The sequence below is a fragment of the Nocardiopsis lambiniae genome, assembly GCF_031845465.1.
Lineage (GTDB): Bacteria > Actinomycetota > Actinomycetes > Streptosporangiales > Streptosporangiaceae > Nocardiopsis > Nocardiopsis lambiniae.
In genome coordinates, this window is the sequence record NZ_JAVREP010000003.1 from 286,748 (window position 1) to 342,606 (window position 55,859).

60 protein-coding genes (2 of these 60 running past the window's edge) are annotated in these 55,859 nt (G+C 71.5%); 36 read left to right on the forward strand and 24 right to left on the reverse strand.

Translation table 11 applies throughout. The features are described 5' to 3' along the window. Positions 1–112, reverse strand: the 5' portion of a protein-coding gene (locus tag RM479_RS07295; protein ID WP_311510949.1) for an ArsR/SmtB family transcription factor. It extends 533 nt beyond the left edge of the window; only the first 112 of its 645 coding nucleotides appear in the window; its start codon is at positions 110–112; the stop codon falls past the left edge of the window. Between the two features lie 93 nt (positions 113–205). Here RM479_RS07295 and RM479_RS07300 point away from each other — a divergent pair, with 93 nt between their 5' ends. Beyond that, the gene (locus tag RM479_RS07300) at positions 206–862 is read left to right on the forward strand and encodes a class I SAM-dependent methyltransferase (protein WP_311510950.1); all 657 of its coding nucleotides are present in this window, start codon (positions 206–208) and stop codon (positions 860–862) included. Between the two features lie 112 nt (positions 863–974). Here the strand turns inward: RM479_RS07300 and RM479_RS07305 are convergent, their stop codons facing one another. The 3 genes from RM479_RS07305 to RM479_RS07315 form a co-directional block, all read right to left on the reverse strand. Further along, entirely contained in the window at positions 975–1,958 is a 984-nt protein-coding gene (locus RM479_RS07305; protein ID WP_311510951.1) for a serine hydrolase domain-containing protein, read from the reverse strand. Positions 1,959–2,026: 68 nt separating this feature from the next. Further along, positions 2,027–2,563 (reverse strand): PadR family transcriptional regulator, encoded by a 537-nt coding sequence (locus RM479_RS07310; RefSeq protein WP_311510952.1) that lies wholly within the window; start codon positions 2,561–2,563, stop codon positions 2,027–2,029. Positions 2,564–2,764: 201 nt separating this feature from the next. Further along, positions 2,765–3,565, reverse strand: a complete 801-nt coding sequence (locus tag RM479_RS07315) for a GNAT family N-acetyltransferase (protein ID WP_311510953.1) — start codon at positions 3,563–3,565, stop codon at positions 2,765–2,767. A 267-nt stretch (positions 3,566–3,832) separates the two neighbouring features. On the opposite strand from RM479_RS07315, the gene helR reads away from it, so the two are divergent. Next, a complete protein-coding gene (gene helR / locus RM479_RS07320) occupies positions 3,833–6,004 on the forward strand; it encodes an RNA polymerase recycling motor ATPase HelR (protein WP_311510954.1) in 2,172 nt (723 codons plus the stop codon). Between the two features lie 188 nt (positions 6,005–6,192). Further along, complete coding sequence (locus RM479_RS07325; protein ID WP_311510955.1) at positions 6,193–6,885, forward strand: haloacid dehalogenase type II; 693 nt, start codon at positions 6,193–6,195, stop codon at positions 6,883–6,885. On the opposite strand, the gene RM479_RS07330 is transcribed toward RM479_RS07325, so the two are convergent. Together RM479_RS07330 and RM479_RS07335 are read right to left on the reverse strand one after the other, a co-directional pair. Then, positions 6,886–7,248 (reverse strand): hypothetical protein, encoded by a 363-nt coding sequence (locus RM479_RS07330; protein WP_311510956.1) that lies wholly within the window; start codon positions 7,246–7,248, stop codon positions 6,886–6,888. Next, on the reverse strand, positions 7,245–7,445 hold the full coding sequence (locus tag RM479_RS07335; protein ID WP_311510957.1) for a hypothetical protein: 201 nt from the start codon (positions 7,443–7,445) through the stop codon (positions 7,245–7,247). The genes RM479_RS07330 and RM479_RS07335 overlap by 4 nt, the downstream gene beginning before the upstream one ends. Positions 7,446–7,757: 312 nt before the next feature. Between RM479_RS07335 and RM479_RS07340 the strand changes: the two genes are divergently transcribed. From RM479_RS07340 to RM479_RS07360, 5 genes are all read left to right on the forward strand, one after another. Beyond that, positions 7,758–8,561, forward strand: coding sequence for a helix-turn-helix domain-containing protein (locus RM479_RS07340; RefSeq protein WP_311510958.1), 804 nt, complete (start codon positions 7,758–7,760; stop codon positions 8,559–8,561). Continuing rightward, complete coding sequence (locus tag RM479_RS07345; RefSeq protein WP_311510959.1) at positions 8,558–8,743, forward strand: DUF397 domain-containing protein; 186 nt, start codon at positions 8,558–8,560, stop codon at positions 8,741–8,743. The genes RM479_RS07340 and RM479_RS07345 overlap by 4 nt, the downstream gene beginning before the upstream one ends. Positions 8,744–8,815: 72 nt before the next feature. Beyond that, positions 8,816–9,403: a YdcF family protein gene (locus RM479_RS07350; RefSeq protein ID WP_311510960.1), complete on the forward strand. Its 588-nt coding sequence runs from the start codon at positions 8,816–8,818 to the stop codon at positions 9,401–9,403. Between the two features lie 273 nt (positions 9,404–9,676). Beyond that, complete coding sequence (locus RM479_RS07355; protein WP_311510961.1) at positions 9,677–10,189, forward strand: hypothetical protein; 513 nt, start codon at positions 9,677–9,679, stop codon at positions 10,187–10,189. Then, positions 10,186–10,641, forward strand: a complete 456-nt coding sequence (locus RM479_RS07360) for an ATP-binding protein (protein ID WP_311510962.1) — start codon at positions 10,186–10,188, stop codon at positions 10,639–10,641. Before RM479_RS07355 ends, RM479_RS07360 begins: the two co-directional genes overlap by 4 nt. A gap of 209 nt (positions 10,642–10,850) precedes the next feature. On the opposite strand, the gene RM479_RS07365 is transcribed toward RM479_RS07360, so the two are convergent. After that, positions 10,851–11,591 (reverse strand): PIG-L deacetylase family protein, encoded by a 741-nt coding sequence (locus tag RM479_RS07365; protein ID WP_311510963.1) that lies wholly within the window; start codon positions 11,589–11,591, stop codon positions 10,851–10,853. Positions 11,592–11,718: 127 nt separating this feature from the next. After that, the gene (locus RM479_RS07370) at positions 11,719–11,901 is read right to left on the reverse strand and encodes a hypothetical protein (RefSeq protein WP_274808466.1); all 183 of its coding nucleotides are present in this window, start codon (positions 11,899–11,901) and stop codon (positions 11,719–11,721) included. A gap of 109 nt (positions 11,902–12,010) precedes the next feature. Between RM479_RS07370 and RM479_RS07375 the strand changes: the two genes are divergently transcribed. From RM479_RS07375 to RM479_RS07385, 3 genes are all read left to right on the forward strand, one after another. Then, positions 12,011–12,367 (forward strand): metalloregulator ArsR/SmtB family transcription factor, encoded by a 357-nt coding sequence (locus RM479_RS07375; protein WP_311510964.1) that lies wholly within the window; start codon positions 12,011–12,013, stop codon positions 12,365–12,367. Positions 12,368–12,689: 322 nt separating this feature from the next. Then, entirely contained in the window at positions 12,690–13,502 is an 813-nt protein-coding gene (locus RM479_RS07380; RefSeq protein ID WP_311510965.1) for a LamG domain-containing protein, read from the forward strand. A gap of 124 nt (positions 13,503–13,626) precedes the next feature. Further along, positions 13,627–14,118: a hypothetical protein gene (locus RM479_RS07385; RefSeq protein WP_311510966.1), complete on the forward strand. Its 492-nt coding sequence runs from the start codon at positions 13,627–13,629 to the stop codon at positions 14,116–14,118. A 731-nt stretch (positions 14,119–14,849) separates the two neighbouring features. Here the strand turns inward: RM479_RS07385 and RM479_RS07390 are convergent. The 6 genes from RM479_RS07390 to rraA all read right to left on the reverse strand — a co-directional run bounded on the left by RM479_RS07390 (position 14,850) and on the right by rraA (position 22,987). Continuing rightward, positions 14,850–15,746, reverse strand: a complete 897-nt coding sequence (locus RM479_RS07390) for an RNA polymerase sigma-70 factor (RefSeq protein WP_311510967.1) — start codon at positions 15,744–15,746, stop codon at positions 14,850–14,852. Between the two features lie 243 nt (positions 15,747–15,989). Then, on the reverse strand, positions 15,990–17,183 hold the full coding sequence (locus RM479_RS07395) for an NAD(P)/FAD-dependent oxidoreductase (RefSeq protein WP_311510968.1): 1,194 nt from the start codon (positions 17,181–17,183) through the stop codon (positions 15,990–15,992). 216 nt (positions 17,184–17,399) lie between these two features. Continuing rightward, positions 17,400–20,645: a CHAT domain-containing protein gene (locus RM479_RS07400; RefSeq protein WP_311510969.1), complete on the reverse strand. Its 3,246-nt coding sequence runs from the start codon at positions 20,643–20,645 to the stop codon at positions 17,400–17,402. A gap of 105 nt (positions 20,646–20,750) precedes the next feature. Then, on the reverse strand, positions 20,751–21,857 hold the full coding sequence (locus tag RM479_RS07405; RefSeq protein WP_311510970.1) for a hypothetical protein: 1,107 nt from the start codon (positions 21,855–21,857) through the stop codon (positions 20,751–20,753). Positions 21,858–21,859: 2 nt separating this feature from the next. Continuing rightward, positions 21,860–22,276, reverse strand: coding sequence for a hypothetical protein (locus tag RM479_RS07410; protein WP_311510971.1), 417 nt, complete (start codon positions 22,274–22,276; stop codon positions 21,860–21,862). A 228-nt stretch (positions 22,277–22,504) separates the two neighbouring features. After that, positions 22,505–22,987: a ribonuclease E activity regulator RraA gene (gene rraA / locus RM479_RS07415; protein WP_311510972.1), complete on the reverse strand. Its 483-nt coding sequence runs from the start codon at positions 22,985–22,987 to the stop codon at positions 22,505–22,507. A 258-nt stretch (positions 22,988–23,245) separates the two neighbouring features. Between rraA and RM479_RS07420 the strand changes: the two genes are divergently transcribed. The 7 genes from RM479_RS07420 to RM479_RS07450 all read left to right on the forward strand — a co-directional run bounded on the left by RM479_RS07420 (position 23,246) and on the right by RM479_RS07450 (position 29,802). Beyond that, complete coding sequence (locus tag RM479_RS07420; protein WP_311510973.1) at positions 23,246–23,911, forward strand: phosphatase PAP2 family protein; 666 nt, start codon at positions 23,246–23,248, stop codon at positions 23,909–23,911. Positions 23,912–24,063: 152 nt separating this feature from the next. Further along, positions 24,064–25,476: an AAA family ATPase gene (locus RM479_RS07425; protein WP_311510974.1), complete on the forward strand. Its 1,413-nt coding sequence runs from the start codon at positions 24,064–24,066 to the stop codon at positions 25,474–25,476. A gap of 86 nt (positions 25,477–25,562) precedes the next feature. After that, positions 25,563–26,054 (forward strand): RloB family protein, encoded by a 492-nt coding sequence (locus tag RM479_RS07430; RefSeq protein WP_311510975.1) that lies wholly within the window; start codon positions 25,563–25,565, stop codon positions 26,052–26,054. A 224-nt stretch (positions 26,055–26,278) separates the two neighbouring features. Beyond that, the gene (gene hemL, locus RM479_RS07435; protein WP_311510976.1) at positions 26,279–27,589 is read left to right on the forward strand and encodes a glutamate-1-semialdehyde 2,1-aminomutase; all 1,311 of its coding nucleotides are present in this window, start codon (positions 26,279–26,281) and stop codon (positions 27,587–27,589) included. Positions 27,590–27,662: 73 nt separating this feature from the next. Beyond that, on the forward strand, positions 27,663–28,298 hold the full coding sequence (locus RM479_RS07440) for a histidine phosphatase family protein (RefSeq protein ID WP_274808454.1): 636 nt from the start codon (positions 27,663–27,665) through the stop codon (positions 28,296–28,298). A gap of 219 nt (positions 28,299–28,517) precedes the next feature. Continuing rightward, positions 28,518–28,616, forward strand: coding sequence for a 30S ribosomal protein bS22 (locus RM479_RS07445; RefSeq protein ID WP_017621272.1), 99 nt, complete (start codon positions 28,518–28,520; stop codon positions 28,614–28,616). Between the two features lie 220 nt (positions 28,617–28,836). Next, entirely contained in the window at positions 28,837–29,802 is a 966-nt protein-coding gene (locus tag RM479_RS07450; protein ID WP_311510977.1) for an NAD-dependent epimerase/dehydratase family protein, read from the forward strand. A gap of 314 nt (positions 29,803–30,116) precedes the next feature. On the opposite strand, the gene RM479_RS07455 is transcribed toward RM479_RS07450, so the two are convergent. Then, positions 30,117–30,908, reverse strand: coding sequence for an HAD family hydrolase (locus RM479_RS07455; RefSeq protein ID WP_274808452.1), 792 nt, complete (start codon positions 30,906–30,908; stop codon positions 30,117–30,119). A 274-nt stretch (positions 30,909–31,182) separates the two neighbouring features. Here RM479_RS07455 and RM479_RS07460 point away from each other — a divergent pair, with 274 nt between their 5' ends. The 13 genes from RM479_RS07460 to RM479_RS07515 all read left to right on the forward strand — a co-directional run bounded on the left by RM479_RS07460 (position 31,183) and on the right by RM479_RS07515 (position 43,820). Further along, positions 31,183–32,301, forward strand: a complete 1,119-nt coding sequence (locus tag RM479_RS07460) for a putative quinol monooxygenase (protein ID WP_311510978.1) — start codon at positions 31,183–31,185, stop codon at positions 32,299–32,301. A gap of 344 nt (positions 32,302–32,645) precedes the next feature. Next, the gene (locus RM479_RS07465) at positions 32,646–33,344 is read left to right on the forward strand and encodes an LmeA family phospholipid-binding protein (protein ID WP_311510979.1); all 699 of its coding nucleotides are present in this window, start codon (positions 32,646–32,648) and stop codon (positions 33,342–33,344) included. Positions 33,345–33,511: 167 nt separating this feature from the next. Then, positions 33,512–33,871, forward strand: coding sequence for a thioredoxin family protein (locus tag RM479_RS07470; protein WP_311511022.1), 360 nt, complete (start codon positions 33,512–33,514; stop codon positions 33,869–33,871). Positions 33,872–34,051: 180 nt separating this feature from the next. After that, positions 34,052–34,138, forward strand: coding sequence for a putative leader peptide (locus RM479_RS27580; RefSeq protein WP_352983320.1), 87 nt, complete (start codon positions 34,052–34,054; stop codon positions 34,136–34,138). Between the two features lie 75 nt (positions 34,139–34,213). Then, complete coding sequence (locus RM479_RS07475; RefSeq protein ID WP_311510980.1) at positions 34,214–34,636, forward strand: DUF4395 domain-containing protein; 423 nt, start codon at positions 34,214–34,216, stop codon at positions 34,634–34,636. A gap of 89 nt (positions 34,637–34,725) precedes the next feature. Then, positions 34,726–35,571 carry a sulfurtransferase gene (locus RM479_RS07480; protein ID WP_274808448.1) on the forward strand — a complete coding sequence of 282 codons (846 nt, stop codon included), beginning with the start codon at positions 34,726–34,728 and terminating at the stop codon, positions 35,569–35,571. After that, complete coding sequence (locus RM479_RS07485) at positions 35,568–35,873, forward strand: DUF1416 domain-containing protein (RefSeq protein WP_311510981.1); 306 nt, start codon at positions 35,568–35,570, stop codon at positions 35,871–35,873. Before RM479_RS07480 ends, RM479_RS07485 begins: the two co-directional genes overlap by 4 nt. Before the next feature lie 217 nt (positions 35,874–36,090). Continuing rightward, entirely contained in the window at positions 36,091–37,692 is a 1,602-nt protein-coding gene (locus RM479_RS07490) for an alpha/beta hydrolase (RefSeq protein WP_311510982.1), read from the forward strand. Positions 37,693–37,948: 256 nt separating this feature from the next. Continuing rightward, a complete protein-coding gene (locus RM479_RS07495) occupies positions 37,949–39,991 on the forward strand; it encodes a hypothetical protein (RefSeq protein WP_311511023.1) in 2,043 nt (680 codons plus the stop codon). A gap of 83 nt (positions 39,992–40,074) precedes the next feature. Beyond that, a complete protein-coding gene (locus RM479_RS07500; RefSeq protein ID WP_311510983.1) occupies positions 40,075–41,331 on the forward strand; it encodes a Mur ligase family protein in 1,257 nt (418 codons plus the stop codon). A 9-nt stretch (positions 41,332–41,340) separates the two neighbouring features. Then, positions 41,341–42,054, forward strand: a complete 714-nt coding sequence (locus RM479_RS07505; protein WP_311510984.1) for a type 1 glutamine amidotransferase — start codon at positions 41,341–41,343, stop codon at positions 42,052–42,054. 112 nt (positions 42,055–42,166) lie between these two features. Beyond that, positions 42,167–43,087 carry an NADP-dependent oxidoreductase gene (locus RM479_RS07510; RefSeq protein ID WP_397221569.1) on the forward strand — a complete coding sequence of 307 codons (921 nt, stop codon included), beginning with the start codon at positions 42,167–42,169 and terminating at the stop codon, positions 43,085–43,087. A gap of 55 nt (positions 43,088–43,142) precedes the next feature. Continuing rightward, a complete protein-coding gene (locus RM479_RS07515) occupies positions 43,143–43,820 on the forward strand; it encodes a DUF4352 domain-containing protein (protein WP_311510986.1) in 678 nt (225 codons plus the stop codon). Here RM479_RS07515 and RM479_RS07520 read toward each other — a convergent pair. The 3 genes from RM479_RS07520 to RM479_RS07530 form a co-directional block, all read right to left on the reverse strand. Next, positions 43,807–44,205, reverse strand: a complete 399-nt coding sequence (locus RM479_RS07520) for a YrdB family protein (RefSeq protein WP_311510987.1) — start codon at positions 44,203–44,205, stop codon at positions 43,807–43,809. The genes RM479_RS07515 and RM479_RS07520 overlap by 14 nt on opposite strands. Positions 44,206–44,338: 133 nt before the next feature. Then, on the reverse strand, positions 44,339–45,361 hold the full coding sequence (gene ygfZ, locus RM479_RS07525) for a CAF17-like 4Fe-4S cluster assembly/insertion protein YgfZ (RefSeq protein ID WP_311510988.1): 1,023 nt from the start codon (positions 45,359–45,361) through the stop codon (positions 44,339–44,341). Between the two features lie 319 nt (positions 45,362–45,680). Further along, positions 45,681–46,232 carry an FABP family protein gene (locus tag RM479_RS07530; protein ID WP_311510989.1) on the reverse strand — a complete coding sequence of 184 codons (552 nt, stop codon included), beginning with the start codon at positions 46,230–46,232 and terminating at the stop codon, positions 45,681–45,683. 190 nt (positions 46,233–46,422) lie between these two features. Between RM479_RS07530 and RM479_RS07535 the strand changes: the two genes are divergently transcribed. Together RM479_RS07535 and RM479_RS07540 are read left to right on the forward strand one after the other, a co-directional pair. Continuing rightward, a complete protein-coding gene (locus tag RM479_RS07535; protein ID WP_311510990.1) occupies positions 46,423–47,190 on the forward strand; it encodes a GIDE domain-containing protein in 768 nt (255 codons plus the stop codon). Between the two features lie 24 nt (positions 47,191–47,214). Continuing rightward, positions 47,215–47,577, forward strand: coding sequence for a DsrE family protein (locus RM479_RS07540; RefSeq protein WP_311510991.1), 363 nt, complete (start codon positions 47,215–47,217; stop codon positions 47,575–47,577). A gap of 68 nt (positions 47,578–47,645) precedes the next feature. On the opposite strand, the gene RM479_RS07545 is transcribed toward RM479_RS07540, so the two are convergent. From RM479_RS07545 to RM479_RS07565, 5 genes are all read right to left on the reverse strand, one after another. After that, positions 47,646–48,392, reverse strand: coding sequence for a phosphoglyceromutase (locus RM479_RS07545; protein WP_311510992.1), 747 nt, complete (start codon positions 48,390–48,392; stop codon positions 47,646–47,648). Positions 48,393–48,585: 193 nt separating this feature from the next. Next, positions 48,586–49,098, reverse strand: coding sequence for a YbjN domain-containing protein (locus RM479_RS07550; RefSeq protein ID WP_311510993.1), 513 nt, complete (start codon positions 49,096–49,098; stop codon positions 48,586–48,588). Positions 49,099–49,131: 33 nt separating this feature from the next. After that, the gene (gene mshA / locus RM479_RS07555) at positions 49,132–50,442 is read right to left on the reverse strand and encodes a D-inositol-3-phosphate glycosyltransferase (RefSeq protein ID WP_311510994.1); all 1,311 of its coding nucleotides are present in this window, start codon (positions 50,440–50,442) and stop codon (positions 49,132–49,134) included. Between the two features lie 108 nt (positions 50,443–50,550). Beyond that, the gene (locus RM479_RS07560) at positions 50,551–51,363 is read right to left on the reverse strand and encodes an esterase (protein ID WP_311510995.1); all 813 of its coding nucleotides are present in this window, start codon (positions 51,361–51,363) and stop codon (positions 50,551–50,553) included. A 109-nt stretch (positions 51,364–51,472) separates the two neighbouring features. Further along, positions 51,473–52,456, reverse strand: a complete 984-nt coding sequence (locus RM479_RS07565; protein ID WP_311510996.1) for a YbgA family protein — start codon at positions 52,454–52,456, stop codon at positions 51,473–51,475. 99 nt (positions 52,457–52,555) lie between these two features. Here RM479_RS07565 and RM479_RS07570 point away from each other — a divergent pair, with 99 nt between their 5' ends. Further along, positions 52,556–53,854, forward strand: a complete 1,299-nt coding sequence (locus RM479_RS07570) for a cryptochrome/photolyase family protein (protein ID WP_311510997.1) — start codon at positions 52,556–52,558, stop codon at positions 53,852–53,854. 106 nt (positions 53,855–53,960) lie between these two features. Here the strand turns inward: RM479_RS07570 and RM479_RS07575 are convergent, their stop codons facing one another. Beyond that, positions 53,961–54,491: an O-acetyl-ADP-ribose deacetylase gene (locus tag RM479_RS07575; protein ID WP_311510998.1), complete on the reverse strand. Its 531-nt coding sequence runs from the start codon at positions 54,489–54,491 to the stop codon at positions 53,961–53,963. Between the two features lie 229 nt (positions 54,492–54,720). Between RM479_RS07575 and RM479_RS07580 the strand changes: the two genes are divergently transcribed. Beyond that, positions 54,721–55,083 carry a BlaI/MecI/CopY family transcriptional regulator gene (locus tag RM479_RS07580; RefSeq protein ID WP_274808427.1) on the forward strand — a complete coding sequence of 121 codons (363 nt, stop codon included), beginning with the start codon at positions 54,721–54,723 and terminating at the stop codon, positions 55,081–55,083. 5 nt (positions 55,084–55,088) lie between these two features. Continuing rightward, positions 55,089–55,859, forward strand: partial view of a M56 family metallopeptidase gene (locus RM479_RS07585; RefSeq protein ID WP_311510999.1) — the 5' portion only. Its footprint extends 174 nt past the window's final position; the window shows 771 of its 945 coding nt (coding positions 1–771); it begins with the start codon at positions 55,089–55,091; its stop codon lies off the right edge, out of view.

Below are 55,859 nucleotides of genomic sequence, written 5' to 3' on the forward strand. Positions count from 1 at the left end.
CCTGGACGGGGCGCTCGCCCTGGGCCAGCAGTTCCAGGATCTCCAGGCGCTTGCCGTGGGCCAACGCCTTGCCGGTACGCGCGACGGCCTCGTACAGGTCGGTCTTGTCCATCTGCCCGCCCTCCTGTTATTCCATGATTCCATGGAATAGTGTACAAAGAACGGTCGCGGGGGGCCTCCCCGGCGCGGTGAGGAGGAGCGGGGCATGGACGAGGACCTGGGCGCGCTCCAGCGGAAGCACTGGCAGGACACCTACCGGCGCCATCCGGTCATGTACGGCTCGGAGCCCTCGCGGGCGGCGCGCTACGCCGCCGAGGTGTTCGCCGAGCGGAGCGCGGGGACCGTCCTGGAACTGGGCGCGGGGCACGGCCGCGACGCCCTGTGGCTGGCCGGGCGGGACCTGCGGGTACACGCCCTGGACTTCAGCCCCACCGCCCTGGACCGGTTGGAGCGGGACGCCGCCGAGAGGGGGCTGGCCGACCGTGTCACGGCCCGCGTGCACGACGCCCGCGAGGAGCTGCCGCTGTCCGACGCCTCGGTGGACGGCGTGTTCGCGCACATGCTGCTCTGCATGGCCCTGTCCACCGACCGGATCCGGGCCCTGGCGCGCGAGGTGCGTCGGGTGCTGCGCCCGGGCGGTGCCTTCGTCTACACCGTCCGCCACACCGGCGACGCCCACCACGGAACCGGGGTCCCCCACGGGGACGGGATCTTCGAGCACGGTGGATTCGCGGTGCACTTCTTCGACCGGGCCCTGGTCGAGGAACTCGCCCTGGGATGGCGTCTGGAGGAGGTACACCCCTTCGAGGAGGGCGACCTGCCCCGGCGGCTGTGGCGCGTCACCATGGTCCGCCCCGCCTGAGCGTGGTTCGGGGCGCGGAGCGGCGAGGGCGGTCGGACCGCGCACGAGTGCGCCTCCCCCGGGCGGGCCGTCGTGCCCCGGGCCGAAGCGGACCGGGGCATCGGGGCACCGCTCAGCGGACCTGGGAGACGAGCTGGAACAGGAGTTCGTGCACGAGGGAACGGGGGACCATCTGGTTGACGGTCGCGGAGACGTGGAGGTCCCGTTCCGGGACGTGGTACAGCGTGTTGCCGAAGGCGCCCGAGTGGCCGATCATCTCCGGGATCGGCGTGAACGGTGACAGCCACCGGGGGAGTCTGAGTCGCATGAGGCCGACCCCGTAGGTGATGGGGACGAACCGGGAGAAGACCGGGTTCCAGCGCTCCGTCATCTCCGCCAGGTAGTGCGCCGGGAACAGCTCGCCCGCCATGAACGCGCGCAGGAACCGCACCTGGTCGGCGGAGGTCGACACCACCGCGCCGTCGGGGGGGAACGAGGCGATCGTCTTCGGGATGCGCAGCGCGGTGCGACCGTGCAGGATCGGCGCGACCTCGTCGTAGCGGTCCAGCGTGTCCGGGGTGAACAGCCAGGTGTCGCGCAGGCCGAGCGGTTCGACGATCCGGCTTCGGAAGGCCTCCTCGTAGCCGCCGGAGGTGGCCACCTCGATGATGCGTCCGAGCAGCTGGTAGTTGGTGTCACAGTACTGCGCCCGGCCCGGCGCCGAGGGGGCGAACCGGCTCGGCATGCCCCTCGCCATCTCCAGGAGTTCCTCGAAGGTCCAGGCGGCGTCGGTGCGCAGCATGTCGCCCAGGAAGGTCGTGCCGTCCGGGCGCTTCTGCTCGAAGTAGTCCGGGATCCCCGACGTCTGCGTCAGCAGTTCGCGGATCGTGATCGCCGGGCCGTGGTCCCGCCCGCCGTGCGTGTTCAGCCCGCGCATCGTGTCCTCGCCGAGGATCTCCGCCGCGCGCGTGTCGAGGGTCAGGACCTTCTCGTCGCGAAGCCGCATGAGCATCGAGACGGTGTACAGCTTGGTGATGCTGGCGATGAAGTAGGGGCGGTCGGTGTCCCCGTGGCTCCAGGTGAACCCGGTGGACGGCTGCTCGATCGTGACGCTCATGGCCGACACCGCCGGTTTCGCGGCGTAGCGAGCCGCGATCCGGTGCAGTCGGGCAGAGGTGGGCGGATTCATGACGTGATCCCCTCCAGTCGTCGTTCGGTGGCGTCCAGCCAGTCGAGTTCGGTTCTCGCGTGGGCGATGCCGTTGGCGAGCGTGGCCAGACGGAGCACGCCGCCGAGCCCGAACTCGGCGACGTTGGCCGGGATCTCGATCGCCTCCAACGCCGCGAGTTGTCCGCTCAGCTCCCGTCGGCGGCCGTCCAGCAGTTCCCGGATCCGTTCCACCGGCATCCGGTCCGCGAAGAACAGTCGTGCGAGGAAGGGTTCGCGCGAGGGCTGGGCCTTCAGCGGGGAGGCGAGCCACCGGTCCAGTTCGGCCGAACCGAGGTCGGTCACGCTGTGCAGGTGCATGTTGGGGCGCTCCTCCTGCACCACGGTGCGGCGGACGGCGAGGCCGTCCTCCACCAGGCCGGCGAGCGTGCGGTAGATCTGCGACTGATCCGCCGTCCAGAAGTGCCCGACGCTCTCGTCGATCACCTTCTTCAACTCGTAGCCGCTCATCGGCTTGATGGACAGGATTCCGAGGATGGCGTGCCGTAGGGACATGGCTAGATGCTAGCTCACATATATGTGATGTCCAATAAATGTCAGTGCACATTCATCGGCGCGGGGTCATACTCCGGCGGACCCGTCGCCCGGCACGAGGTGACCCGCCCCGGTACCGCCTTCTCGGCCGGTCGACGCGAGTCGGGAGGCTCCCGCCCGGAGCGGCGCGGACATCGACCCGACGGCGAACGCCGTGCGGTCTCAGCCCTTCAAGACGTAGAAGCGCACCGGTGAGTTCGGCTCGAAGCCGATGCGCGGGTACAGGGGCGCTCCCGCCGCGGTCGCGTGCAGGGTGGCGCGGATCAGGCCGGTCGCCCGAGCGCCCTCGTACAGGGCCTTGCGCGTCACGGCCTCGCCGTAGCCCCGGCGCTCCCACTCCGGGGCCGTGGCCACGAGCGCGACGAAGAGGCGGCCGTCCGCCTCCACCGTTCCGGCGCACGTCACCGGAACACCGTCCCGCACACCCAGGTAGGCGTGGACCCCGTCCCTCCACAGCGTCGACCCGAGCAGTCCGTCCCTCCCGTCCTCCAGGGGGAACCCGTAGGCGCGCGAGTTCAGGTCCGCGTACGCCCGCAGGTGCTCGTCGGTGGACACCCGGACGAACTCCAGCTCGGGATGGGACGGCTCGGGAAGGGGGAGGAGGTCCCCGGCCATGCCGACCCCGGAGAAGGCGTGTTCCAGGCCCACCCTCTCGACGGCGGACGCGAGCCCCGCGCGCGCCTGGTCCGTGAGGAGGTCCTCGAAGAGCCACAGGAACCCGGGGCGCTCCTTGGAACGCATGACGTCGGCGGCCCGGCCCAGTCTCTCCTCGACGAGCCCCGGATCCGCGTCCACGTCGGTCAGCGTGACGCAGTTCCAGAACGCGAACCGGCTGTCGGCCCAGCGGACGGACACGCCCGGAAGGTCGCGCACGTCGGCGTCCGCGTCACGGTCGAGCACCATGGCGCGCCAGGCCACGGTGAGCTGCTCCATCGACTCGACCGACTCCGCGCGATCCGCCATCTGTACCCCTTCGGACGGTGGGACCTCGGGGGAAGCCCCTCTTCCGGGCACAGGATCGCCCACGGGCCAAGGGTTACCGGCCGGTTCGGCCGATCCGTGACCTCCACCGCTCCGCCGGGCGTCACGGCGGTGGCATGAAAAAGGGAGAGGGCCTTCGGCCGCTCTCCTCCACTCTCAATCTATAGCGCACCCCCGGGCTTGCGGCAAGACCCCCCTCGTGGCCCAGAATCGACCCTCGTGACCACATGCCATGATCCGGGGGACGATGTGAATACGCGGGCCACCAGTGTTTTCGACCTGCCGGACAATCTCGCCGCCAAGGCCGCGCCCGAACTGATCGCCGAGGACGCGCGGCACTTCGCGGCCATCGCGGAGAGCCTGGAGCGGACGATCGCCGACCTGTCCGAGCGCCTCGACACCGAGCGCATGGCGCCCGGCGGCAGGGGCCGGGCGGTGATGGACCGGGACATGGAGGTCCACCGGCTGAGTTCCCGCCTGCGCTCCCTGCGCCGCTTCGGCCTGGACCTGTGTCTGGGCCACATCGTCGCCGAGGGAGACTCCGAGCCCGTGTACATCGGACGGCTCGGCCTCAGCGACGAGGACGGGCGCCGCCTGCTGCTCGACTGGCGCTCTCCCGCCGCCGAGCCGTTCTTCGCGGCCACCCACGCCGACCCGATGGGTCTGGCGAGCCGCCGCAGGTACCGCTGGACGCGGGGTCGGATCACCGACTACTGGGACGAGGTCTTCACTCCGGCCGGGTTCGAGGGACACCACGCCTCGCTCGACGACCAGTCCGCGTTCATCGCCAGTCTGGGCGCCGACCGGTCCGATCGGATGCGGGACGTGCTCGGCACCATCCAGGCCGACCAGAACGCCATCATCCGGGCCGGTTCGAGCGGCACCCTCGTGGTCGACGGCGGCCCCGGTACCGGAAAGACCGTCGTCGCCCTGCACCGCACCGCCCACCTGCTGTACTCCGACCCGCGCCTGGGCCATCGGCGGGGCGGCGTGCTGTTCGTGGGTCCGCACCAGCCCTACCTGGCCTATGTCGCCGACGTGCTGCCGAGCCTGGGCGAGGAGGGGGTGCAGATCTGCACCCTGCGGGATCTCCTCCCCGAGGGCGCGACGGCCCCGGAGGAGAAGGACCCCGAGGTCGCGCGACTGAAGGCGTCCGCGAACCTGGTGAAGGCGATCGAGCCGGCCGTGAGGTTCTACGAGCAGCCGCCCACCGAGGGGATGGAGGTCACCACCCCCTGGGCCGAGGTCCGGTTGACCGTCCGGGACTGGGCCGAGGCGTTCGACGCGGTGGAACCCGGGACCCCGCACAACGAGGCGCGCACGCGGATCCTGGACGAACTGGTCGCGATCCTGTTCGACAAGCACGACCAGGACGAGAAGGAGGAGGAGGAGAGGTTCACGCCGGAGATGCTCCGCCGGGTGCTGGTGCGGAACCGGGAACTGATGACGGCCTTCTACCGCGCGTGGCCGCTGCTCGAACCCACCGACCTGGTCGGCGACCTGTGGACGGTTCCCGCCTACCTGCGCAAATGCGCGCCGATGCTGAGCATCGAGGAGATCCGCGCGCTCCAGCGCGAGGAGGCCCAGGCCTGGACGGTGTCCGACCTGCCGCTGCTGGACGCGGCCCGGCAACGGCTGGGCGACCCGAAGGCGTCGAGTCGCCAGAGCCGGCACCGGGCCTCGGAGCTGGCCCAGCGCGATCGCATGTCCACGGTGATCGACAGCCTGGTCGCCGCCGACGACGACGGTGAGGGCGTGGTGACGATGCTGCTCCTCGACGACATGAAGAACAGCCTGGTCGACGAGTCCGTGCTGCCGAGCCCGGACCGGGACGTGCTGGCGGGCCCGTTCGCGCACATCGTGGTGGACGAGGCCCAGGAGCTGACCGACGCGGAGTGGCAGATGCTGCTGCTCCGGTGCCCGTCGCGGAGCTTCACCATCGTGGGCGACCGCGCCCAGGCCCGACACGGGTTCACGGAGTCGTGGCGGGAGCGGCTGGAGCGGGTCGGGCTCGACCGGGTCGACCTGACGTCGCTCAGCATCAACTACCGGACGCCGGAGGAGGTCATGGCGGAGGCCGAGCCGGTCATCCGGGCGGCGCTCCCGGACGCCAACGTGCCGACCTCCATCCGGAGCGCGGGTGTTCCCGTGACGCACGGGGCGGTGGAGGAGCTGGACTCGATCCTGGACACGTGGCTCGCCGAGAACGCGGAGGGGATCGCCTGTGTCATCGGTGATCCCACGTTCCGTGCGACGTCCCGGGTCCGGTCGCTGACGCCGACGTCGGTGAAGGGGTTGGAGTTCGATCTGGTGATCCTGGTCGACCCGGAGGCGTTCGGGGAGGGGATCGAGGGGGCGGTGGACCGCTACGTGGCGATGACCCGCGCGACCCGGCGACTCGTCGTCCTCACGAGTTCCTGACCCGGGTCCCCTCTCCGTCGGTGGTGCGGGGTGGGGGCGGGTGCTCCGCCCCCACCCGGTGTCGCCCGGGTGGACGGCCTTCGGGTAGAGAGGGAGACCCCGCACCGCGGTGGACCGCCGAACCCTTCGACGAACGAGTCTCCGCATGTTCCGGTCGGCACGGACGGAGGCTTCCGGGAGCGCTTCTCGTGACCGCACACCTCGACATCGACGTGATCGTCTTCGACATCCTCGGGACCATGGTCGATGAGCCCGGCGGCCTCGGACGAGGTATCCGAACGCTTCTCCCGGACATCGACGACGCGAGGACGGCCGCACTCGTCGAGGTGTGGCACGGGTACGTCGACGAACAGCAGCGGGAGATGCTGGCGGGTCGCCGCCCCTACGCCGACAGCGCGGTGATCGACCGTGAGGCGGCGGCCCGCGTCGCGGCCGAGGCCGGTGTCGACGGAGAAGAGGGGATTCGTCTCCTGGCGGCCTCGGCGCAGCGGCTGGACCCGTGGGCGGACTCCGTCGCGGGGCTGGGGCGGATCGCCTCGCGGTTCCCGGTGGTCGGCCTGTCGAACGCGAGCCGCTCGGCGCTCACCCGTATCAACGCGCACGCGGGACTGCGCTGGCACCAGGCGCTCTCGGCCGAGGACGCCCGGGGTTACAAGCCCCATCCGGATGTGTACCGACTCGCGATCGCCAACGCGGGGTGCCCGCCGGAACGCCTGCTCATGGTCGCCGCCCACGCTTGGGATCTGCGGGGTGCGCGGGCGGTGGGCATGAGGACGGCCTACGTCGAGCGCCCGGTGGGGGACCCGCCCGGTGCGGCGGACTCGTTCGACCTGGAGGTGAGGAGCCTCGACGAGCTGGCCGCCGGTCTCGGTGTGACCTGATCATTCGGGACCGGGCGGTCGTTCCCGGGAGGGCCGGGACGGAGGGATGGGAGGGTGGCCTGAGTACCGGCGCAGGCGTTCCTCCAGTTGGTCGGGGGTGTGCTCGATCTGCGTGCGCCAGTGGGCCCGGGGGTCGCGATGGGTGGCCATCCAGAGGGAGCCGGTCCAGGCGATGCGGTGGGTGGCGCCCCAGGTCCGGTTCAGGCGTTCCAGGGTGAGCGAGGGGGGTTCCCAGCGGTCGCCGCGCACGTCCTCGTGTTCGTCGGGGTGATCGAGGTCCAGGACGCACACCCGTCGGGTGCCCTGGTGGTCGAGGCGGACCTCGCCGCACAAGGGAGGGAGGAGGAGGGGCATCCGCGTCATCGCCGGCCTCCAGCGGCTTCCAGGGCCAGGTCCAGGAGGCGGACGGCCTCGTGCGCGTCGCCGGTGCGCCGGGTGTGCTCCAGCGCGGTTCGCACGGCGGAGACCCGCCCGGACAGCGGGCTCGGGAGTTCGGTCCCCGACAGGTCGAGCGCTTCGACCGCCGCTTCCAGGAGATCGTCGAGATGGATTCCGTTCACCGGTCCACCTCCGTCCGGACATGGCGGAAAGCGGTAATCTCGTGCATGTTCGCACCTGCTCATTCGTGAGAGATCCGGGAGTGGAACCACGCCCCGGGGCTGTTATCGCAGCCGCCGGGGCACTTATTCGCACAAGCACCCGATTCGTGTCCGAACGGGGTGTTTGTGAAATTATGCTGCGCGGGATTCTCCCGCGCCTCCTACAGTGTCAACTTTGCTGGCATCCCCTCTGAACTGCAACGACATCTACGTGACTGGGTAATTGTCGAAAAAGTAGTGCAGGTTGTAGAGCCCTCGTGCAAGCATGTGCACATGCCGGACAAGGTCTTCAAGGAATGGGATGGCTGGGGGCGGGAACTCCGCAGGTTGCGCGAGGAGGCGAACCTCAGCCAGCTTCAACTCGCCCACAGGCTGCCGTTCCAGAACGGCCTCATCAGCGGTTTCGAGAGGGCGACGAGAAAGCCGAAACGGGAGCACGCGGTCGCCTTGGACGGGGCGCTTTCTACAGGCGACGTCCTGGAGCGACTGTGGCTGGAGGTCACGAACACCCGCGAGATCCCTGCCGACTGGCGAGACTTCGTCCGCCTGGAGCGCCAAGCCGTTGAGATCCGCGAGTACCAGATGGTTCTCATGCCAGGCCTGCTCCAGACCCGGGAATACGCTCATGCGGTTCTGCGGAACCACCGGAAGTGGGACAGCGACCGCAACGTCACCGAGCTGGCCAAGACCCGAAGCGAGCGCCTGAGCCAGATACGAAAAGAGACGCTGCTGTGGTTCGTCATAGACGAGGTGATGGTGCGTCGCGTGGTGGGGTCCCGGGAGGTTTTGAAGGAGCAGCTAGATCACTTGCTGCACTTGCTCAACAACCACCGCATCCGAGTAACGTTGATACCTGAGTACGCTCCCCAGCATCCAGGTCTTAGTGGCTCTTTCCGCATCATGAACCTGAGTGATGGCCGCATCGTAGGGCTCGCGGAGTATTGGGGAGGCCAGAACGTGGTGACAGGGGCGCAGGTCAACCAGCTTTTGAGCATCTTCAGCGGGCTCCAGGCCGAAGCGCTTTCTCCCATCGCGTCGTACGAGTACATCAAGAAGACGAGAGAGGCTCTCGCGTGAGCAACCCTGTTCGAGCCTGGCACACCAGCAGCTACACCGGTGGGAACGACCCCAACTGCGTCGAGGTTGCGGAGGGTGCCATGACTGCTGTTCGGGACACCCAGAACCGGGAGCTCGGGCACTTGGAGTTCTCCTCAGCCGAGTGGGCATCGCTCGTGGACACCCTCAAGTCCCACAGCTGAACGACTTCCCCAAGGGCGGCATTCTTTCCGGGTGCCGTCCTCGCCCGTACCCCTGCCGGTAGGTTCCGGAGTATGGATCGCAAACGCCTTCTGCTCGGTGCCACCCTCGTCGGCGGGGCGCTCCTCTGGAGCGAATGGACCCTGTGGCGGGCCTCCCGCGAGGATTACCCCGCGCCCGCCCCGCACGTCGACACCGACGCCGATGAGGCGATCATCGTCCTCGGGTACCCCAGCCGCCGCGGCGACCGCCCCGGCCTGATCCAGCGCTACCGTGTCCGGGTCGCCGTCCGGTCCCGTGATCCCCGGGCCGGACGCAGCGTTCTGATCTTCACCGGTGGCAACCCCCGACGTCACCACGCCCGCCGATCCGAGGCGGCCGTGATGGCCGATTACGCCGTTGACGTCTTCGGGGTGGACCCGGCCGACATCCTCTTGGAAGAGAAAGCGAACAACACCTGGGAGAACATCGAACTCTCCCTTCCCCTGGCGGAGCCCTTCCCGGTCGTGAAGATCGCTTCCAACACCTCCCACGCCCGCCGGGGTCGCCGGTACCTCCGAAAGCAGGCCCCGGAGATCGCCGACCGCCTGCGTCCCACCCGGGATCATCGACCGGGTGAACTCCTCTGGCTGAAGCCGATTATCGCTCTTTATCGGCGCTGAAACACCCCAAAAACGCGAAACAACCAAAGCGGACCAAAAGCCTTTTTCTTCAGAAAGGGAGCATTGCGCAGGGGTCGAACACCAGTGCCCTGAACTGCGAAGACGAGGAACCTTCGATCTTCTTCGGCGATCTGCCCGGAAACCGTACGCGGAACGATCGCGCGTGCCCTATTCTGGCGCCACAACCGCATATCGAGTGACCCCGCGACGCTAGTCGAGCGCCCGGGGCCGTGGTCAGCAATTCCCAAACCTTGAACGAATCGGATTGCCAACGTGCGCCAGTCTAGTGCCGCGCTCCTCAGGGCTGTCTTCGCCCTGCTCGGAGCGTTGCTGTCCCCTTCCCGCGGCCGTCACACCCGCCGCCGCTCCACCCGGGTCCGCCGCTACGCCCAGAACCCCAGGCCCGCGACCCGGCCCTCACCCCCGGCCGCCCCGCGCCCACACCACCCGCGCCTGAACCGGCCCCGCGAGGTCTTCCCGGCCGAGGAACTGCCGCTCGTGCGGCCCTACTACACCGCCCACGAACAGACCCGCGCCCAAGCCCGTGTCCAGGCCGAGGCGACCGCACGCCTGCACCGGTGGAGCGCACCCCGCGCACCCAAGGCCCCCGCCCCCGAGGCGCGCCCGTCCGCACCCCGCACCCCCGAGGTGCGTCTGCCCGAACCGCGTCTGCCGGAAGGGGATCTGCTCGCGCCCACCCCGCCCCCGGTCACCTTCGAGGACCTGGCGAAGGTGACCCGCGTGTGGATCGCCCAGCAGGAAAGCAAGGCGGCGGTGGGCGTATGACCCCGACCCGTGTGTGGACCCACCGCCTCTACCCCGGCGAGCTGCGCGAGCTGGCCCGGGTGCGCCGGGAGCTGACCGCCGACCTGGCAGGGTTCGACCCCGGCGTGGCCGACACGCTGGTGCTGTGCGGCAGCGAACTGTTCGCCAACTGCGTCAGGTACACCGCCTCGGGCACCGAGAACGGAGCGGTCATCCGTACCCTGTGGCTGGTCGGGGACCGCTCCCTCACCCTGGGGTTCACCGACGACGGCCTCGGCGGCACCGTGCCCCGCATCCCCACGACGCGCACCTCCGACGAGTGGGAGCGGGCCGAGGGACAACGCGGACTGCTGATGGTCCAGGAGTTGTCCACAGCCTGGGGATACTCACCCGTCTGCCCCTTCGGTGACCTGGGCACCCACACCTGGGCCACCTTCACCCTCACACCCACACCCACACCACTCACACGATGACCGGCACGGGCTCCCCACCCCACGGGGAGCCCTTCGGTCCATGATGGGGGAGCGATCGCACGCGAGGCATGTTCATCCCGTAGGGGCGGGTCACAGCCTCGCGTCGGTCGCCGACGACCACCCCCTCCACTTCGTCGGGCACGAACGTCCAAGGTCGTGTCCGCGCCCGACGGCGAGCCGTCCTCGTCCCTGCCGGGGCGATGACGGGCTCAGCAGAGGATGACTTCGAAGGCCGTGGCCGGTCGGCCGCCGTAGCGCTCGCCCGCGGACTGCGCCATGGCGGTCAGCAGTCCACGGGCGTCGGCCATCCAGTTCCCGCTGCCGAGCCCGTCGAGGTAGGCCCGGTGTGCTTCGAGCGAGGCTATGGCGGTGTCGAGCGTGCCGGTGATGTCGACGGCGTGCGTTGCGGACGGCGAGCCCGCGACGGCGGCGTAGCGCACCCCCTCCCACGGAGCGGGGCCGATGTCGGTGTGCAGGTGGCGGTTTCCGGCGTCGGCGACGGCGTCCAGGGCGGCGCGGCCGACGTTGCGGTGGTCCGGGGTGTTCCAGCGCGGTCCGGGCCAGGTCTCATGGTGATTGAAGGTGACCACGAGGTCAGGGCGGTGTCTGCGGATGGCGGCGGTGAAGTCCCGGCGCAGCGGCAGGCCGTACTCGATCAGTCCGTCCGGGTGGTCGAGGAATTCGACCGAGGTGACGCCGACGATCGCCGCGCTCGCGACCTGTTCGGCTTCACGCAGATTCGCGGCCTCCTCCGGTGCCATGGATGCGATACCGGCTTCTCCTCGTGTCGCGAGGAGGTAGGCGACCTTCTTTCCCGCGGCCGTCCATGACGCGATCGCTCCGGCCGCCCCGTACTCCAGGTCGTCGGGGTGGGCCACGATGGCCAGGGCCGTCTCCCAGTCATCCGGGAATCGGGCGAGGTCGCCTCGGTCTGCTGGTGCTGAGGTCACGATGTTCTTCCTTTGCCTGCCGGTGGGGACGGGCCGGATCGCCGGCCCGGCCCCACCGAGTGGTGAGAGTTCGTGCGGGCCCCGCTCGCCGGGGTGCGAACGCGGTGAGCGGGGCTGTCCGGGACGGTCAGCAGCAGCCTGCACCGGAGAGCTGTGCTTCTTCCTTCGCCGCCGGGTCGCAGCAGGCGCCGGCCTCGGTCGCGGCGGAACCGGTGCCGCAGCAGGGAGAGGCGGCGGCCTCGGGCTCGGCGGCGGGGGCCGAGGGCTGCGGGCCGCAGCAGGACGGCGTGAGGGTGGTCGGCTCACTCATGGGTGAACGCCTTTCGTGGAGAGGATCGCCGGCCGGCGGTGACCCGCTGGTTCGACGTTTGTCGATATATACTCTGGACTCAAACATCGATGTCTGTCAATATAGATACATGTCGAATAATCAGACGCAGGTCCTCCCGGTCGCCGAGGAGCAGACCGACCCTTGCTGCCCACCGCTGGCTTCGGCCCCCCTCTCCGAGGCCGACGCGTTCCAGGGGGCGGCCATGTTCAAGGCACTGTCGGATCCGGTGCGGCTGCGGTTGTTCTCCCGCATCGCCGCACATCCCAGCGGTGAGGCGTGCGTCTGCGACATCTCCGACGTCGGCGTCTCCCAGTCCACGGTCTCCCACCACCTGAAGAAGCTCCGCGATGCCGGACTGCTGACGTCCGAGCGCCGTGGCACCTGGATCTACCACCGAGTGGCGCCGGCCGCGCTGGACAGCATGCGGCGCATGCTCGACGGTTAGCTCCCCGCGCCGGTGGCCGAACATCGGTCGTCGTGCGGATTCCGCCGCCGGTGCGCCGTGCCCGTCCTGTCACCCGGGTAACCTGCGGCACAACGGACACGACTCCACATCACTCACATGACCCGTGGACCGGGCGTGCCCCGTTCACGCGATGACCCTGCGACCGCAACGGCCCTCGACCCGTCCCAACGGTCCTTCATCGCCGTCGGCGGTGTCCCGTTTCCCTCGGATCGAGCCGATCCGGTATCCGCGTGTCCACCACTCAAGGGGAGGCCCCGCTTGCGTTGCCGTGAAGAGCGCCGTCGTCAGACAGGACGAGGTCATGATCGCTGATGCCCGTCTTCCCGAGCCTCCGGACCGGGAGCCCGATTTCCAGGACGATTTCACCGCTCCGCGGCTCAGGGAGGACCGCTGGGTCGACCACTACCTGCCGCACTGGACATCGCCCGAACGGTCTCGGGCGCGCTACGACATCGACGGTTCCGGGCTGCGGCTGCGTATCGACGCCGACCAGCCGGACTGGCGGGAGGAGGACGCCCCGCTTCGCGTGTCCAACCTTCAGACCGGGGTCTTCTCCGGACCGGTGGGCTCTCGGCGGGGAACGCACCGGCACCGTCCGGATGGACTCGTCGTCCGCACGAACACACCGGAGGGTCTGCTGTGGGCGCCCACAGCCGGGCGTGTGGACGTCACCGTGAGCGCGAGCGTGGACGAGGGATGCATGCTCGCGGCGTGGCTCGTGGGGACCGAGCACCTCTCCGAGGACGACAGCGGCGAGGTCTGCGTCTTCGAGATCGACGCCGCCGCCGTCGGGGAGAGGGTGAGTCGTGCGCGATGCGGGGTGAAGGCGCACTCGGACGCGCGGCTGACCACCGACATGACCGAGGTCGCCCTGCCCCTGGACGCGTCGAAGCCGCACACCTGGACGGCCGTGTGGGGGCCGGCGGGCACGATCATCGGCTGTGACGGCGTCATCGTGAAACGGGTCCCCCGGTCTCCCGGCTATCCGCTCTTCCTGATGATCGACCTTTTCGAGATCGGTCCCCGCTCGGGAACCGACGCCGCCTACCCGAAGACCGCTCACATCCACCGTGTGCGCGGGTGGGACGCCGTTTCAGCGCCCGAGGGGACGTAGCCTCGCCGCGGAGGGCCCCTGGACCCACACCGCAGCACGGGTATGGGGCCCGGAAGGGCAGCGGATCGCGCATCTCCCTGATCCCGCGCCACGGCCCGACCCGCTCCCGACCGGAGGATGATCCTTGACCGCTCAGCCGCGCCTGACCGAGACCTTCCGGCTGTTCCTGATCACCGGCAGGATGGGCCCGGTCGAACTCGGCATGACCTATGAGGAGATCGTGGGGCTCTGGGGAGAACCCGAGGGCTTCGCCCATCTCCCCTCGGAACCGATCTACTGCGTCTACGGTCACGTGAATCTGGGGTTCACCGCCGAGCGGCTTCTCCACCTGATCTCTTTCGAACCCTGCCAGGGGATCGGCGTCATCCCCTCCGCCGCAGGAGGACTCACCGAGCTTCCCGTGCCCACTCGGGTCGTCGACCTCGTGGCGATCCTGGGCAGGCTCGGGGAACCCGTCGTGGAACGGGAACCCCATGTCCGAGGACACGTCTGGTACGAGGTCACCACCTCCGGGGTTCTCATCGACAAGGCCGAAGACGACGCCGGGGGCGCGGCGGAGGAGGCCGGTCTGCTGGGTACCGTGATCGCCCAGGACGCCACTCTGCGCTGGAAGTGACCTCGGGCCTCGGTGTCGAGGAGGGAGGGCCGCTGCTCCGCTCCCCGATCGGTGTTCCCGGTTAACGAGGGCACGGTCGACAGGTTGCGGATCGCGCCGTGCAGGGCCCGTGCCGCGCTTCGTCCTGGCCGCGGGAGTCCCCCTCTCCACGGTGTTCGTCTCGGCGGTGTTGGCCCGCCCTCTTCCTTGAGGCCCGGATCGACCGTGCCTTCGACCTGTCGGCCCGCCGACCGTCGCGCGACGTCACCCGGGCGATGAAGGTGATCCCCATCCTCCTCGCCCTGTTCCCGGCGGTGGTCCACACCGTCGTGGTGATGGGCTCGGTGGGCCGGCACGTCCCGACCACCCGGGTGATCAGGACGTCCCTGGGGCTGTTCCTCACCGGGATCGCCCTGGTGATCCCGGCGGTGCGCTCCACCCCCGGTCCGTTCGGTCTCTCGGACGAACCGGTGTGCCTGTGGAACCGTGCCCGGTGGCCGGTCGCGATCGTTCTGATCGCGGTGGGCGCGGTGCGGGTCGCGGTGGCGCTCACGGTCCCGAACGTCGTGGTGGACTCCTCGGTCGCCCTCCTGATCACCCCGGCGATGGTCGGCGGGCTGCTCTTCCCGGCACTGTGGGAACGCCAGTGCGGCCGACCCCCGGCGGGAGGGGAGGGCGAGGGTGCGGACCGTGACGGAACCGGGTCCGGGAGCACCGGTGGTCCCGGGCCGCTCCCCCCGGGGAAGGTGAGGTCAGCGCACGGTGAGCGGGGTCTCCGATCCCAGCCGGGTCAGCTTCTCCGGGTTGCGCACGTAATAGAGACCGGTGATGTGCGCGTCCCGGCAGTGGATCGCCATGACGCCGTCGATCTCGCCGTCCAAGCGCACCAGGAGCGCCGGACCGCCGTTGACCACGGTCGGATGCACGGTCAACCCGCCGCCGACCCTGCCGAGGCCGCCGACGAACATGCGGACCACCTTCTCGGCCCCGGTGACCGGACGCAGCGCGGCGTGCTTGACCCCGCCGCCGTCGGCCACCAGGACGACATCCGGGGCGAGCACCTCCAACAGCGCCCTTGGGTCCCCGGTCTCGACCGCGCGCTGGAACGACGCCAGGGTCTCCCGCGTTCGGCGCGGTGACACCGTTCCACGCGGGCGGCGCGCGTCTACGTGCTTACGGGCGCGGTGCGCGATCTGGCGGACGGTCGCCGTGTTCCTGCCCACGGCGACGGCGATCTCGTCGTAGCCGAATGCGAACACCTCGTGCAGAACGAAGACGGCGCGCTCGGTCGGGGAGAGCGTTTCGAGGATGAGCATGAGCGCCATGGACACGCTCTCGGTGAGTTCGACCTCCTGTGCGGCGTCCGGTGCGGTGAGCAGCGGCTCGGGCAGCCAGGGGCCGACGTAGGACTCCCTGCGGCGTTTCATGCCGCGCAACCGGTTCAGCGCCTGGCGGGTCGTGATCCGTACCAGGTAGGCGCGCTCGTCGCGCACCTCCTCCAGGTCGACCTCGACCCATCGCAGCCAGGTCTCCTGGAGGACGTCCTCGGCGTCGGCGGCCGATCCGAGCATTTCGTAGGCGACGGTGAAGAGCAGGTTGCGGTGGGCCACGAAGACCTCGGTCGCCGGATCGGTGGCGCGGTCGCTCATACTTCCACCCTCCTCCTTCTGGTTCCCAACCGGTGGACCCTGCCGGTTCCCACCCGGTGGACCGTGCCGGGACGGCCTTCCCCCGCATGCCCACGGCGGGCCCCTTCACCGGTGATGGCCCGGTCCGCCGACCCGTCCGGTGGGTCGGGCGGAGGCGGTGTCCATCCGCACGGCCGTGGCCCGCCGGGGGCGATGGCACTCCTCGCCCCGCCATGACACCCTGGCCGACGCACGGCATGGCGCTCAGCGGGCGGATGTCATCCGGCCGCCCCCGGCTTCGAGCGACCGCTGACGCCGAGGACCGCCCGAGACGCGGTGCAGACGGTACGAGCCGGGCTTGTGCGCCTCCTCGCCGAGGTGCTTGATGATGCCCTGGCACACGAATTCCTTGAGCTTCGCGCCCGGACGCCCGGCGATGTGGAACCCCACCGCGACGTCGTACCTGTGGGCGAACTGGAAGATGCCGCCGCCCCGGCCCAGGCTGATGCACTGGCCGGTGAAAGCCTGGTTGAGGGGCGAGGGCCGCTCGCCCCGGATGCGGCTGAGCACCGTGTCGGCGGCCCGCGCTCCCAGGGGTATCGCGGCCTGGCAGCTCATCCGCAGCGGCAGGCCCGAAGGCGCCGCCGAGTCACCGGCCGCCACGACGCGGTCGTCGTCCACACTCGTCAGCGTCTCGTCCGTGAGCAGTCGCCCGGAGGCGTCGGTGCTCAGACCGCTGCGGCGTGCCAGGTCCGGCACGCCGAACCCGGCGGCCCAGACGGTCACCCGGCTCGGCAACCCACGGCCGTCGGCGAGCAGCACGGCGTCGGAGGTCACGGCCGTCACCTTGCTGCCGGGCCCGTCGATCACGGTCACCCCGAGGGCGGTCAGTCGACGGGCGACCGAGCGTCGGCCCCGGGCGTGCAGGTAGGGCCCGAGCACTCCGCCGCACACCAGGGTCACGACGCCGCCGGTCTCGGCCAGCTCGGCGGCGGTCTCGATACCGGTCGGGCCCGCGCCGACGATCGTGACCGGGGCCGAGGCGGGAGCCTCCCGGAGAGCGACCCGCAGGCTCCGCGCGTCCTCCAACGTGGCCAGGGGGTGGGCGAATTCGGCCGCCCCGGGCACCTTCGGGTCGCCGCTGCCGCTGCCGACCGCGTAGATCAGGTGGTCGTAGCGGACCGTGTCGCCGCCCGCCAGTACCACGCCGCGTCCGGCGGCGTCGATGCGCGTGGCGGTGTCGACCACGAGCCGGACCCCTGCGGCCAGGACGTCCCGGTAGTCGGTGACGGCGTCGTCGGAGCCGCCGACGAGCTGGTGCAGCCGGACCCGCTCGACGAAGGTGGACCGCGGGTTGATCAGGGTCACGGTCACGTCGTCGCGCAGCATCAGCCGGTCGGCCGCCATGACGCCGGCGTAACCTCCGCCGATCACGACCACCTCGATGTTCTTCCTCATGATGTCTCCTCGCGTTTCAGGGATTCGCCATCAAGACACCACCGAGTCGGCCACCGTGACACAATGTGATCCAGATCACTATTTGGGCGTCGGTTCGCCCCCGATGTCACCGGAGCCGGTGCCCGAGGACGCGCGCCGCAGAGGGCGAACGCGCCGGGGTCACCGCCGCGACCACGCCGAGCGGAACCCGCGCGCCGGCGGTCCGGGAGCGGGTCCTCAGGCTCCGATGTGCAGATGGGCCGCCCAGAGCATCGGTGCGGCCGTCCGGTCCCACCCGGCCAGTTCCGGCGGCAGGCCCGCACCGTCGCGGACCGCGCGGATCGCGCCGTGCAGGGCCCGTGCCGCGCGGGCGGGATCGGGCCCGCCGCCGTCCTCGCGCAGGCGGGCGTAGAACTCGTCGGCGATGACCACCGACACCTCGTCGTCGATCGCCCACAGCGTGCCCACCACGTGCGGGAACCCCGCCAGTTGGAAGGCCGTGGAGACGTGGATGGACTCGTCCAGCAGGTCGGGGACCTGGACGGCGGCCGTCTCGCACGCCGACAGGTAGGCGAGGCGGGCCCGGTCGAGGCCGACCGTGCCCAACCGGGCGACCGTCAGCGGGGAGGAGGCGTCGTCGGCGAGCACCAGACGGCTGAGCGAGGGGTCCTCGGGGTGGCCCGCGCCGTGGCAGGCGAAGTGCGCCACCGCGCAGTCGGGCAGGGCGCGCAGGACCGCGTCGCTGCTCACCGGGGTCCCGTCCGCCCCGAGCACGACCGCGCCGGGCAGGTGCCCGACCACCTTGGCCGCCTCCTCCTCCACGTGCTGGAGCAGGGGGGCTCCGGCCAGGCCCGGCACCCCGGGCATCGCGACGACCAGCGCGTGACCGCCCTCCCCGAGCGCGGCGGCCTCCTCGCGCTCGCGTGCGTGGCGCAGGGCGCGGACGCTGGGCGCGGTGGAGGAGACCGCGCGGTCCATCACCGTGCGCGGCGGGCCGTCGGCGGTGTCCGTGTGGTGGCCCGCCGCGTGCAGCGGTAGCCGTCCCAGCAGACCCCCCGTCACCCACCAGATCCGGGGCGGGTCCTGTGCGGCCTCGTCGGTGAGACCCAACGCCTCCAGGACGGGGCCGGCGGCCACGTCCCACAGCCACGCCAGGGTGTCCGACAGCACCTCCTGGGCTTCGGTGTCGTCGTCCGACTCCCGGCCGGGTGCCGTCACGGCGCGCGCCCGGTCGACCCGGTCGGCCAGCTCGCGGTGGGTCAGGGCGGGGAGCGGCAGGTGCCGGACCCCGGACTCGGTGAGCAGGAGGGCGTCGCACCGCCGGGGGGCGGCGGTCAGCACCACGACCGGGCCCCGGCCGGCCTCGGCCAGCAGTTCGTCCAGGCCGGGCGGCAGACCGAACCCGGTCAGACCCGTCTCGTCACGGATGCGCTCGATGAGCGAGTCGAGTTCCCGGGTCAGCTCGCGCCGGTCCCGGACCGCGCTCTGGGCCCAGGCCCGCGCGGTCCGCCCCGCGTCGGCCGCCCCGGGCCCGCCGGCCACGGCCGCCAGGGCGGGTTCGGCGGCGAGAGTGCGTGAGGAGGGATCGAAGGCCCCGAACGCGGTCCCGTCCAGCGCGTCGCGCAGCCTGACGAACCGCTCCGCGAGCGCGGGGTGATCGCGCCACAGGTCGGAGAGTTCGCCGCGCACGTCGAGGGCCTGGCCGATCAGGATCCCACGACCGGTCTCCAGCGCCCCCAGCGCGCGCACCGCCCGGTCGGTGGACGTGCCGCCCGGGGCGTTCAGTGCCGCTGCGGCGGCCCGCGCGGCCAGACCGGGGAAGCGCTCCAGCGTGCTCTGCTGGTCGCCGCGACGGAGGCTGCGCGGTGCCGCCCGCACCAGCAGGCGCACGGCGGCGTCCAGGACCTCGGACGCCCGTACGGGATCGGTCGTGGTCTCCGCGACCGCGAGGGCGGCGCTGATGCGCAGGGTCGGGGGCGCCGACTCCGGCTTCCAGGCCCGCTCGAAGGCGACGCGGGCGGCCTCGCGGTCGGCGGGCCGGCCCGTGAGCCGCCACCGGTCGTCCAGGGCGCCGCCCAGTTCGAGCAGGACCCGGGCCCCGTCGGGGGTCTCGTCGAAGCCCTCGGACGTGGCGGCCCGGAACTCCTCCACGGCCTCGTCCAGGTCCTCCGGGTCGCCGCCGTGTGTGAAGCGGGCGTGCAGGGCCTCGGCCAGGAGCGCGCGGTGGGTGGGCAGCATGGCGTGGTCGTCCGGTACCGATGAGACGGTACGGCGCATGGCCAGGACCGCCCGGTCCAGGCCGCCGCCGTCACCGGCGCGATACCGGGCCAGATGGGCGCGCGCCAGGCCGTTGAGGAAGACGGGCAGGTCCGGGTGGTCGCCCGGAGTGGCCATGACCGCCGCGCCGGTCGCCTCCACCGCCTGTTCCAGGTCGTTCCGGTCACCCGTGCCGAAGAACCGCGAGACCAGTGCCGCGCCGAGCGCGTGGGAGGCCGTGGCCCGGTGCGGGTCGTCCTCCGCGAGCGCGGCGGCGCTGGCGCGCAGGGCGCCGACGGAGTCGTTCGCGTCCCCGGTGTCCCCGGTGCACAGGTAGCGCGCGTGCAGGGCGCCGCCGAGCGCGTGCAGGGCCAACGCCCGCTCGGCCCCGTCGTCGGGGCAGGCGCGCACGGCGTCGCGGCCGAACCGGATCGCCCGGTCGAGGTCGGCCTCGGAGCCGGTGCGCTCGAAGCTCGTGCGCAGCGCCACGCAGAGGTTGATCCGGGCCCTGGTCCGGACGGGATCGTCCTCGGGGGCGGCCTCGGCGGCCTGTTCGAGGCGCCCGATGCCCTGGGCCAGGTCCGCCCGATCCCCGGTGCGCCAGGACCGGACGATCCGGATCAGACCCAGGTTCGCCAGGAATCCGGCCAGATCCTCGGAGGGTCGGGTCCTGCGCTCGGCCACGTGCACCGCGGCGGTCGTGACCAGCACGGCGCGGTCCAGGGACGCGAGGTCGTCGGTGCGCCCCGCCCTCATGCTCAGGGCCTTGCCGAGGTTGCTCAGGGCCGCGGCCCTGTCCACGTCCTCCGGTGGGGTGGCGGAGGCGATGCGCTCCCACTGGTCGACCACGGAGTCCAGGATCGAAACGTCCTGGAAGGCCGCCGCCATGTCCAGCATGACGACCGCGCTGGGGAAGACCCGTTCGGCGATCAGGGGCAACAGGTCGCCGGGCAGTGGTTCCCAGCCGTGGATGAAGTGCTGCCTCAGGAGCTTCGCGGCGGCGGTCCGCTCGGCCTCGCGCCCGTCTCCGGACACCGCCTCCGCCCGGGCCCAGCGCGCCCAGCCGAGGACGAAGGCGATCTCCGGGTCGTTCGGTGCGGCCTCGTGCAGCTCGATGAGCCGGTCGATCTCTGCGGCGGCCTCCGGTTCGAGCAGCTCGGCCGGGTCCGCGCCCGACACGCACCGGTTCACACGCTCGAACACGGTTCCCAGCAGTCTCTCCCGCATCCGGTACCCTCCGGCTGGATCCGCGCTGTCGGCGTCAGGATGCCGGCGGGACCGGTACCGGCGAAGGGAGTCGGCGGAGGAAGGCCGGAAGTGGTCACCGGGGTTTCAGTCGCGGGGGCGCGGCGGGACGCCGGCGTGCAGCCGCAGGGTCAGGGCCCGCCCCGCCGCAGGGCTGAGGGGACCCGTGTACTCCACGCCCACCTGTGCGGCCAGGTCCGCCACGTGCAGTCGCACGGCCGCCTCCAGGAGCACGGCGTAGGTCTCCACCGCCGAGCGGACGCGCCACCACGCGACGGCCGCCAGGACGGCGGCGACGATCACGGCCGGGTACCACCAGAGGACCAGCGGGAGGTGGACCAGGCTCCACGCGCCCAGGACGAACGCCCGCGCCAGGTCCTGACGGGCCGCGCGGATCTGCTCGCACACGCCGTCGGGCAGCATCAGCCACAGGTGCGGCCACACCACGGCCAACTCCAGCGCGTGCTCCCGGCGGAACCGAACGGCGACGGCGTGGAGCCGGTCGCCGCACCACGTGGGACGGTCGGGCTCCTCGGGGGCGATCCGCACCAGCCGGTCGTAGGCCTCGTCGAACGACGGCCGCCCGTCCTCGGGGTCGGCGGGCTCGGCGTCCGTGGCGCCGGAGGGCCCCGAGGGCCCGGCGACAGCCGTCCCGGCCGGGGCGGAGTGCGCGGCGTCCGTGTTCCCCGCGGTCGCGGCGGGTTCGGCCTCCGGGGCGTCGGAGGGCTCGGCGACGGTGATCTCGGGGGGCTCGGCGTCCGCATCCGTCTCCCGGTCCCCGCCGCCCTCGGCGAGGGCCGCCCTCAGCCGTTCGTGGGCCCGGGACCAGCGGCGGTGGCGGGCCCGTACCCGCCATCGGGCCAGGAGCCGGGCGGGCCGAGGCCAGGAGCGCCAGTCGGTGGCGAGCCACACCCGCTCCAGGGCCCTTCCCAGCCCGTCGGCCAGCAGACCGACCAGGGTGGCGGTCGCGATGACGGCCGCGAAGACCACCACCTGCCCTCCGACCGTGTCGACACGCGGGTCCTCCGCCCAGGCGGTGATCCGGTGTACGAGATGGGCGGCGTCCCAGGTGTGGTCGCGGCCCAGGACGAGGGCGCCGGCGGCCACCGCGAGGAAGAGGGCACCGGGCAGTGTGAGCAGGGTCAGCCACTTGTCCGTCAGCCGTCTGCCCAGTTCGGTGAGCATGGGACCCACGGCTACCCCCCGAACGCGGGAGCCAGCGGCTCACCGTGGATCCGGCAGGTCGGCACGTCCTCGGCGGGGGTGGGCCTCCACGCGCGGGCACATCGCCCGCGCGGGCACCCGAGCGTGCCGGGGGCGGGCCGGGCGGGGCCGAGCCCGGGGACCCCGACGCCGCCGCCCTCCCCAGGCCCCCGGGTCCTCGTGTACCCGTGCAGACCGCGTGTCGCGCCCAGCGCTCGCAAGGCCTGGTGCAGGACGTCGAGCGCGGCCCGGGGGTCCTCGCCCTCGACCGCGCGGTCCAGGACCCCCTCCAGCAGTGCGGGTCCGTCCGGACGGCGGGAGAGCCGGGATCGGATGGCATCGGCGTTCTCGCACACCGCCGCCAACAGCAGCGCGGTGGAGGGGCGTGCGTCCTCGGGGGGTTCGGCCACGGTGTTCCTTCCCGCTGGACCGTGCGCCGGTCCGGGGTGGGGGCGGTGGAGGAGGGCGGGTGACGCCTCCATCGTAGCCTCGCCGTATTCGGAGTCCCATGCCTTCGCGCCGCTCCCCGGCCGGGAACGGGCGCCGTGGAACATACGAACGGGAACATGAACGGCGAGGGCCCACGTGGGCCCTCGCCGTTCATGTTCTGCACATGAGCGACATATCGGTCGTTCTACTCAGATCTTCTCCGCGTTCACCACGATGCCGTCCTCGTCCGCGTACAGCCACTCGCCGGGGACGAACGTGACGTCGCCGAAGGTCACCGGTACGTCCAGGCGGCCGGCGGCTTCCTTGGCGGACTTGCGCGGGTTGGAGCCCAGTGCCTTGACCCCCAGGTCCAGCCGCCCGAGGGCCACCGTGTCGCGGACCGCGCCGTGGATGACGACCCCGGCCCAGCCGTTGGCCACGGCGGCCTCGGCGATCATGTCGCCCATCAGGGCCGACCGCAGGGAGCCGCCGCCGTCCACGACCAGCACGGCACCGTCGCCGGGGGTGTTGAGGACCTGCTTGACCAGGCCGTTGTCCTCGTGGCACTTGACGGTGCGGACGGGGCCGCCGAACCCGGGCCGGCCTCCGTACCCCCGGAACTGCGTCGAGCAGCTCCGCAGGGTGTCGCCGTGGTCGTCGATGAGGTCCGCCGTGGTGAAGTTCGTGGTCATGCCGGCTCCGGTCTGGTGTGAAGCGGGTGGACCCCACTCAAGTTACCCAGTGGTAGGGCGTCTCTTTCGTCGGGGACGTCCCTCTCTTTCGTCGAGCCGGGGCCCAATGCGGCCCTCCCGTCCCCGATTCGGTGCCAGGATGGACGACGGACGTCATCAATTCGTGGGAGTCACGTCACCTTTCGGTCGACTCCACGTCGCCCGGCCTCTCCCCCTGCCGTTCGCGCGACCCTCCCCGCCGACACCCCCTGGAGAGAGATGATCTCTGAGATCCTCGCCATCAGTGCCGCCTGGTCCCGTGCCGTGATCGAGTTCGCCGGAGGGCTCCACCCCTGGGTGCGTGAGGCCGCCCACCTGGGCACCGACCTGTTCCTGGTGGTGTTCGCGGTCCTCTTCGTCGCCGCCTGGTGGCGCGCCCGCTCCATCGACGCGCGCCTGGTGGGACTGGCGCTGTTCGCCCCGATCGCCACCGTCGTCGCCTACGGCGTCAGCCGCACCGTCAAGTCGTTCTTCGAACAACTGCGGCCCTGCCAGGCCATGACCGACCTGGCCACCATCGCCACCTGTGACCCCCTCGGCGACTGGTCCTTCCCCAGCAACCACTCCGCGATCGCCGGCGCCGCCGCCGCGGCCGTCGTCATCGCCTGGAGGAGCGCCGCCCCGATCGCGGTGGTCTTCGCCGTCCTGGAGGCCTTCTCCCGGGTCCTCGTGGGCGCTCACTACCCGCACGACGTCACCGTCGGACTCCTCCTCGGCGCGGCCGTCGCCACCGCCGTCTCGCTCGCCATGGCCCGCCCGTTGACGGCCCTGGTCGAGAAGGCCGCCGAGCACGAACACCTCAGGCCCCTGGTCCGCTCCGCGTCCGCCGGTGCCCCGCACGGCCCCAACGCCTCCACCGGACCCCGCGCCCACGCGGACGCCTGACAGGCCCTCGCGCCCCGACGCCCCGGCCGCCTCCGGCCGGGGCGTTCGTCATTCCACACGTGCGTGGCCATGGAGCCGTGGCATTCTTGGCGTGTGCGAATTTTCCGCACAGAAGACGGTGAAGCCGCTCGGATGTCAGGGAGAAGGCCGCGATGCTGTTGAGTTTCCGCGTTGAAAACCACAAGTCCATTCGCGAAGAGCAGCAGCTCCTGCTGACTCCCGTCTACGACGACGCCCGTCCGCGGAAAGCCGACTGGGAGGCCGTCACGGTCGCCGGGATCTTCGGCGCCAACGCCTCGGGCAAGTCCAACTTCCTGAACGCGCTCGCGCTGATGCGGGACACGGTCAGATGGTCGATGAGCGGTAACGAACCGGGTGGGGGGATACTCCGGTACCCCTTCGCCTTCGAAGCCGAAGCACGGGAACGGCCGTCCACCTTCGTCGTGGACCTCGTCCTCGACGGCGTGCGGTACACCTACGGGTTCGCCATCGACGACGAGCGCGTGGTCGAGGAGTGGCTGTACTCCTACCCGAAGAAGAGAAAGAGGGTGCTCTTCGAAAGAGAGGTCGGTGACTTCTCGTTCGGCGACCACACCCCCGCGAAACTTCGTCAGGTCGAGGCGATCACCGCCGAGAACACCCTCTTCCTCACGGTCGCGGCCCGCACCTCCAACGAGGAGGTGGAGCCGATCTACCGCTGGTTCTCCGAGGTCCTCGTGTTCGCCTCCGAACACCGCTGCGAACAGCCCGTCCGGTTGCGCGACGGGCGCGTGTCCCGAGGCGCTCTGCGATCCCTGGCGGACCTTCTCGCGTCCGCCGGTACCGGTGTTCTCGGCGTCGAACTGTCCACAGTCCCTCCCGGGCCCGCTTCCAGTCCCTCGCACCCGGTCGAGAACCTCGAAGAAACGCGGACGGGTTCGGACGGCGACCCCGACATCGGATACGCCGAGGTCCAGGTGCCCGTTCAGCACCGGGAAGGCGGATACCACGGAAATCCGAAGGGTCTTCGCTCCGATGCGCTGATCATGCGCAGGGCTCCCGAAATCCTCTTCCGCCATTCCCGGGGGAGCGGGGCCGACCCCCTTCTTCCCTGGGAGGAGGAGTCCTCCGGGACGAGAGCGCTCGTCACGCTCGGCTTCGAGGCACAACGTGTGCTGGAGAACGGTGGTGTGCTCGTCGTGGACGAGATCGACGCCAGCCTGCATCCTCACCTCTCCGCGACGCTCGTCTCCCTCTTCCAGGATGAGGAGCACAACGCCGGGGGCGCCCAGTTGATCTTCACCAGCCATGATGCCGCCCTTCTGGGGAACATCAGAGGTGAGGAGGTCCTCCAACGCGATCACGTCTGGTTCGTGGAAAAGGACGGACAGGCCCGCACGTCCCTCTATCCGCTCAGCGACTTCAAGCCCCGAGGTGACGAGAACCGAGTCCGTCGTTACCTCGTCGGCCGCTACGGCGCCGTGCCCGAGGTGGACGACGAGCTTTTCCGTGAAGCGCTCCGCCGCCGTGCGGAGAAGACCGAGAGCGGAGCGGAACCGGTGCCGACGGAGGAATCCCTCTGGTGAACAAACGTGCCAGGAGAGACGCGAACAGGCGCGAAAGCCATCTCGAACGCCGGGGTCGGTGTCGAGAGGAACGGGAGGTCCACCTCGTGGTCTGCGAGGGAGAAACGGAGAAGGGTTACTTCGACTCCCTTCACCGGAATCCCGAAGTCCGGTTGCACACCGTCCGTACCCGCAAAGCCAAGCACCCCCAGCGCGAGGTCGTGGTCGCGACCGCCGCCCGAGCCTTGGAGAACGCGTACACCAGGGTCTGGGCCGTCTTCGACACCGACGGCGCGGACGTGCGGGACCTCGTCGCCCGGGCCCACAAGGAGGGCGTCGAACCCGTCCCCTCCACCCCCACCTTCGAGACCTGGCTCATCCTCCATCTCGACGACCACCGTGCCCCCCTGCTCTCCGGGGACAAGGCCGAGAAGAGACTCAAGGCCCTCCTGCCCCGCTGGAGCAAGGGCGCGACCGACTTCACCGACTTCGCCCATGGTCTGGACAAGGCCCGCTCCCGAGCCGAGGGACTCCCTTCCGGGTGCGACCCCTGCACCTCCGTGCACCTCCTCGTCGGCGCCCTGCTCCGCACCGGCTGACCCGCCCGCCCCGGGTCCGGGACGTCGGTCCGGCTCCGCCGGACCGGAGGAACCCGCTTTTCCCGCCTCCGGCCGGGGCGTCGGAGTGTTCGCCGAACGACCGCCCCGGCCGAACGCGCCGTGACGTGCGGATACGTCCCCGAGGGCGGGGGCGGGCCGACGGGGCGTTCGGGTGCGGGGCGGGTCACGGTCCCTGTACGGGACACAGCTGACACACTGGTGAGGTGGGTACTCAACAGACTTCAGCAGAGCTCTTCGAGCGGGCCACCGCCGTCGTTCCCGGGGGGGTCAACTCCCCGGTGCGCGCCTTCGGCGCCGTCGGCGGCACCCCGCCCTTCTTCGTCAAGGGCGAGGGCCCCTACCTCATCGACGCCGAGGGCCGCCGCTACGTCGACCTCATCTGCTCGTGGGGGCCGCTCATCCTCGGCCACGCGAACCCCGAGGTCGTGGCCGCCCTCCACGGCGCCGTCGACGCCGGCACCTCCTACGGCGCACCGACCCCCGGCGAGGTCGAACTCGCCGAGCTGATCGTCGAACGCGCCCCCGTCGAGAAGGTCCGCCTGGTCAACTCCGGCACCGAGGCGACGATGTCCGCGATCCGCCTGGCCCGCGGCTTCACCGGGCGCGCCAAGATCGTCAAGTTCGCCGGCAACTACCACGGCCACGTCGACGCCCTCCTGGCCGCCGCCGGGTCCGGGCTGGCGACGTTCGCCCTCCCCGACTCCCCGGGCGTGACCGGCGCCGGCGCCGCCGACACCCTGGTCCTGCCCTACAACGACGTCGAGGCCGTCGAGCGGGCCTTCGCCGAGCACGGCGAGGACATCGCCTGCGTCATCGCCGAGGCCTGCCCCGCCAACATGGGCGTCGTTCCGCCCAAGGCCGGGTTCAACGCCCGCCTCAAGGAGATCGCGCACGCCCACGGCGCGCTGCTCGTCCTGGACGAGGTCCTCACCGGTTTCCGCGTGAGCGCCTCCGGCTGGTACGGCCTGGAGGGGGTCGCCCCCGACCTCATGACCTTCGGCAAGGTCATGGGCGGCGGCCTGCCCGCCGCCGCGTTCGGCGGTCGCGCCGAGATCATGGACCGACTGGCGCCCAACGGCCCCGTCTACCAGGCCGGCACCCTGTCCGGGAACCCGCTGGCGACCGCCGCCGGCCTGGCCACCCTCCGCGGCGCCACCCCCGAGGTGTACGCGCACATCGACCGGGTGTCCGCGCAGGTCGAGGTCGAGGTGTCCAAGGCGCTGAGCGCCGCCGGGGTGCCCCACCGCGTCCAGGGCGGCGGCAACCTGTTCACGGTGTTCTTCACCGACACCGAGGTCGTCGACTTCGACTCCGCCCGCACCACCGACACCAAGGCCTACGCGGCCTTCTTCCACGCCATGCTCGACCAGGGCGTCTACCTGCCGCCCGCCGCCTTCGAGGCGTGGTTCTTCTCCGCGGCCCACGACGAGACGGCCGTCGAGCGAGTGATCGAGGCCCTTCCGGCCGCCGCCCGGGCCGCCGCCGAGGCGCCGGGCCGGACCGACCAGGGCTGAACCGAAACGTCCGGCGTCGCCCCGCACACCGGCCCGCCGGCACCATCCGATCCCCGAAGGAAAGACGCACACGATGACGACGACCACCGTCGTGCACCTGCTCAGGCACGGCGAGGTGTACAACCCGGACAAGGTGCTCTACGGCAGGCTCCCGGACTTCCACCTCAGCGAACGCGGGCAGCAGATGGCCGAGATGACCGCCGACTGGTTCGAGGGCCACGACATCGCGGCACTGTTCTCCTCGCCGCTGGACCGCACCCAGGAGACCGCCGTCCCGCTTCAGAAGATGCTGGACCTGCCGGTCACCCTGGACGACCGCCTCATCGAGGCGGCCAACAAGTTCGAGGGTCTCTCCCTGTCCCGGAGCTCGGTGCGCGACCCGCGCATCGTCAGCCGTATGTACAACCCCTTCCTGCCTTCCTGGGGTGAGCCCTACAAGCAGATCGTCGAGCGCATGGTCTCGATGATCAAGGTCGCCCGCCGGGCCGCCTGGGGGCGTGAGGCGGTGTGCGTCAGCCACCAACTGCCCATCTGGATGGCCCGCCGGGCCGCCGAGGGAAGACGCCTGTGGCACCGCCCCGACCTGCGCGAATGCAACCTCGCGAGTGTCACCTCGCTGACGTTCGTCGAGCAGCGCCTGGCCAGCGTCAGCTACGCGGAGCCGGCCGCCTCGCTCTACCAGGAAGGTCCCTCCGTCCCGGGGGCCTGACCCGGAGCGCGCACCCGGAGCGGTAAGCTGGGGCTTCGGGTGCGTTGGGTGCACGTCCTCTGGGCGCACACCCATCGGCGAGAGTCTTCGGACGGTCCCGGACCCCGGGGTGCGCGTACCGCGCAGGACCCGGTGGCCCTCGCACCCGAGCCCCTTGCCGGTTCCGCCACGGCGGTGCGGCATGCTCTGTATCCATCGTCAGCGAGAGGGTGATCCCTGATGGGTTCCGTCATCAAGAAGCGTCGCAAGCGCATGGCGAAGAAGAAGCACCGCAAGCTTCTCAAGCGCACGCGTATCGCGCGTCGCAACAAGAAGTAGTACCTGTCGCGGCGGTCGTCGTCTCTCCGCGGGCGTGGGCGTGCTTCGGCGTGCCCCGGACGCGGAGAAAATTCCCCTCCTCGGCGATGCCTCGACCAACGTGACGGAATTTTCCGGTCGCGACATCGTTGTGTCTCACGGGTCGCGGACACCGATTCACCCCCGTGGTGAACGGTCCGCGCACCGTCACTCACCGTCTCCTCCCAAGGAACGTGTCGCCATGGCTCGTGTCGTACTCGTCACCGGGGTCTCCAGCCCCCTGGCCGCCAGAGTCGCTCAGGCTCTGGGCGCGGAGCCCGGCGTGCGCCGGGTGATCGGCGTCGATTCCGCGCCGCCCGCCGCCACGACGGGGTTCGAATACGCCCATGTCGACCTGCACGACGAGAGCCTGGCCCGGATCGTCACCGGTTCCGGCGCCGACCTGGTCCTGCACCTGGGACTGGACACCGCGCACAGTGCCCACCGGGAGGAGAACGTCCTGGGCACCATGCGGGTGCTCGCCGCGGCCCAGCGTTCCAGCACGGTCCGCCGGCTGGTGGTGCGCTCCAGCGCCACCCTGGACGCCGACGACGCGGCCGAGGTCGAACGGCACACCCGCGGCCTGCAACGCCGCCGCCCCGACATGGAGGTGGCGCTCCTGAGGTTCGCCAACCTCATCGGTCCCGGCGTGGACACCCCCCTCACCCGGTACCTCGACTCCCGGGTCGTGCCGACCGTGCTGGGCAGCGATCCACAGGTGCGCTTCCTGCACGAGGACGACGGCGTCGAGGCCCTGGTGCGGATGGCGCTCAACGACGGCACCGGGTTCTTCGACGTGGCCGGCAAGGACTCCGTCCCGCTCTCCCACTGCCTGCGCCGCATCGGCGGTCGCCGGCTCCCGGTCCCGGCCTCCGGACTGCGCGTCCTGCGCGGGGTCGCCCGACGCGGACGCATCGACTACGCCACCGCCAGCGTCACCCGGGCCGTACGGGCCGGGCTGGCCGCCTCCCTGGACACCCGGGAACTGGAGCGGGTCCTGGAGTGGACCCCCTCGCACAGTTCGGCGGCGGCCTTCGACTCCTACGCCGACGCCCGTGCTCCGCGCGGTACCTCCGGGAACCGCCACGGCGGCCCGCGGCGCTCGCGCGGCGCCGGTCTGCGGCCGGTCCACGTGCTGGCCCTGGCCAAGGCCACCCTGGGCCGCTGACGGCCTCTTCCGGGCCCCGCCCCCTGGCCCGCCCCTCCCCGTGGGAGGTGCACCGCCGTGCCCCGACCCCTCCCCGTTGAGGGTTCACGCGCGTAGGCGCCGGCCCGGTCGTCCTGAGGATCGGGCCCTGCCCGCTCGGCGCGTCCGCGCCCGGTCGTGCTCCGGGCCGTTCAGCGCGTCCGTCCGTGTACGCGCGGGCCCGGTGGTGCTCTCCGGCTCCGGTCGGGTCCGCCCGGGTGTGCCCGCGGCGGCCCGTGAAGGGCGCGGGGAACCGATCCCGCCCGCGCCCCCGTGCCCCGTGCTCCCGTGTCCGCTCAGCCCGATCTGCGTTGTACGGCCGCGCGGATCGCCATCGCGCCCACCGCCGCGCCCACCGCCGCCGCGGGGACCGCGACCTTCAGCGCCCTGCGGTGCGTACGGAAGTCGTGCACGGGCCACCCGTGCGTGCGCGCGTACCGGCGCAGGTCCCCGTCGGGGTTGACCGCGTTGGGTCGTCCCACCAGTGACAGCAGCGGCAGGTCGTTGGAGGAGTCGCTGTAGGCCGCGCAGCCCGCCAGGTCCCATCCCTCCTTGGCGGCCAGCTCCCGCACCGCCACGGCCTTGGCCGGGCCGTGCAGCAGGTCTCCGTTGAGCCGTCCGGTGTACACCCCGTCGATGCTCTCCGCCTCCGTGCCCAGCGCGCCGGTCAGCCCGAGCCTGCGGCGGATGATCTGCGCCAGTTCCACCGGTGTGGCGGTGACCAGCCAGACCGACTGTCCCGCGTCCAGGTGGCGCTGGACCAGGGCCCGGGTGCCCTCCCAGATGCGGTCGGCCATGGTCTCGTCGTAGATCTCCTCGCACAGGCCGACCAGGTCCTGCACGTCGTGCCCGGCGACGAACGCCAGCGCGGCCTCGCGCGCCGCGTTGATGTGCTCGGGCTGCTCGCTCCCGGTCACCCGGAACACGGTCTGGCCCCACGCGAAGCGCAGCAGGTCACGGGTCGTGAACAGATCGCGGGCGGCCAGGCCGCGGGCGAAGTGGTAGATCGACGCTCCCCGCATCAGGGTGTTGTCCACATCGAAGAAGGCGGCCCCCGCCGGCGTCGGGGACACGACGTCGTGTGACACGTTTCTCTCCTGGCTCGGGTGGGGGAGGCGTTCAGCGTCGTCCGCGACGACGTGCTCCCCGCGTAATTGCGAGCCTACGACCACCGGCGGGTCCCGTGGAGCCCCTGGGAGAGGCCGTGAATTCACGTGATGAAGCTCACAGTAGGGAAAGCGGGTTTGCCCGTCATTCTGCGGGATCTTCCCTGAAAAGGTCCCCACGTACCGGTACGGAGTGCACACCCACCCGTTCACGTGCATCATCATTGTCGGGATGGTGACGGTAGGACTGGCATTCATGAGCGCGTTGGTGGGCTGGAGCGCCACCGCCGCGCTCGCCGCGTACGCCCAACGTCGCCCCGGTGTGGCCATCATCGGATGGCTCGTCGCGGGCCTGACGATGACCGTGGGTCTGAGCGCGGCCGTGATCGGCGCGATGTTCGGCTTCGGCGGCCCGACCTTCCGCCTGCTCCACATCGGCATCAGCCTCCTGGGACCGCTCTACATGGCCTGGGGCGCCCTGGAGTACGGCGTCCGCTCCGCGCAGGGGCGGTTCGCCTCGCGCCTGTTCCTCAGCGCCTTCACCATCGTCCCCCTCGTCATCCTCAGCGCCGACCGGCTCAGCGGCCGGTTCGGGAGGACCCTCCCCGCCCTGGGCGACCACTACGACCTCATTCCGCGCACGCTCGTCAACGTCACGCAGGTCGTCGTGGCGGTCTTCCTCGTCACGGCCCTCGTCGCGGTCGCCCGTCGCTCCTCCGCCGACCGCAACCTCCGCCTGGGGGTCCTCGGCCTGATCGCGCTCGCCGTGATCCTGTCCGTCGTGGTCGGCCGCTTCGGCCTGGGCGCCGGAGGCCCGCTGCTCATGCTCGGCGCCGTCGCCGCGCTCTGGGGCGCCGCGGCCCTGGACGCGCGCCCGCGCCGCCACGACGACTACGAGGACGACGACTACTACGACGATTACGACGACGACGCGGACCCCGAAGACGAACTCCTGGAGGAGCCCGTGCGCCGTAAGCGTCGCAACGCCGACCCGTACGACGACTACTACGACGGCCCGCCCGTGCGTCAGGCGCCGTCCGCCAAACTGCGCGGCGTCATCACGATCTACACCCTCGCCGACGGCCAGGGCACCGGTTTCGACCGCGTCGCCGAGGCGGTCGTCGCCCAGGTCGCCGACCGTGAGCCCGACACCCTCCTGTTCGCCTGCCACACGGTGCCCAGCGCGCCGCTCCAGCGCATCGTCTACGCGATCTACCGCGACGACCTGGCCAAGGAGGAGCACGAGCAGCAGCCGCACGTGATCGAGTTCGCCCGCCGCTCCGCCTCCCACGTCGTGGCCACCAACGTGATCGAACTCTCCCTCGCGGGAGCCGCCGCCAGCGACGGCCTGGCCGCGCTGCTCATGCCCCGCTAGGACGTGTTCGGCGGGTGCCGGGGTGCCCCGCCGCAGGGTGGGTGCCCGCGGAACATGCCCTAGGGTGTGCCGGGGCGCCGCGCGGCGCCGTGCGCGTGCGCGGAGTCCCGTATCCGGTGGATCCGCGCCCCGCGAACCCCGTCGACCCCGTGAAGTCCGGCGAAACGGCCACGTGTCGGAGAACCGTCGGACGCGCCGGGGCGTCCAAGTCCGGTGAAGTACCCTTCCCTACAGGTTCCTCCTGACCGGTGTCCCCCGGGCGCCGGTGGCGTGTGACGATGACCGGCCGGACTCATCCGGCCGAGAGGCGCGCCGGAGCGAAAGAAAGTGTGCTGGGATTCCAGATGCGTAAGTTTCTCGTCGTCCTCCTCATCCTCCTCGCGGTCCTCGTCATAAGCGCCGACGTGGGAGGACGCGCACTCGCGCAGAACATGATCGCCGGCCAGGTGGCCCAACAGTTCCAGATGGAGCAGGACCCCGCGGTCTCCATCGAGGGCTGGGCCTTCCTGCCCCAGGCGCTCGGCGGCACCTACGAGGAGATCGTCATCTCCGCTCCCTCGGCGACCTTCGGGGAGTACCCCGTGGAGCAGATCGAGGTCCGCGCCAAGGACGTCGACGCGCCCCTGGCGGAGCTGCTCGACCAGCCCCAGGTCACGGCCGGTCGGATCGACGGCTCGGCGGTCCTGCCCTACGCGATCCTCAACCCCTTCCTGCCCGAGGGCATCACGGTCTCCACCGAGGGCGGCAAGCCCTACGCCAGCGGTGAACTGGCCATGGTGAACCTGGGCATCAGCGTTCCGGTCTCCGCGGCCCTGGACATCTCGGTCCAGGACGGGGTCGTCTCGGCCACGCCCACCGACATCCAGGTCGAGGGTGCCCCCATCGACCTCACCGGGGTCGTCTCGGACATGATCACGGTCTCCTTCCCGATGCCGCAGATGCCGTTCGGGATGACCGTCACCGACGCCGAGGCCGTCTCCGGCGGACTGCGGGTCACCGGTGTCGCCGAGGACGTGCCCCTCATGGGGTCCGGGGCCGCCTGATGGACCCCGTCGGTCTGACCGCCCTCGCCGTCACGCTGCTCGCGGCCACCGCCGTGGGTCTGCTGTGGCGGCGGGGGCGGGGCCGTTTCCGCACGCAGGGGCGGACCGCCCCCGCGAACGAGTCCGCGTTCCACGGCACGGTGGCCGTGGGGGAGGAGCCGGGGCCCATGGGCGAACCGACCGATCGCACCGACAGCGGCGATCAGGCCGACGACGCGACGGCGCTGACCGCCGAGGACATCGGTGCCGCCCTGGGGGAGCGGGCCACGCTCGTGCAGTTCTCCAGCGCCTTCTGCCAGCCGTGCAGGGCCACCCGTCGGATCCTGACGGAGGTCGTGGACATGGTCGAGGGCGTCGCGCACGCGGAGATCGACGCCGAGTCCCGCCTGGACCTGGTGCGTCGGCTGAACGTCATGCGCACCCCCACGGTCCTGGTCCTGGACGCGCGGGGGCGTGTGACGCGCCGGGCGAGCGGCCAACCGCGCAAGGCCGATGTGATCGCCGCCATCGGTCTCGCGGTCTCCTGACCCGGCGGATCGGAACCTCAGACCACCCTTTCCGACCGGATCACCAGGGAATACGGCGAACCCGCCTCCCCATCCGGTCCCCGAACGGCGGGCCGCACGCCCGTTCACCGGCCCGGATGGGCCCTTCTGTGATCCAGGCCACCCGTGACAACGGGTTGAGAGGCCTGTAGCGTCAAGGACGTGACTTCCTTGACGAGCGCGTATCTGACGAAGCGACGGGCGGTGGACTTCTGCCGCGTCGCCGCCGCGCTCTGTCTGTGTCCCTAGGGCGTGCGGGCCCCTGAGCCCCCGCCTCCTCGCGCGACCGACCCTTCTCCTCGTGTACGCCAGGGACAACTCGTCATGCAGGTCGACCCTCGCGGACAGCGCTTCGCCGCTGTCCTGACCACCCTCGTGCTGGCCGCCGCCCTCGCCTTCGCCCAACCCTGGATCCTGGGGTTCCAGGCCGTGGTGTTCGCGATCGGCGTCCTCGCGGGTGTGCGCCACTCGCCCTACGCCCTGTTGTTCTCCACCGTCGTACGGCCCCGGCTGGGCCCGCCCTCCGAAACGGAGGACGCCCGGCCGCCCCGGTTCGCGCAAGGGGTGGGACTCGCCTTCGCCGCCCTCGGACTCATCGGATACCTGGTGGGTCCCGAGTGGCTCGGTGTCGGCGCGACCGCCCTCGCCCTCACCGCCGCCTTCCTCAACGCCGCCTTCGCCTTCTGCGCCGGATGCGAGATGTACCTTCTCGGCCGCCGTCTCCTGGCGACGGGGAAGCCGGCCTGATCCCCCTCCGTGCCCACCGGACCCCGTGTCCGGTGGGAACCGAACAGCCCACGCGACACCGCACGCAAAGAAACAACAGGAGGTTCCCCATGAGCCGCTCCGACGTCCTTGTGGACGCCGACTGGGTGGAGGCTCACCTGGACGACGCCACCGTGGTCCTGGTCGAGGTCGACGAGGACACGTCCGCCTACGACAAGGGACACATCCCCGGCGCCGTCAAGATCGACTGGAAGACGGACCTCCAGGACCCGGTCCGCCGTGACTTCGTGGACAGGACCGGTTTCGAGAGGCTGCTGTCCGCCAAGGGCATCTCCAACGACGACCAGGTCGTCCTCTACGGCGGCAACAACAACTGGTTCGCGGCCTACGCCTACTGGTACTTCAAGCTCTACGGCCACGACAACGTCCGTCTGCTCGACGGTGGCCGCAAGAAGTGGGAGCTGGACTCCCGCGAGCTGGTGGAGGAGGTCCCCGAGCGGACCGCCACCGAGTACCGGGCCCAGGACCAGGACCTGAGCATCCGCGCCTTCCGTGACGAGGTCGTCGAGGCCATCGGCACCAAGGACCTGGTCGACGTGCGCTCGCCCGACGAGTTCGTCGGCAAGCTGCTGGCCCCCGCGCACCTGCCGCAGGAGTCCTCGCAGCGTCCGGGCCACATCCCGACCGCGCGCAACATCCCGTGGGCGAAGACCGCCAACGAGGACGGCACCTTCAAGACCGCCGAGGAGCTCCGCGAGCTCTACACGGAGGCCGGGGTCGACCTGGAGAAGGAGATCATCGCCTACTGCCGCATCGGCGAGCGCTCCTCGCACACCTGGTTCGCCCTGCACGAGATCATCGGCCTGGAGAACGTCAAGAACTACGACGGCTCGTGGACCGAGTACGGCTCCCTGGTGGGCGTGCCGGTCGAGCTCGGAGAGGCGGAGACCAAGTGAGCGACAGCTGCGGAGCACCGGTCGGCGGGGTCGCCCTCGCCGACGTCAACGCCGGAGACCAGGCGGTCATCCAGGGCACGGTGACGCGTGACGGTCAGCCGCTGCGCGGCGCCTACGCGCGACTCCTCAACGCCTCCGACGACTTCGTCGGCGAGGTCGCCACCGGTGACGAGGGGACCTTCCGGTTCTTCGCCGCCGACGGCGACTGGAAGGTGCGCGTCCTGGCCTCCCAGGGCTTCACCGGCGAGTACCCGGTGCGGGCCGAGGTCGGCAAGGTCATCGACCTCCAGGTCCAGGCCTGATCCGATCCCGTCCGGCCCCGGCCGGGCCGGACTGAGACGACACGGGGCGTCGGAGGGAGCCGGTGGCTCCCCCGGCGCCCCTTCGTGTCCCCTTTGTGTCGTACGGCATGCCCCATTCCGTGATGAGCCCGAAACCACTTTCGCGGTGGCCCCGTCCCATCCCCCGTCCGAGAAACGGGGCACGGCGACGAGGCCGTGCGGAGAGGGGCGCGAACACGTGAGGTACACAGGGGTGCCGGCGCTGGCGGGCGTCGTGACATTGCTGGTCGCCGGATGTACGGCGATCACACCGGCGGGACCGGGGGACGCGGAGAACGTCGCGGTCACCGCTCTGGACTGGACGCCCTGCTACGAGGGGGACGAGGCCGAGGAGGCCGCCGAGGAGTACGGCGACAGCGCGTGGGTGACCGCCCTGGAGTGCGCCACCCTCGCGGTCCCCCTCGACCACGACACCCCCGACGGGGACACCATCGACATCGCGCTGGCCCGGGTGCCCGCCACCGGCGGTCCCGACGAGCGGATCGGCTCGCTGGTCCTCAACCCGGGCGGCCCCGGTGAGTCGGGGCTGGAGATGCTCTCTCACCCCCAGCTGAGCGAGGAGATCGGAGAGGCCTTCGACATCGTCTCCTTCGACCCGCGCGGGGTCGGCGACAGCGGCGGCTTCGCCTGCGGGAACTGGGACGCGCTGGCCGCCGCCCAGTACGAGGTCGACGACCCCACGGCCGTCACCGACGCCGACCTGGACCGCCTGGAGCGGGCGGCCCGCGACTACGCCGACGACTGCGCCGAGACGGTGGGGGAGGAGTTCCTCGCCGAGATCGGCACCGTCAACGTGGTCCGCGATCTCGACCTCGTCCGCGCCGCCCTGGGCGACGAGGCCCTGAGCTACGTGGGCTACTCCTACGGCACCTACATCGGTGCCCTGTACGCGGAGATGTTCCCCGCGAACACCCGCGCCCTCGTGCTGGACGGCGCGGTCGAGACCGAGCGGCCCAACGTGGAGGTCGCGCTGGACCAGGCACAGGCCTTCCAGACGTCCTGGGAGTTGTTCGTCACCGACTGCTCCGGCGAGGGGACCTGCCCCTTCACCGGTGCGGAGGCGGCCGAGGACGAGATGACCGACCTCCTCCTGCGACTCGACGCCGACCCGCCCGTCGTCCAGGACACCCCCATCGACGCCGGCACCATGCTGGGGATGGTGGGCCAGGCGCTCTACGACGAGACCGTCTGGACCGACATGGCCCACACCCTGACCGCCCTGGAGGAGGAGGCCGCCGACGCCGACGAACTCCTCGCGGAGTTCTACGACCTCACCTACGGCTCCTCGTACGAGGACGACACCGCCGGTGAGGGCGGAGAGGCCGCCCGGAACGAGGACGAGGAGGGCGAGGGGTTCCACGAGGACGCCGACGCGGCGCTGACCGCCATCAACTGCGCCGACCGGGTCGACCCCACCGACCTCGACGTCTACCGGGACGCCGCGGAGAGGATCGCCGTCGACACGCCGTTCTTCGGCCCCGACCTGGTGTGGGGGCAGCTGCCCTGCGCCTACTGGCCCGACACCGACGTCGCCCCGACCGGGTTCACCGCGCCCGACGCGCCCCCGATCGTGGTGGTCGGCACCCTCGGCGACCCGGCCACACCCTACGCCTGGGCCGAGGAGCTGGCCGACCAGCTGGACACCGCGACCCTGGTCACCTACGAGGGCGCCGGTCACACCGCCTACGGCTACGGCATGCCCTGCGTGGACGACCCGATCGACGCCTACCTCCTGCGCGGAGAGGTCCCCGAACCCGGCCTCAGCTGCCCGGCCTACTGATCCCTCGGGGACACGGCCTCCGACGGGCACGGACCGCCCGGTCGCGGGGAGACACGCCGCGACGGTGACAAGCCGGCCCGGTGGTGACAGCATCGTGCCCACACGCGTCGGCCCGGGTCGGCCGTGTCCCCGAGTGAACCGAGTCCCCGGCCGCCCCTCGGGCGGTCGATCAGGAGGTGTTCGGACGGTGCCCCCCATCCCGAGGCCGGACGGCGTGAGCGCGCGTACCTATGTCGGCTGGCGGTACACCGTGCTCATGCCCCCGCCCGGCCCGCCCCCGCGTCGGCCGACCCCGGCCGACGCGGAGGCCGTCGACGAGCAGTGGATCGCCGACCAGCGCGACAGCGAGGCCCGCACCAACCGGCCGCTGCACGTCGCGCTGGTCGGGCTCGGCGTGTTCGCCCTGCTGTGTCCGCTGCTGTGGTCCCTGCGGGTCCTGCCCGGGAACCTCGCCGTGGGCGGTGTCCTGGCCTGCGTGACCATCGCCGCCCCGATCGTCTTCGCCCTGCTCCAGAGCCGACAGGTGATCGCGGGCCGGCTCATGCTGGCCCGCGAACGCCTGGAGGCCGAACGCGCCGCCCGCGAGAACGCGCTGCGCGAACGCCTCGACGAGCACGCTCGGGAGCACACCGCCTGGCAGGCCGCCTGCCGGGCCTTCGAGGCCCGACCCCTCTGGTACGGGGTGACCGCCCCCGCCGACACGGGCGCGATCATCGTCGTCGGCGGGGCGGACGCCGGATGGTCGGCGCTGCTCACCACCATCGGCGTGTCCCGGCTGCGCGAGGGCGGCGACCTCACCGTCGTCGACCTCACCGGTCGCTCGGTGACCCGCGACCTGGTCCGCCTGGCACGGCGCTGCGCGGTGGCCCCGCGCCGGTGGGTGCTGCCGGCCGACCTGCCGTGCATGACGCTCGGCACCGACCTGGACGCCGGTCAGCGCGCCCGCATCCTCTCCGCCGTCGCGGCGGCCTCCGGGACCGTCGACGACGTCGACGCCGACGAGACCCTCCTGCTGCGGCTCATGGAGGTGCTCGGCCCCCGGGCGGGCATCGCCGAACTCATCGGTGGCCTGCGGGCCCTCATCACCCCCGAGGGGGACGCCGCCGAGGACGACCCGGCGCTCGCCCTGCTCACCCCCGACCAACGCGCCCGGGTCCGCGAACGCTGCGCCGGCGGTCACTGGGACCGGGCCTGGGAACTGGAACGCCGCCTCTCCCCGTTCGAGGCGGTCGGCACGCGCGCCGAGGACGGTGCCTACGCCCAGGTCAAGATCATCTCCACGGACCGGGCCTCGGGCGAGGTCGCCGCGCGCGTGTACGGCACCTACGCGGTGGCCGCCCTGAGCGAACTCCTGGAGGTGGCCGGGGTCCCGGCCGACGAGGCCCGCCGTGCCCGGGGGAGGCGCGGTCGCACGGTGGTGGTGTGCGGCGCCGAGACCCTGCCCGAGGGGGAGATCGACCAGGTCCTGGCCGCCGCGGGGAGCGGCGGGGTGGAGGTCGTCCTCATGTTCCGGACCGCCGTGCCGGCCGCCCTGGCGCGGTTCACCGGCCCGGGACGGCTGCCCGTCGTCATGCGCCAGGAGGAGGGGACCGCCCCGGCGGTGGCCGACGCGATCGCCGCCCACCCGTCGGGCGGGCGGTCGGGAGGCGCGGCGCGGTCGGCCCTGCACCGGCTCACCGAGACGGTCGCAGAGGAGGTGGGCGAAGGCGCCACCGCGCCGGAGGAGGACCCCGACGCGGAGGTGGCGGCCGACGACCGTTTCTTCGCCTCCCCGCACACCGACTCGGGCGCCGTCATCCGCAACGCCGCCGCCGCCGTCGCCCCCTTGGACCTGGTCCGCCATGTGAGATCGGCCACGGTGTGGGGCCGGGCGACGGCCGCACAGGAGTGGGCCGACGCACCCCTGTCCGCCGAGGACGATCCGACCCGGCACACCCGACCGTTCTCCCCCGACGCCGACGCGCTGTGCGCCCTGCCGGCCACGGCCGCCCTCGTTCTGGGCCCCGACGGCCCTGTCCTGGCCGACACCAATCCGGGTATTCTCACCCTGTCCACGGCAACACTGGCCACAGTGGACGACTCCCGGATCAGTGGTGACGAAACAGGCGCGGTGGCCGGTGCGTCGACGGAGGCACGCGGCCACGACGGCGGGGTCCGCCCCCGCATCCTTCCTGCCGTCGCCGCTCCCGACACGCCCGTCGGGGCCGTACCGGACCCGGTGGGGACCGATGGGGCGGTGGGGCGTGTGCCGCCCAACCTCGGCCCTCCTCCGGAGCGGCTGGACTGGCGGAGCCGATAGCCGGTGGACAATAGGCTTGGCCCGACACATCGCCCGCCGCCGCAACGCATCGGCGCAGGTGATCAAGCGATCGTGGAGAGTACATGAGCGAGCTTCCCTTGCGCGCCCAACTGGCATCGGTACTGGGGAGGAGTGCGGCCGGCCTGTCCCGTGCCACCGGTCGCGGCGACGGTTCCGTGATCGGCGGAAAGATCGCGCTCAAGGTCGAACCCGACCTGCTCTCCAAGCTCGCCAGGGGGCGCAGGCTCGCCCTGGTCAGCGCGACCAACGGCAAGACCACCACCACCCGTCTCATCTCCCACGCCCTGCGGGAGTTCGGCGACGTCGCCACCAACGAGCAGGGCGCCAACATGCCGACCGGGCACATCACGGCGCTGTCGAACAACCGGTCCGCGGTCAACGGCGTCCTGGAGGTCGACGAGAAGTACCTGCCCCAGGTCCTCGTCGCCACCCAGCCCTCGTTCGTGGTCCTGATGAACCTGAGCCGCGACCAGATGGACCGCGCCTCGGAGATCAACCTGCTCGCCAAGCGCTGGCGCACCGCGCTGGGCAAGAGCGACACCCACGTCATCGCCAACGCCGACGACCCGCTCGTCGCCTGGGCGGGGCTGGGAGCCCCCAACGCCACCTGGGTCTCGGCCGGGCAGCGCTGGAAGGAGGACTCCTGGTGCTGCCCCGAGTGCGGCGGCCACCTGCGCCGTGAGCAGGACCCGCACTGGGCCTGCCCCGAGTGCGGACTGGCCCGCCCCGAGACCACCTGGGGCGTGGACAACGACTCCGACGTGCTCGTCACCCCCGACGGCCGCCGCCTCAAGCTCCGGCTCAACCTGCCCGGTGACGCCAACCGCTCCAACGCCGCGATCGCCGCCGCCACCGCCGCCGGCTACGGACTGGACCCCGAGCGCACCGTGGAGCGCCTGCGCGAGATCACCTCGGTCGCGGGCCGTTACACCTCCGTGGTCACCATGGGCGTCGAGGTCCGCCTGCTGCTGGCCAAGAACCCGGCCGGGTGGCTGGAGTCCTTCGCCGTCCTGGACCCGCCCCGCACCCCGGTGATCCTGTCGGTCAACGCGCAGATCCCCGACGGCAAGGACACCTCCTGGCTGTGGGACGTCGACTACACGGTGCTGCGCGACCGCCGCGTGTTCGTCATGGGCGAGCGCCGCACCGACCTGGCCCTGCGCCTGGAGACCGACGGCGTGCGCTTCGAGGTGGCCGACCGGGTGGACGAGGTCCTCGGCAGGCTCAAGGCCGAGCAGCCCGGACTGACCAAGGTCGACCTCATCGCCAACTACACGGCGTTCCAGCAGATCCGCACGGCCTACGGCCGCGTCCAGTAGGAGACACCCATGACGAACACCAGCGCCCTGCGGATCGTGTGGATCTACCCCGACCTGCTGAGCACCTACGGCGACCGCGGCAACGTCCTCATCCTCCAGCGCCGTGCCGAACTGCGCGGGATCCCCACCGAGGTCGTGCACGTCCACTCCAGCGACGCGGTCCCCGAGCAGGGCGATATCTACCTGCTCGGCGGCGGTGAGGACCGCCCCCAGATCCTGGCCGCCGAACGCCTGCGCGCCGACGGCGGTCTGGCCCGTGCCGCCGCCCGCGGCGCCTGCGTCTTCGCGGTGTGCGCCGGCTACCAGATCATCGGCGAGAGCTACGGCGACGACGAGGCCAACCCGCTGCCCGGGATCGGCATCCTCGACATCCGCAGCGGCCGAGGCCAGGCCCGCGCGGTCGGCGAGATCGTCGCCGACGTCGACCCGTCGCTGGGGGTGGGCCGCATCACCGGCTTCGAGAATCACCAGGGCCGTACCGAGATCGGCCCGTCGGCCCTCCCGCTGTCCACCACGGTGCGCGGCGTCGGCAACGACGACCGGACCGAGGGCGCCTACCAGGGCCAGGTGCTGGGCACCTACCTGCACGGCCCGGCGCTGCCGCGCAACCCGCAGCTCGCCGACCTGTTGTTGCGCTGGAGGGTGGGGCAGTTGGCCCCGCTGCCGCAGGCCTGGGGCGACCGACTCCACGAGGAGCGCCTGTCGGCCGCACTGTCCGCCTGAGACGGGCGGACGCGAGGCGAACGCGCACGGCCCGGTGGATCCACCATCTCCCCGCCGGGCCGTCGCCGTGTCCCCGGGACCGGAGGGCGGGCCGTGACTATCGTCGGGGTCCATGAAGGCGATGGCGTTGCGACAGTACGGGACAGAGGACGGACTGCGGGAGACGGAGCTCCCCGACCCCAAGGTGGCCCCCGGTGAGGTCCTGATCCGGGTGCGGGCCGCCGGTGTCAACCCGGTGGACTGGAAGCTGGCCGCGGGCGGACTCGACCCCGTCATGGAGGCCGGCTTCCCCATGGTCCCCGGGTGGGACGTGGCCGGTGTGGTCGAGGCCGTCGGGTTCGACGTATCGGAGTACCGGGTCGGGGACGAGGTCTACGGCTACATCCGCAAGGACTGGGCGCGGAACGGCTCCTACGCCGAACTGGTGTCGGCGAGCGTACGGCTGATCGCCCCGAAACCGGCGTCGATGGACTGGTCGCAGGCGGCCGGGGCCCCGCTGGCCGGGCTCACCGCGCTCCAGGCGATGCGCCGGGCTCGGGTGGGCGACGGGGAGACGGTGCTCGTCCACGCGGCGGCCGGGGGCGTGGGATCCATGGGCGTGCAGATCGCCCGTGCGCTGGGAGCCCGGGTCATCGGCACCGCGAGTGAGCGCAACCACGACTTCGTGCGCTCCCTCGGCGCGGAGCCGGTGACCTACGGTGACGGGCTGGTCGAGCGGGTCCGCGGTCTGGCCCCGTACGGGGTCGACGCGGTGCTGGACTTCGTCGGCTCGGGGGCGGCGGCGCAGAGCCTGCCCCTGGTGGGGTCCCCCGGCCGGGTGCTCTCCGTCGCGGACGCGGAGGTGGCCGCGCTCGGCGGCCACTACGTATGGGTGCGCCCCTCCACCGACGACCTGATCGAGCTGGCCGGGATGGCCGACGCCGGGGTGCTGACCGTCCACGTGGAACACGAACTGCCGTTGGCGGAGGCGGCCGAGGCCTGGCGGTTGAGCAAGAAGGGGCGGACCCGGGGAAAGATCGTGCTCACCGTATGAGTGGTTTCAGGTGATTTGTGAGGAATGAACGACATGTGTTCTGTGTCACAGGTACATGGATGCCAATGACCGATCCCGGGGGTCGGGCGGCGTACTGCGCGCCATCGCGATCCCCGTCGCGGTGTTCGTGGCCGGGACCGGGTGCATCGCGACCACGGTCGCCCTCACCGCCGCCCCGATCCCGACGGTGCGGGTGACCGCGGGCGAGGAGACGCCGATCGTCTCCCCGGACGAGGAAGACCCCGACCCGTCGCCCGAGGGCTCGGGGACCGATCCCGGGCCCCGGGAACCGGAGGAGCCCGCGACCGGCCGGGAGGACGCCGGATCGCACACGCCGAGCGTGCCACCGGAGTCCTACACCGGTGCCTCCACGACCTTCGGGTCGCTCCGGATCCTGGTGGACATCTGTTACACCGACACCACCATCACCGACGGCATGGCGATGCAGTCCACGGCTCCGTCCGGAATGGAGTACCACATCTACCGGCTCCTGGTCACCAACCAGGGCGATTCCCCCACGGTGTTCGACACGTGGGGGACCTATGCCCTGACCACCGAGGGCAAGGAGTACCTCAACGACGACGAGGCCGAGTTCACGGTGGCCTGGGATTACTTCTGGGACGAGATCAACCCCGACACCACCGTCACCGGCTATGTCGTCTTCACGGCGCCGGAGAACACCGAGTTCTCCGAGGTGTGGATCGGTGGAACGGCACCGCTCACCCCGAACTGATCTCCCGGCCCGAGCCCTCCCGACGGCCCAGCAGCCACAGCACCCGGTCGTAGGCGCACACCTGGTACACCACCAGCACCCCGGCGAACGCCAGGGCGGCACCGGTCGCGCCGGCCCAGGCCAGCGCCGCCGCGGAACCGAACAGGACCGCCCACTCCACGAGCAGCCGCACCGGCCCGGGGACCGGCACCGGCGCCCGCCCCGACCTGGACGGGTCGCCGGGGACCGCGAACGTCCCCCACACCGTCGCCACCAGCAACGGCACCGCGAACGTCGCCGACCAGCGCAGATCCGGCAGAAGGTGCCACGCCGCAGAGCCGAACCCGACCAACGCGGTCAGCTCCAGCAACAGCCGCACCACCAGCATCCACGGTCTCAGGGACACCGCATGTCCTTTCCCGTCGAGGACCGGTGAGGGCGTCCAGGGGTTCCGGAGGCCGGCGGCGGGCCGAGGGTCCCCGTTCTCCGGGCGCGCCGGGCACGGACCGAAGCGGAGCGCAGGTCCGAGGGGAACACGGCTAGCGGGGGCGGCGGCGCAGGTCGATCTTGGCGTTGGCGCCCGTGTCCGGGTCCACCACGACCTCCTGGCCCGCGGCGATCCCCTCCACCACCAGTTCGGCGTCGGTCGGCGCGGACCGCTTGACCACGCCCAGGGCGATCGGCCCCAGCTCGTGGTGGCGGGCCGAGGTCCCCACCCGGCCGATCGCTCGGCCGCCGAGTTCGATGGGTGCGCCCACCTCGGGCAGCCGCTCGGCGGTCCCGTCCAGGTGCAGCATGATCAACCGGCGCGGCGGCCGACCCAGGTTGTGCACCCGGGCCACGGTCTCCTGGCCGGGGTAGCAGCCCTTGGTCAGGTGCACCGCCCGACCCACCCAGTCCACCTCGTGCGGAATGGTGCGGTCGTCGGTGTCCAACCCCGGGCGCACCCGGTGGTGCTCGATCCGGTGGGCCTCGTACGACCACAGGCCCGCGGGGCGCACGCCTGCGGCCGTCAACGCCTCGGCGACGGTGACCAGACGGTCCGCGGGGAGGAACAGGTCGATCTCGTCGTCGGCGGCGCGCGCCGGCACGTCCTCGACCCCGACGGCGGCCACGGCCTTCTCCCGCTCGGGCCCCGCCACCGTGAGCACCGCGCGCTCGGCGCTCCGGTCCGTCACCTCGACCCGCAGCATGAACCGCATGGAGTCCAGGAACGCCGCCAGCGCGGCGCCCTCGCCCGGTTCGGTGTGGATCCACGTGGTGATGCCGTCGTCCACCAGGGACAGGTGATGGCGCAGATGCCCCCGGGTGTCCAGCACGAGGGCCTCGGTGCCCGCGCCCGGCCGCAGATCCCGGGTGAGCTGGCTGGTGAGGTCGTTCAACCACGTCAACCGGTCGGGCCCGGTCACCGTGACCACGCCCCGGTTGCTCCGGTCCACCCACGCGCTCGACCGTTCGATGGCGCGGCCCTCGTGGGCCGGGTCGCCATAGTGCGCGGCGACCCCGGAGTCGGGGGACTCGGCGCTCACGGCGCCCGGTGTGCTCAGCAGCGGCGAAGTCATACGACCGAGCCTAGCCCTCTCGTTGAGAGAACCGAAAACCCGTCTCTGACCTGCTGTTTCGCTCGCGAGAAAAACATTTGCCCCGAGGGTCCCCCAGGACGTACCTTCGGTGTCACGCAGGAAAGGAGGTGGTCCCGAAGATGATTTCTCTCAGGACTGGCGAGGTGGCCGTCCGCTAGGACGAGCTCGCGTTTCGCGCGACGTTCGTTCGCGGCGAATCCCTAACGGACACCCGGATCCCGGGCCGCCGGAAGTAGTCCGACCGGCCCCGCCCACACCGGCGGGAAGCGGCCCGGGGTCCGTTCCCCTTCTCCGGGCCCTACCGCTCCCCGGCGTCCTTGCCCGCCCGCTTGAGCTGCGCCGACATGTAGGAGCGCAGCGAGTGCCCGCGCGCCGCCAGGTCCCAGGCGTACCCCAGGGTCTCCCGGTTGTCGCCGAACAGGCCGTAGAGCCGGTGCGAGGCCTTCACGTCGAGACCGGTGGAGGTGTGCAGCACCGCGTCGGTGGCCATCTCGACCCGGTTCGCGAACACCGTGCCCGCGTACGACTCGATGAAGCCCTCGTTGTGGGTGATGAGCACTTCGAGGTGGACGATCGGGGCGCCCTCCTCGCGGTCGGCGGTGTCCTCCTCCGACAGCGCCCGCCAGTACCCCGACTCCTCGGTGACCAGGTCGCCCAGGGTCCCGTCCGGCCTCATCCGCCAGGCCGCGCCCCGGTAGTTCAGATAGGGGAGTCCGGGCCGGTGCTCGAACACGAGCTCCTGGCCGAACTGGAACTCCTCCTCGTCGGCGTATCCGGCGACGCCGACACCTTCCCAGCGGCCGATCAGGAAGGACAGTTTCGCCAGATCGGCGTGAACATCAGCGTGCATGACACCAGAGCGTAGCGGCGTCACGGGTATGGGACGTCCAACGCCATCCCGGGGTGGTGGACTGGACATGCCCAATTGGCCCCGCTTTCTCGGAGAACTGGTAAAGATGGTGATCGACGCGGTGTGCGGTCCCCGGGGTGTGTCGACCCGCCCGCGTCCCCATCTCCGAAGCGCGTCAAAGGGGCGGCCTGTGTTATTGGTGATCGGTTCTGTGCTGCTCGTGATCGCGTTGGTCCTGCTCCCGGTCGCGATCCTGGGCCTGCGGCGATGGCGGCGTCAACAAGGGCTGGCCCGGATCGAACCGGCGGCGCTGGCCGCCCGGACCGGCCAGCGCGTCACGCTCACCGGTGTCGCCGCCCCCGGACCCGCCGGTGCGGTCACCTCCGGCCTGGCCGGGGTGGAGTGCGTCTGGCACGGTCACGAGGTGCTGCGCCACTACATCCCCCTCCAGCGGGACGGCGCGGTGCAGGAGCGCACCTGCGACTCCATCGCCGACTACGGTTCCGAGGAGCTGTTCGGCCTGGTCGCCGAGGGCCGGCGGCTCGACGGCGACCGGATCTTCGTCGACCCCCGCGACGCCCCTCGCGTGCGCGACGCGGAACTGTGCCTCAAGCGCGTGGTGGGCCGCCCCCAGCCCGGTGTCGCCTCGCCCGCCGACGATCTGCTCCCCCGGGTACGGGGCCGCATCTCGGGCGTCTTCCGGGGCGAGACCATCGAGTTCGAGTACCGCGAGTGGGTCGTGCGCCCCGGCTCTCGGGTGCGCGTCACCGGGGAACTGAGCGAGCGGGACGGCCGGATCGTCCTCACCGCCCCCCGGGACGGCTCACTGACCGTCGAGCACGGCGTCGCCGACCGCACCGATCACACCTCCCCCCGCCGCCGCGAGGCCCTGCTGCTCAACGTCGCCTGCGTGGTGTGCGCCCTCTCCGGAATCCTCCTGGTCCTGTTGGGGCTGTGACCCTCCGCCGATAGGCTGACCGCTATGTCCGCTTCCCTGGTGATCAAGGTCACGGTCGGTGCCGATGATCCCGAACGCTGCAACCAGGCCTTCACCGTCGCCGCCACCGCCGTGGTCTCGGGGGTGCCCGTCTCCCTCTGGCTGACCGGTGAGGCCGCCTGGTTCGCCGTCCCCGGACGCGCTGAGGAGTTCACCCTCCCGCACGCCGCCCCCCTGGCCGACCTGCTGGCCGCCGTCCTGGCCGCCGGCACGGTGACCGTGTGCACCCAGTGCGCGGCCCGACGCGACCTCACCGAGGCCGACCTCGTCGAGGGGGCGCGCATCGCGGGCGCCGCCGCCTTCGTCGAGGAGGTCGTCGCCGAGGGCGCCAAGCCCTTGGTCTACTGAGACACCGGCCCCCGGCACGACCGTGCCCGTACCGCCGACGGCGGTACGGGCACGGAAACGCTCGGGGGTTACTTCTTGCCCTGGTTGGCGACCGCCTCGATGGCGGCCTTGGCGGCCTCGGGGTCGAGGTAGGTGCCGCCCGCCGTCTTCGGCTCGAACGCGTCGTCCAGCTCGTAGACCAGCGGGATGCCCGTCGGGATGTTCAGTCCGGCGATCGCGTCGTCACCGATCCCGTCCAGGTGCTTGACCAGCGCGCGCAGCGAGTTGCCGTGCGCGGTCACCAGGACCGTCCTGCCGGCGGCCAGATCCGGGACGATCTCGTCGTACCAGTACGGCAGCGCCCGGTCGAGCACGTCCTTGAGGCACTCGGTGCGCGGCAGCAGCTCCGGCGGCAGGTTCGCGTAGCGGGCGTCCCCGGCCTGGGAGTAGGGGTCGTCGTCGGCGATCGGAGGCGGCGGGGTGTCGTAGGAACGACGCCAGGTCATGAACTGCTCTTCGCCGTACTCGTCGCGCGTCTGCGCCTTGTCCTTGCCCTGGAGGGCGCCGTAGTGGCGCTCGTTCAGCCGCCAGGTGCGCCGGACCGGCAGCCAGTGCAGGTCGGCGGTCTCCAACGCGAGGTTCGCGGTGCGGATCGCGCGCTTGAGCAGCGAGGTGTGCAGGATGTCCGGCGTGACACCGGCCTCCTTGAGCAGTTCGCCGCCCCGGCGGGCCTCGTCCTCGCCCGTGGCCGACAGGTCCACGTCCACCCACCCGGTGAACAGGCCCTTCGCGTTCCAGACACTCTCACCGTGTCGAAGCAGTACCAGAGTTCCCATGAGGAAGAGCCTAGTGCCTGGCGGTGAACGGGGACCGGCCCGGGGGCGACTCCTCGGAGCCGTGCTCTCTCGGGCTCCCCGCCTCGCTCCGGCCCGGTCCCTCACCCCCGACGGGCGACCCGCGGCCGACGGCCCTCGTGTCTCCTCCGCCCCGTCAGGGAACCCGGACGCGTCCCCGCCGCCTCCGGCGGTGTCAGCCCAGGTGACCCTCCGGCGCCAGGTGCGCGAACGCGCGGAGGTTGCGCATGTCGTGACCGCGCTCGGCCCGCCACCGCCACTCCTTGCGGATCGCCGACGCGAACCCTCGCTCCAGAGCGCCGTTGAAGTTCTCGTCCGAGTAGGTGAGCACACAGCCGAGGAGCCGGTCGACCTCGTCCGGGGTGACCCCCTCCAGGGGCAGCCGTCCCCGGATGTACACGTCACCGACCTCGTCGGCGGCGAACGCCATCCCGTACATGTCGGAGTTCCGGCGCATCAACCACAGGTAGAACTCCGCGTGGTTCTCATCGGGCTGCCGACAGAAGAACGAGGTGAGGGTCAGACTGTGCGGTCCCACTTCCAGCCACACCAGGGTCTTGATCTTGGCCTTGCCCGGCAGGGTCACCAGGAACGACTCCTCGCGGGGTCGCTCCGTCTCCAGGTCGGCCTCGGCCACCGCGAAGGCGATCGTCTCGATCGCCGCCGCACGCGCGGTTCGTTCTCCCACTTCGTCCCGTCCCTCCCGTTCCCCCGCCGCGCGTCAGCGCGCGGCGGCCAGCGGCAACCCCGTCGGCATCGCGTACGGGGTGATGCTCTCGCGGTACACGTCGAGCAGTTCGTCCACGGTCCGGTCCCAGCCCAGGGTGGCGGCGTGGACCGGGGCCGCCTTCGCCAGCCTCGCACGCCAGGCCGGCTCGGCGATCAACCGGTGCAGCACCGACGCGTAGTCGGCCGGGTCGTGCCCCTCCACCAGGATCCCCGACCGGTCTCCCGCGACGGCCGTGGTCAACCCGCCGACCTTGGCGGCCACCACCGGGGTGCCGCAGGCCTGCGACTCCACCGCGACCAGCCCGAACGACTCGGAGTGGGACGGCACGACCGTCGCCGTCGCCGCCCGGTAGTAGTCGGCCAACCGTTCGCGCGACTGCGGCGGTTCCATCCGGACCACGTCGGCGACCCCCAGCGAACGCGCCAGGTCGGCCAGGAGCCGGGGTTCGCGCATGCCGGCGCCGGACAGGCCGCCGACCACGCCCACCACCAGCCGCGAGCGCAGCGACGGGTCGCGTTCGAGCAGTCGGGCGGCGGCGTGGATGAGCACGTCGGGAGCCTTGAGCCGCTGCACCCGGCCCACGAACAGCAGCAGTTCCGTGTCCGGAGCCAGGCCGATCCGCTCCAGGGCGGCGCGTCGGGAGCCCGGCGTGAACACGTCCAGGTCGACCCCGGGCGGGATCACGCTGATCTGCGGGTCCCGGGCCCCGTAGTGCTCCTTGAGCTGGTGGGCCTCGTCGTCGGTGTTGGCGATGAGCCGGTCCGCCTGGTGCACGAGCTGGTCCTCGCCGCGCACGCGGGCGTCGGGTTCGGGCAGGTCGCCCTCGGCCAGGGCGGCGTTCTTCACCCGCGCCATGGTGTGCATCGACTGCACCATGGGCACGCCCCAGCGGCGGGCGGCCGACACCCCGGCCTTGCCGGACAGCCAGTAATGGCCGTGCACGAGGTCGTAGCGGCCGGGCTCGCCGCGCGCCTCGGTGCGCAGCATCCCGAAGATGAACGGGCACAGGTACTCGGCCAGGGTGTTCTTGTCCAGGTGACCGTAGGGTCCGGCGGCCAGGTGGCGGACGGAGACCCCGGGGGCGAGTTCGACGACCGGGGGCAGGTCGGGGGAGGTCGCCCGGGTGAACACGTCCACGGCGACACCGCGTTCGGCCATGCGCCGGGCCACCTCGACCACGTAGACGTTGAGTCCGCCGGCGTCACCGGTGCCCGGCTGGTCCAGCGGAGAGGTGTGGAGGCTGACCGTCGCCACACGGGACGGGAACGCCGCCGGCCCTCCCACGGGAACGATTCCAGACACCGCCGGGCCCTCCAGGTCGTGTGCACACGTCTGTCGTCAACAGCGACGAAGGTACACAGTGTTCCCGAGCGGATGATCCCAGGGGTGTGGGTGTTGACGGGCTCGGATCTAGGGTGTAGTGGCCCATCCGGACACCAGGAAGTCCATGGCCTCCGGCAATGAGGGCCCCCACGGATCGGTGGCGTGATCCTCGTCCGAGGAGCGGGTGGTGACCGTCATACCGAGGTCCGAGAGGACGCCCGCCATGCCGTCGACGTCGCCGCCGACCAGCAGGACCCTCGTCGCCTCGGCCGTGGCGACCTCCGTCCCCTCGGGGTTCCAGAGCACGGTCTGCGCGACCGACGGCGAGGCCACCGCCGCCGGTGCCGCGCCACCGGTGCCGCCGACGGCGCGCAGGGTGCGGGGGCGCTCACGGCCGCCCTCGACCGCGCGCACGACGGCCCGGGTGAGCACGCCGGGCTCCCCGGAGACCCGTTCGGGGACGGCGACGACGAACTCCACCCCGGTACGGCACATCTCCCGGTCCAGCGCGCTCCGCGCCTCCTCGTCCACGGCGGTGCGGTGATCTCCGTCGTGCAGCAGGTACAGGACGGGCAGGTCGGCGCTGTCGGGGCCGGGCGGTCTGCGCACCCACAGTTCCCGTTCGCCGCCGGGCGCGGTCTCGTCGGGTACGGTCACGACCTCGGTCGGCCCCGACTGGACGCAGGTGGAGACCTGCCCGGGGCGGGGGAGCGGAGCCGGAAGGCTTCCGTCCTGGGGCAGCCGGACCGCGGCGGTGGTCAGGGCGGGATCGGGGCCGAGGTGGGCGCCGAGCCGCTCGGCGAGCCCCTCGGGGGGCAGCGTGCCGAGCGCGGCGGCGGCCATGATGACCATGCCGGAGGAGACGAGCACGAAGGCACGCCGGGAGAACGTGGTGAACACCGGTGACCTCGGGAGGGGTCGGGAGTCAGGGAACACCCTGTCGAAGAATCAGGGATGTCACTCATTGTAGTCATCCGTGTTTTCTTCGTACAGGGAATTCCCCTATCCGTCACACCGCCAAGGCATGCCTCAAACGCAGGTCGTCCGGGTAGGGACGCAGGTACGTCTGCTGCCGCAACCAGTCCGGGCCGTCCGCCGCCCCGTGGTGGCGCAGCAGCGCCACCGGCAGGCTCAGCGGCGCCCGCTCCTCGCGGTAGTCCTCGATCGCCGCGAGCAGATCGTGCCTGCGCACGTCGTCCAGTCCGTCGCCGATCATCCCGAAGGCGTGCTGAAGGGCGTTGGCGTGCCGGCCCCGATTGGTCCGCGTGGCCATCGCCTTGCAGAACGCCTCGGTGTAGTCCCGCCTGGTGCCCTCCCGGTCCTCCGACCCGGCGCGCGCGGCGATCCGCCCCGTCTCCCGGTACCCCTCCGGGGAATGGGCCATCAGCTGGAGCTTGTGCCGGGTCTGGAAGTCCACCAGGTCGCGGGGACGCCACGACGCCTCCCACAGCTCCCGCAGGCGGGCATGGGCGAAGATCCGTTCCACGAACGCCTCGCGCAGCGCCGGGTCGGACAACCTCCCCTGCTCCTCCACGGGCAGCTCGGGCAGCAGTTCGGTGAGGCGGCCGGCGAACGCCCCCCGGCCCTTGCCGTCCACGCGCTGTTTGTCCTCGTTGAACACCGGCAGGGCCAGCAGCCCGCAGCTGGGCGACTTGTTCTTGAGCACGTACCCGTCCAGGCCGCTCAGTTCGGCCAGTCGGGCATCGGCGATCCCCGCCAGTTCGTCGGTGCGGTCGGAGCCGTCACCGCTGGAGATCACCCGGTCCGCCTCGCCGCGGCGTTGCAGGTGCAGGGTCGGGCGCGGCGTGCCCAGGCCGATCTCGGCCTCCGGACACACCTCCGTCCACTCCACGTACCGGTCGAGTTCGTCCGTGAGAAAGCGATACCGGGAATGACCGCCGTTGTACCGGACGGGGACGCCCAACAGGCAGCTGGAGGCGCCCAAGCGCGGCCTGACCTCGGTCTTCTCCGTCTCTGGAGTGAGAGTGTTCATGCTCTTCCCTTACCCGTTCCCGCGCTCGACCCTCCGTCGGGGCGATACGCGCCACTCACGGTGTCATTCGTCGCACCAAGGGTGAGAGGATGGTGTGTCATGGCACACACCATCGTCCTGTTCACCCAGGACCTGCGCCTGCACGACCACCCGGCCCTCCACGCGGCGTCGCGCGAAGGGGAGACCGTGCTCCCGGTCTTCGTCCTGGATCCCGCGCTGCTGCGCCGGTCCGCCCGCAACCGGGTACGCGCCCTGCTCGACATCCTCAACGACCTCCGCGATGGCCTGCGCTCCCTCGGCGGGGACCTGGTCGTACGGCACGGCGACACCGTGACCGAGGTCGCCGCCCTGGCCCGGGAGACGGGGGCCGACACCGTCCACGTCACCGAGGGCGTCACCCGCACCGCCACGAACCGGGCCGAGCGTCTGCGCGAGGCGGGGCTGCGCGTGGTCTCCCACCCGGGACTGACCGTGGTGCCGCCCGGCGACGTCACCCCCGCGAGCGGGGACCACTACAAGGTGTTCACCCCCTACCTGCGGGCCTGGGAGGCGCACCCCTGGCGCTCCGTCCTCCCCGAGCCCGACGAGGTGCGCTCGCCCGAGGGGGTGGACCCCGGGAAGATCCCCGCGCGCCTGGACGAGGGCCGCGGCTCCCTCGCCGAGCGACCGCTCGCCATGGGGGAGACGGCCGCCCGCCAACGGTTGTGCTCCTGGCTCGACAGCGGTCTGGCCCACTACGCGGACCGGCACGACGACCTGCCCGCCGGGGCGACCTCGCACCTGTCGGCCGACCTCCGCTTCGGCTGCCTGTCGCCGCTGGAGGCGGCGGTGCTCGCCCGCGACGAACCCGGCGGGGCCGAGTTCGTCCGCCAACTCGCCTGGCGCGACTTCCACCACCAGGTCACCGCCGCCTTCCCCGACATGGGCATCCGCGACTATCGGCCCCGCGACACCCGCTGGCGCGACGACCCCGCCGCCCTGAAGGCGTGGAAGGAGGGCCGCACCGGAGTGCCGATCGTGGACGCGGGCATGCGCCAACTGCTGCGCGAGGGGTTCATGCACAACCGCACCCGCATGATCACCGCCGCGTTCCTCACCCGCACCCTGGGCGTGCACTGGCGTGCCGGGGCGGAGCACTTCGCCGACCACCTGCTGGACGGGGACGTCGCGAACAACAACGGCAACTGGCAGTGGGTGGCCGGGACCGGCAACGACACCCGCCCCAACCGGGCGTTCAACCCGCTCCGGCAGGCGCGGCGGTTCGACCCGGAGGGCGTGTACGTGCGCCGGTACGTCCCCGAGCTGGCCGAACTGCCCGGTCGCGCCGCGCACACCCCGTGGGATTCGCTCCTGGGCCCCGACGACTACCCGCCGCCCATCGCCTCCCCCGGTTCCTGACCCGGGTTCGGACTCCCTCTCCTGCCTCCGGCACCCGATCCTCCCCGCCCGCCGCGCGGCACCGACGATCCGGATCCACCGCGTGGAACGGGTCGGTGACGGGGGTTCAGACGGGGCCGAACGCGGACCGGAAGGTCGCCGGCGCGGCGTCGTCGAACAGCACGAGGCGGATCTCCGGCACCCGTGACGGGGCGGTGCGCAGCGCCTCGGCGGCGATCCGGGCGGCGTCGGCCATCGGCCACCGGTAGACGCCCGTGGAGATCGCCGGGAAGGCCACCGACTCCGCGCCCAGCCCGTGGGCGACGCGCAGCGACTCGGTGAAGCAGGAGGCCAAGAGGGCGGACCGGTCCTCGGTCGTGCTGTACACCGGGCCGACGGTGTGGATCACCCAGCGGGCCGGCAGGAGGCCCGCGGTGGTCGCCACCGCCCGACCGGCGGGCAGGCCGCCGCCGTAGTGGGAGGCGCGCAGCTTTCGGCACTCGTCGAGGATCGCCCTGCCGCCCTTGCGGTGGATCGCCCCGTCCACCCCGCCGCCGCCCAGCAGGGAGCCGTTGGCGGCGTTGACGATGGCGTCCACGCGCTGCTCGGTGATGTCGCCCTTGACGATGGCCATCCGGCCGCTCGGTGTGGTGCCCATGTCCCCGTCCTCTCCACGGTCGGGCGGCAGTATCGCATTCCGGGGTGCCCGAGGGCTCGCGAAGAAGTGAATCGGCCCGCCGAGGGCTCGGTTCACCTCCGGTCCGAGAGGCGGGACGGGGTGCCCTTCGGTGCCGGCTCGGGGGCCGAAAGCCCTTGTCCCCAAGGACACGGCGATTTAACGTGGGGGTACGACGCTGTGTAGTACGACCGCAAGTAGACTCGATGACATGAATCGGCTCGGCGAACTTGAACGCGCGGTGATGGATGTACTGTGGGCACGAAATGAACCAATGACGGTTCGTGAGGTCGGCAGGGAACTCGCCGATCGGGATCTGGCCCACACGACCGTCATGACCGTGCTCGACCGACTGGCCAAGAAGAAGGTCGTCACCCGGGCACGCGAAGGTCGTGCGTGGCGGTACCGTCCGGCAGCCAGCCGGGAATCCTACGTCTCGGAGCTGATGTTCGACGCTCTCGGGCAGACGGGTGATCGTGACGCGGCCCTCGCCGCCTTCGTCCAGTCCATGGATGGCAAGGGGGCGGAAGCGCTCCGGCGCGCACTCGCGGAAATCGAGCAGCCAAGGAACTAACCCGTATGGTCAGTGCCGCCCTTCTCACTCTCGTCGCCGTCTCCTGTCTCATCGCGATGGCGCTGCTCCATCGCGCGAAGTGGCCCTCCCGAGGGCCCTACACGGCGGTGATCACCTGGCAGGCACTCGGCCTCGCCTGGGGTGTGTCCACGATCGGCGCGCTCCTGGCCTTCGGGCTCTCCTCGTACCGACTGGGCGCGGCCGGCGGCCTCATGGCCCTGGCCACGGATCTGTTCAGCGGTGAGCTCATCCTCGCCGAGCTCTCCCAGGGACTGGAGGGCGTGAGCCACCTGGTCGCCGTGGTCCTGGCGATCGTGCTCACACTGGTCCTCTTCTCCGGTCTGGTCTCCTCCTTCGTGCAGGTGGTGCGGGTCCGCCGACGCCACCACGACCTGCTCGAACTCGTCGCCAGCGACCACCCCGACGTTCCGGGCGCCCGGGTCATCGAGCACCCGGCCGCCGCCGCGTACTGTCTTCCGGGCGTACTCCGCTCCCAGGTGGTCATCAGTGCCGGCGCCCTCGCCGTGCTGGACAAGCGCGAACTGGCGGCCGTCCTGGCCCACGAGCACGCCCACCTGCGCCAGCGCCACGACCTGGTGCTGCTGCCGTTCTCCTCTCTCAAACGCGCCTTTCCCAAGGTGCGGCTGGTGCGCACCTACTACGAGAGCGTCGCCCTGCTCATCGAGATGTGCGCCGACGACCAGGCGCGCCGCACCAGCTCCTCCCGCGAACTCGCCATGGCGCTGCTCCGGTTCGGCGCCGCCGGACCCGCGCCG

Excerpts from the sequence above, each read along its gene's own strand:
- RM479_RS07375 (WP_311510964.1), top strand. The coding sequence starts at position 12,011 with ATGTCGAATAATCAGACGCAGGTCCTCCCGGTCGCCGAGGAGCAGACC.
- RM479_RS07500 (WP_311510983.1), top strand. The coding sequence starts at position 40,075 with ATGAGCGAGCTTCCCTTGCGCGCCCAACTGGCATCGGTACTGGGGAGG.
- RM479_RS07530 (WP_311510989.1), bottom strand. The coding sequence starts at position 46,232 with ATGCACGCTGATGTTCACGCCGATCTGGCGAAACTGTCCTTCCTGATC.
- RM479_RS07440 (WP_274808454.1), top strand. The coding sequence starts at position 27,663 with ATGACGACGACCACCGTCGTGCACCTGCTCAGGCACGGCGAGGTGTAC.
- RM479_RS07475 (WP_311510980.1), top strand. The coding sequence starts at position 34,214 with ATGCAGGTCGACCCTCGCGGACAGCGCTTCGCCGCTGTCCTGACCACC.
- RM479_RS07395 (WP_311510968.1), bottom strand. The coding sequence starts at position 17,183 with ATGAGGAAGAACATCGAGGTGGTCGTGATCGGCGGAGGTTACGCCGGC.
- RM479_RS07470 (WP_311511022.1), top strand. The coding sequence starts at position 33,512 with ATGGGCGAACCGACCGATCGCACCGACAGCGGCGATCAGGCCGACGAC.
- RM479_RS07575 (WP_311510998.1), bottom strand. The coding sequence starts at position 54,491 with ATGGGCACCACACCGAGCGGCCGGATGGCCATCGTCAAGGGCGACATC.
- RM479_RS07300 (WP_311510950.1), top strand. The coding sequence starts at position 206 with ATGGACGAGGACCTGGGCGCGCTCCAGCGGAAGCACTGGCAGGACACC.
- RM479_RS07445 (WP_017621272.1), top strand. The coding sequence starts at position 28,518 with ATGGGTTCCGTCATCAAGAAGCGTCGCAAGCGCATGGCGAAGAAGAAG.
- RM479_RS07340 (WP_311510958.1), top strand. The coding sequence starts at position 7,758 with ATGCCGGACAAGGTCTTCAAGGAATGGGATGGCTGGGGGCGGGAACTC.
- RM479_RS07545 (WP_311510992.1), bottom strand. The coding sequence starts at position 48,392 with ATGGGAACTCTGGTACTGCTTCGACACGGTGAGAGTGTCTGGAACGCG.
- RM479_RS07515 (WP_311510986.1), top strand. The coding sequence starts at position 43,143 with ATGGATGCCAATGACCGATCCCGGGGGTCGGGCGGCGTACTGCGCGCC.
- RM479_RS07380 (WP_311510965.1), top strand. The coding sequence starts at position 12,690 with ATGATCGCTGATGCCCGTCTTCCCGAGCCTCCGGACCGGGAGCCCGAT.
- RM479_RS07425 (WP_311510974.1), top strand. The coding sequence starts at position 24,064 with ATGCTGTTGAGTTTCCGCGTTGAAAACCACAAGTCCATTCGCGAAGAG.
- RM479_RS07565 (WP_311510996.1), bottom strand. The coding sequence starts at position 52,456 with ATGAACACTCTCACTCCAGAGACGGAGAAGACCGAGGTCAGGCCGCGC.
- RM479_RS07505 (WP_311510984.1), top strand. The coding sequence starts at position 41,341 with ATGACGAACACCAGCGCCCTGCGGATCGTGTGGATCTACCCCGACCTG.
- RM479_RS07580 (WP_274808427.1), top strand. The coding sequence starts at position 54,721 with ATGAATCGGCTCGGCGAACTTGAACGCGCGGTGATGGATGTACTGTGG.
- RM479_RS07495 (WP_311511023.1), top strand. The coding sequence starts at position 37,949 with ATGCCCCCGCCCGGCCCGCCCCCGCGTCGGCCGACCCCGGCCGACGCG.
- ygfZ (WP_311510988.1), bottom strand. The coding sequence starts at position 45,361 with ATGACTTCGCCGCTGCTGAGCACACCGGGCGCCGTGAGCGCCGAGTCC.
- RM479_RS07360 (WP_311510962.1), top strand. The coding sequence starts at position 10,186 with ATGACCCCGACCCGTGTGTGGACCCACCGCCTCTACCCCGGCGAGCTG.
- RM479_RS07450 (WP_311510977.1), top strand. The coding sequence starts at position 28,837 with ATGGCTCGTGTCGTACTCGTCACCGGGGTCTCCAGCCCCCTGGCCGCC.
- RM479_RS07420 (WP_311510973.1), top strand. The coding sequence starts at position 23,246 with ATGATCTCTGAGATCCTCGCCATCAGTGCCGCCTGGTCCCGTGCCGTG.
- RM479_RS07330 (WP_311510956.1), bottom strand. The coding sequence starts at position 7,248 with ATGACGCGGATGCCCCTCCTCCTCCCTCCCTTGTGCGGCGAGGTCCGC.
- RM479_RS07310 (WP_311510952.1), bottom strand. The coding sequence starts at position 2,563 with ATGTCCCTACGGCACGCCATCCTCGGAATCCTGTCCATCAAGCCGATG.
- RM479_RS07400 (WP_311510969.1), bottom strand. The coding sequence starts at position 20,645 with ATGCGGGAGAGACTGCTGGGAACCGTGTTCGAGCGTGTGAACCGGTGC.
- RM479_RS07570 (WP_311510997.1), top strand. The coding sequence starts at position 52,556 with ATGGCACACACCATCGTCCTGTTCACCCAGGACCTGCGCCTGCACGAC.
- RM479_RS07540 (WP_311510991.1), top strand. The coding sequence starts at position 47,215 with ATGTCCGCTTCCCTGGTGATCAAGGTCACGGTCGGTGCCGATGATCCC.
- RM479_RS07510 (WP_397221569.1), top strand. The coding sequence starts at position 42,167 with ATGAAGGCGATGGCGTTGCGACAGTACGGGACAGAGGACGGACTGCGG.
- RM479_RS07305 (WP_311510951.1), bottom strand. The coding sequence starts at position 1,958 with ATGAGCGTCACGATCGAGCAGCCGTCCACCGGGTTCACCTGGAGCCAC.
- RM479_RS07480 (WP_274808448.1), top strand. The coding sequence starts at position 34,726 with ATGAGCCGCTCCGACGTCCTTGTGGACGCCGACTGGGTGGAGGCTCAC.
- RM479_RS07460 (WP_311510978.1), top strand. The coding sequence starts at position 31,183 with ATGAGCGCGTTGGTGGGCTGGAGCGCCACCGCCGCGCTCGCCGCGTAC.
- RM479_RS07390 (WP_311510967.1), bottom strand. The coding sequence starts at position 15,746 with ATGAGCGACCGCGCCACCGATCCGGCGACCGAGGTCTTCGTGGCCCAC.
- RM479_RS07370 (WP_274808466.1), bottom strand. The coding sequence starts at position 11,901 with ATGAGTGAGCCGACCACCCTCACGCCGTCCTGCTGCGGCCCGCAGCCC.
- RM479_RS07350 (WP_311510960.1), top strand. The coding sequence starts at position 8,816 with ATGGATCGCAAACGCCTTCTGCTCGGTGCCACCCTCGTCGGCGGGGCG.
- RM479_RS07465 (WP_311510979.1), top strand. The coding sequence starts at position 32,646 with ATGCGTAAGTTTCTCGTCGTCCTCCTCATCCTCCTCGCGGTCCTCGTC.
- RM479_RS07315 (WP_311510953.1), bottom strand. The coding sequence starts at position 3,565 with ATGGCGGATCGCGCGGAGTCGGTCGAGTCGATGGAGCAGCTCACCGTG.
- rraA (WP_311510972.1), bottom strand. The coding sequence starts at position 22,987 with ATGACCACGAACTTCACCACGGCGGACCTCATCGACGACCACGGCGAC.